This window comes from Nocardioides sp. Z13_37 (assembly GCF_058355585.1).
The window spans coordinates 1-56,205 of record NZ_JBZGDV010000006.1; the positions used below are offsets into that span (position 1 = coordinate 1).

At 73.7% G+C, this 56,205-nt stretch carries 51 protein-coding genes and 1 pseudogene (1 of these 52 only partly in view); 15 read left to right on the top strand and 37 right to left on the bottom strand.

All coding sequences use genetic code 11. The features are described 5' to 3' along the window. Positions 1-119 precede the first annotated feature (119 nt). The 3 genes from AC4H2S_RS14480 to AC4H2S_RS14490 all read right to left on the bottom strand — a co-directional run bounded on the left by AC4H2S_RS14480 (position 120) and on the right by AC4H2S_RS14490 (position 3,005). Complete coding sequence (locus AC4H2S_RS14480) at positions 120-500, bottom strand: WhiB family transcriptional regulator (protein WP_491497672.1); 381 nt, start codon at positions 498-500, stop codon at positions 120-122. A gap of 112 nt (positions 501-612) precedes the next feature. Then, positions 613-798 (bottom strand): hypothetical protein, encoded by a 186-nt coding sequence (locus AC4H2S_RS14485; RefSeq protein ID WP_491497673.1) that lies wholly within the window; start codon positions 796-798, stop codon positions 613-615. A gap of 119 nt (positions 799-917) precedes the next feature. Beyond that, positions 918-3,005, bottom strand: coding sequence for an ATP-dependent DNA helicase UvrD2 (locus AC4H2S_RS14490; protein WP_491497674.1), 2,088 nt, complete (start codon positions 3,003-3,005; stop codon positions 918-920). 93 nt (positions 3,006-3,098) lie between these two features. Here AC4H2S_RS14490 and AC4H2S_RS14495 point away from each other — a divergent pair, with 93 nt between their 5' ends. Further along, entirely contained in the window at positions 3,099-3,341 is a 243-nt protein-coding gene (locus AC4H2S_RS14495) for a mycoredoxin (RefSeq protein WP_491497675.1), read from the top strand. Between the two features lie 44 nt (positions 3,342-3,385). Further along, entirely contained in the window at positions 3,386-3,853 is a 468-nt protein-coding gene (locus AC4H2S_RS14500; RefSeq protein WP_491497676.1) for a ScoMcrA-related endonuclease, read from the top strand. Between the two features lie 3 nt (positions 3,854-3,856). On the opposite strand, the gene nudC is transcribed toward AC4H2S_RS14500, so the two are convergent. The 9 genes from nudC to AC4H2S_RS14545 all read right to left on the bottom strand — a co-directional run bounded on the left by nudC (position 3,857) and on the right by AC4H2S_RS14545 (position 16,719). Further along, positions 3,857-4,780 carry an NAD(+) diphosphatase gene (gene nudC / locus AC4H2S_RS14505; protein WP_491497677.1) on the bottom strand — a complete coding sequence of 308 codons (924 nt, stop codon included), beginning with the start codon at positions 4,778-4,780 and terminating at the stop codon, positions 3,857-3,859. 72 nt (positions 4,781-4,852) lie between these two features. Next, the gene (locus tag AC4H2S_RS14510; RefSeq protein WP_491497678.1) at positions 4,853-8,086 is read right to left on the bottom strand and encodes an ATP-dependent helicase; all 3,234 of its coding nucleotides are present in this window, start codon (positions 8,084-8,086) and stop codon (positions 4,853-4,855) included. Continuing rightward, positions 8,083-11,316, bottom strand: coding sequence for an ATP-dependent helicase (locus AC4H2S_RS14515; RefSeq protein ID WP_491497679.1), 3,234 nt, complete (start codon positions 11,314-11,316; stop codon positions 8,083-8,085). Before AC4H2S_RS14515 ends, AC4H2S_RS14510 begins: the two co-directional genes overlap by 4 nt. A gap of 142 nt (positions 11,317-11,458) precedes the next feature. Beyond that, positions 11,459-12,565, bottom strand: coding sequence for a barbiturase (gene bar, locus AC4H2S_RS14520; RefSeq protein ID WP_491497680.1), 1,107 nt, complete (start codon positions 12,563-12,565; stop codon positions 11,459-11,461). Between the two features lie 23 nt (positions 12,566-12,588). Continuing rightward, the gene (locus tag AC4H2S_RS14525; RefSeq protein WP_491497681.1) at positions 12,589-13,524 is read right to left on the bottom strand and encodes a carbamate kinase; all 936 of its coding nucleotides are present in this window, start codon (positions 13,522-13,524) and stop codon (positions 12,589-12,591) included. Between the two features lie 95 nt (positions 13,525-13,619). After that, positions 13,620-14,348, bottom strand: a complete 729-nt coding sequence (locus AC4H2S_RS14530; protein WP_491497682.1) for an SDR family NAD(P)-dependent oxidoreductase — start codon at positions 14,346-14,348, stop codon at positions 13,620-13,622. A 48-nt stretch (positions 14,349-14,396) separates the two neighbouring features. Then, positions 14,397-15,689, bottom strand: coding sequence for an ArsB/NhaD family transporter (locus tag AC4H2S_RS14535; protein WP_491497683.1), 1,293 nt, complete (start codon positions 15,687-15,689; stop codon positions 14,397-14,399). Next, complete coding sequence (locus tag AC4H2S_RS14540; protein WP_491497684.1) at positions 15,686-16,174, bottom strand: TrkA C-terminal domain-containing protein; 489 nt, start codon at positions 16,172-16,174, stop codon at positions 15,686-15,688. The genes AC4H2S_RS14535 and AC4H2S_RS14540 overlap by 4 nt, the downstream gene beginning before the upstream one ends. Next, positions 16,171-16,719, bottom strand: a complete 549-nt coding sequence (locus tag AC4H2S_RS14545) for an SPFH domain-containing protein (protein ID WP_491497685.1) — start codon at positions 16,717-16,719, stop codon at positions 16,171-16,173. The genes AC4H2S_RS14540 and AC4H2S_RS14545 overlap by 4 nt, the downstream gene beginning before the upstream one ends. A 76-nt stretch (positions 16,720-16,795) precedes the next feature. Here AC4H2S_RS14545 and AC4H2S_RS14550 point away from each other — a divergent pair, with 76 nt between their 5' ends. Together AC4H2S_RS14550 and AC4H2S_RS14555 are read left to right on the top strand one after the other, a co-directional pair. Further along, positions 16,796-17,773 (top strand): sensor histidine kinase, encoded by a 978-nt coding sequence (locus AC4H2S_RS14550; RefSeq protein ID WP_491497686.1) that lies wholly within the window; start codon positions 16,796-16,798, stop codon positions 17,771-17,773. Further along, positions 17,770-18,414 carry a response regulator gene (locus AC4H2S_RS14555; protein WP_491497687.1) on the top strand — a complete coding sequence of 215 codons (645 nt, stop codon included), beginning with the start codon at positions 17,770-17,772 and terminating at the stop codon, positions 18,412-18,414. Before AC4H2S_RS14550 ends, AC4H2S_RS14555 begins: the two co-directional genes overlap by 4 nt. A gap of 99 nt (positions 18,415-18,513) precedes the next feature. On the opposite strand, the gene AC4H2S_RS14560 is transcribed toward AC4H2S_RS14555, so the two are convergent. Then, entirely contained in the window at positions 18,514-18,927 is a 414-nt protein-coding gene (locus tag AC4H2S_RS14560; RefSeq protein WP_491497688.1) for a VOC family protein, read from the bottom strand. Between the two features lie 102 nt (positions 18,928-19,029). Here AC4H2S_RS14560 and AC4H2S_RS14565 point away from each other — a divergent pair, with 102 nt between their 5' ends. Continuing rightward, complete coding sequence (locus AC4H2S_RS14565; protein WP_491497689.1) at positions 19,030-20,007, top strand: helix-turn-helix transcriptional regulator; 978 nt, start codon at positions 19,030-19,032, stop codon at positions 20,005-20,007. A gap of 15 nt (positions 20,008-20,022) precedes the next feature. Here the strand turns inward: AC4H2S_RS14565 and AC4H2S_RS14570 are convergent, their stop codons facing one another. The 10 genes from AC4H2S_RS14570 to AC4H2S_RS14615 all read right to left on the bottom strand — a co-directional run bounded on the left by AC4H2S_RS14570 (position 20,023) and on the right by AC4H2S_RS14615 (position 33,918). Further along, positions 20,023-20,691 (bottom strand): SDR family oxidoreductase, encoded by a 669-nt coding sequence (locus tag AC4H2S_RS14570; RefSeq protein WP_491497690.1) that lies wholly within the window; start codon positions 20,689-20,691, stop codon positions 20,023-20,025. A gap of 5 nt (positions 20,692-20,696) precedes the next feature. Further along, positions 20,697-22,694, bottom strand: coding sequence for a hydantoinase B/oxoprolinase family protein (locus AC4H2S_RS14575; protein WP_491497691.1), 1,998 nt, complete (start codon positions 22,692-22,694; stop codon positions 20,697-20,699). Beyond that, on the bottom strand, positions 22,691-24,805 hold the full coding sequence (locus AC4H2S_RS14580) for a hydantoinase/oxoprolinase family protein (protein ID WP_491497692.1): 2,115 nt from the start codon (positions 24,803-24,805) through the stop codon (positions 22,691-22,693). Before AC4H2S_RS14580 ends, AC4H2S_RS14575 begins: the two co-directional genes overlap by 4 nt. Before the next feature lie 736 nt (positions 24,806-25,541). Further along, a complete protein-coding gene (locus AC4H2S_RS14585) occupies positions 25,542-26,495 on the bottom strand; it encodes a hypothetical protein (protein ID WP_491497693.1) in 954 nt (317 codons plus the stop codon). A gap of 183 nt (positions 26,496-26,678) precedes the next feature. Next, entirely contained in the window at positions 26,679-28,070 is a 1,392-nt protein-coding gene (locus AC4H2S_RS14590; RefSeq protein WP_491497694.1) for an amidase, read from the bottom strand. Continuing rightward, positions 28,067-28,711: an SRPBCC family protein gene (locus tag AC4H2S_RS14595; protein WP_491497695.1), complete on the bottom strand. Its 645-nt coding sequence runs from the start codon at positions 28,709-28,711 to the stop codon at positions 28,067-28,069. The genes AC4H2S_RS14590 and AC4H2S_RS14595 overlap by 4 nt, the downstream gene beginning before the upstream one ends. After that, entirely contained in the window at positions 28,708-31,146 is a 2,439-nt protein-coding gene (gene cutA / locus AC4H2S_RS14600) for an aerobic carbon-monoxide dehydrogenase large subunit (protein ID WP_491497696.1), read from the bottom strand. Before cutA ends, AC4H2S_RS14595 begins: the two co-directional genes overlap by 4 nt. Next, the gene (locus AC4H2S_RS14605) at positions 31,143-31,634 is read right to left on the bottom strand and encodes a (2Fe-2S)-binding protein (protein WP_491497697.1); all 492 of its coding nucleotides are present in this window, start codon (positions 31,632-31,634) and stop codon (positions 31,143-31,145) included. Before AC4H2S_RS14605 ends, cutA begins: the two co-directional genes overlap by 4 nt. Then, positions 31,631-32,497, bottom strand: a complete 867-nt coding sequence (locus AC4H2S_RS14610; protein ID WP_491497698.1) for an FAD binding domain-containing protein — start codon at positions 32,495-32,497, stop codon at positions 31,631-31,633. The genes AC4H2S_RS14605 and AC4H2S_RS14610 overlap by 4 nt, the downstream gene beginning before the upstream one ends. After that, complete coding sequence (locus AC4H2S_RS14615) at positions 32,494-33,918, bottom strand: uracil-xanthine permease family protein (RefSeq protein WP_491497699.1); 1,425 nt, start codon at positions 33,916-33,918, stop codon at positions 32,494-32,496. The genes AC4H2S_RS14610 and AC4H2S_RS14615 overlap by 4 nt, the downstream gene beginning before the upstream one ends. A gap of 150 nt (positions 33,919-34,068) precedes the next feature. Between AC4H2S_RS14615 and AC4H2S_RS14620 the strand changes: the two are divergent. Next, positions 34,069-34,842, top strand: a pseudogene (locus AC4H2S_RS14620) (GNAT family N-acetyltransferase); the annotation flags it as partial. Positions 34,843-35,083: 241 nt separating this feature from the next. On the opposite strand, the gene AC4H2S_RS14625 reads toward AC4H2S_RS14620, so the two are convergent. Beyond that, on the bottom strand, positions 35,084-36,343 hold the full coding sequence (locus tag AC4H2S_RS14625; RefSeq protein ID WP_491497700.1) for a PucR family transcriptional regulator: 1,260 nt from the start codon (positions 36,341-36,343) through the stop codon (positions 35,084-35,086). Positions 36,344-36,424: 81 nt separating this feature from the next. Here AC4H2S_RS14625 and AC4H2S_RS14630 point away from each other — a divergent pair, with 81 nt between their 5' ends. Genes AC4H2S_RS14630 through AC4H2S_RS14640 form a run of 3 tightly spaced genes read left to right on the top strand, consistent with a single transcriptional unit; the run spans position 36,425 to position 40,109 of the window. Further along, positions 36,425-37,183 carry an oxamate carbamoyltransferase subunit AllH family protein gene (locus AC4H2S_RS14630; RefSeq protein WP_491497943.1) on the top strand — a complete coding sequence of 253 codons (759 nt, stop codon included), beginning with the start codon at positions 36,425-36,427 and terminating at the stop codon, positions 37,181-37,183. Further along, entirely contained in the window at positions 37,180-38,703 is a 1,524-nt protein-coding gene (locus AC4H2S_RS14635) for an AllF/FdrA family protein (protein ID WP_491497701.1), read from the top strand. Before AC4H2S_RS14630 ends, AC4H2S_RS14635 begins: the two co-directional genes overlap by 4 nt. After that, positions 38,700-40,109 (top strand): YlbE family protein, encoded by a 1,410-nt coding sequence (locus AC4H2S_RS14640; protein WP_491497702.1) that lies wholly within the window; start codon positions 38,700-38,702, stop codon positions 40,107-40,109. Before AC4H2S_RS14635 ends, AC4H2S_RS14640 begins: the two co-directional genes overlap by 4 nt. Here AC4H2S_RS14640 and AC4H2S_RS14645 read toward each other — a convergent pair. From AC4H2S_RS14645 to AC4H2S_RS14680, 8 genes are read right to left on the bottom strand one after another with little or no spacing between them, the layout of a single operon-like run. Further along, entirely contained in the window at positions 40,082-40,756 is a 675-nt protein-coding gene (locus tag AC4H2S_RS14645; protein ID WP_491497703.1) for a lysophospholipid acyltransferase family protein, read from the bottom strand. The genes AC4H2S_RS14640 and AC4H2S_RS14645 overlap by 28 nt on opposite strands. A gap of 5 nt (positions 40,757-40,761) precedes the next feature. Further along, positions 40,762-41,094, bottom strand: a complete 333-nt coding sequence (locus tag AC4H2S_RS14650) for an MGMT family protein (protein WP_491497704.1) — start codon at positions 41,092-41,094, stop codon at positions 40,762-40,764. Next, complete coding sequence (locus tag AC4H2S_RS14655; protein WP_491497705.1) at positions 41,091-41,597, bottom strand: hypothetical protein; 507 nt, start codon at positions 41,595-41,597, stop codon at positions 41,091-41,093. Before AC4H2S_RS14655 ends, AC4H2S_RS14650 begins: the two co-directional genes overlap by 4 nt. Beyond that, complete coding sequence (locus AC4H2S_RS14660) at positions 41,597-42,874, bottom strand: DUF58 domain-containing protein (RefSeq protein ID WP_491497706.1); 1,278 nt, start codon at positions 42,872-42,874, stop codon at positions 41,597-41,599. The genes AC4H2S_RS14655 and AC4H2S_RS14660 overlap by 1 nt, the downstream gene beginning before the upstream one ends. Beyond that, on the bottom strand, positions 42,871-43,845 hold the full coding sequence (locus AC4H2S_RS14665) for an AAA family ATPase (RefSeq protein WP_491497707.1): 975 nt from the start codon (positions 43,843-43,845) through the stop codon (positions 42,871-42,873). The genes AC4H2S_RS14660 and AC4H2S_RS14665 overlap by 4 nt, the downstream gene beginning before the upstream one ends. Further along, positions 43,832-44,266, bottom strand: a complete 435-nt coding sequence (locus AC4H2S_RS14670) for a hypothetical protein (protein ID WP_491497708.1) — start codon at positions 44,264-44,266, stop codon at positions 43,832-43,834. The genes AC4H2S_RS14665 and AC4H2S_RS14670 overlap by 14 nt, the downstream gene beginning before the upstream one ends. Continuing rightward, positions 44,263-45,057, bottom strand: a complete 795-nt coding sequence (locus tag AC4H2S_RS14675; protein WP_491497709.1) for a DUF4129 domain-containing protein — start codon at positions 45,055-45,057, stop codon at positions 44,263-44,265. The genes AC4H2S_RS14670 and AC4H2S_RS14675 overlap by 4 nt, the downstream gene beginning before the upstream one ends. A 56-nt stretch (positions 45,058-45,113) precedes the next feature. After that, on the bottom strand, positions 45,114-45,830 hold the full coding sequence (locus tag AC4H2S_RS14680) for a GAP family protein (RefSeq protein ID WP_491497710.1): 717 nt from the start codon (positions 45,828-45,830) through the stop codon (positions 45,114-45,116). A 65-nt stretch (positions 45,831-45,895) separates the two neighbouring features. On the opposite strand from AC4H2S_RS14680, the gene AC4H2S_RS14685 reads away from it, so the two are divergent. Next, positions 45,896-46,543: a TetR/AcrR family transcriptional regulator gene (locus AC4H2S_RS14685; protein WP_491497711.1), complete on the top strand. Its 648-nt coding sequence runs from the start codon at positions 45,896-45,898 to the stop codon at positions 46,541-46,543. Between the two features lie 24 nt (positions 46,544-46,567). Here the strand turns inward: AC4H2S_RS14685 and moeZ are convergent, their stop codons facing one another. After that, a complete protein-coding gene (gene moeZ, locus AC4H2S_RS14690; protein ID WP_491497712.1) occupies positions 46,568-47,767 on the bottom strand; it encodes an adenylyltransferase/sulfurtransferase MoeZ in 1,200 nt (399 codons plus the stop codon). 236 nt (positions 47,768-48,003) lie between these two features. Between moeZ and AC4H2S_RS14695 the strand changes: the two genes are divergently transcribed. From AC4H2S_RS14695 to AC4H2S_RS14705, 3 genes are all read left to right on the top strand, one after another. Beyond that, positions 48,004-48,591: a TetR/AcrR family transcriptional regulator gene (locus AC4H2S_RS14695; protein ID WP_491497713.1), complete on the top strand. Its 588-nt coding sequence runs from the start codon at positions 48,004-48,006 to the stop codon at positions 48,589-48,591. A gap of 80 nt (positions 48,592-48,671) precedes the next feature. Continuing rightward, entirely contained in the window at positions 48,672-48,890 is a 219-nt protein-coding gene (locus AC4H2S_RS14700) for a DUF3107 domain-containing protein (RefSeq protein WP_491497714.1), read from the top strand. Positions 48,891-49,037: 147 nt separating this feature from the next. Further along, positions 49,038-49,322, top strand: a complete 285-nt coding sequence (locus AC4H2S_RS14705; protein WP_491497715.1) for a GlsB/YeaQ/YmgE family stress response membrane protein — start codon at positions 49,038-49,040, stop codon at positions 49,320-49,322. An 87-nt stretch (positions 49,323-49,409) separates the two neighbouring features. On the opposite strand, the gene AC4H2S_RS14710 is transcribed toward AC4H2S_RS14705, so the two are convergent. Further along, a complete protein-coding gene (locus tag AC4H2S_RS14710) occupies positions 49,410-50,084 on the bottom strand; it encodes a ferritin-like fold-containing protein (RefSeq protein WP_491497716.1) in 675 nt (224 codons plus the stop codon). 156 nt (positions 50,085-50,240) lie between these two features. On the opposite strand from AC4H2S_RS14710, the gene AC4H2S_RS14715 reads away from it, so the two are divergent. Then, positions 50,241-51,641 (top strand): DEAD/DEAH box helicase, encoded by a 1,401-nt coding sequence (locus AC4H2S_RS14715; RefSeq protein ID WP_491497717.1) that lies wholly within the window; start codon positions 50,241-50,243, stop codon positions 51,639-51,641. Between the two features lie 105 nt (positions 51,642-51,746). Here AC4H2S_RS14715 and AC4H2S_RS14720 read toward each other — a convergent pair whose 3' ends face one another. Continuing rightward, positions 51,747-54,035 carry a M28 family peptidase gene (locus AC4H2S_RS14720; protein ID WP_491497718.1) on the bottom strand — a complete coding sequence of 763 codons (2,289 nt, stop codon included), beginning with the start codon at positions 54,033-54,035 and terminating at the stop codon, positions 51,747-51,749. Positions 54,036-54,177: 142 nt separating this feature from the next. Further along, complete coding sequence (locus tag AC4H2S_RS14725; RefSeq protein WP_491497719.1) at positions 54,178-54,990, bottom strand: ParA family protein; 813 nt, start codon at positions 54,988-54,990, stop codon at positions 54,178-54,180. 59 nt (positions 54,991-55,049) lie between these two features. Between AC4H2S_RS14725 and AC4H2S_RS14730 the strand changes: the two genes are divergently transcribed. Then, positions 55,050-55,802, top strand: coding sequence for an SDR family NAD(P)-dependent oxidoreductase (locus AC4H2S_RS14730; RefSeq protein ID WP_491497720.1), 753 nt, complete (start codon positions 55,050-55,052; stop codon positions 55,800-55,802). 162 nt (positions 55,803-55,964) lie between these two features. Here AC4H2S_RS14730 and AC4H2S_RS14735 read toward each other — a convergent pair whose 3' ends face one another. Beyond that, positions 55,965-56,205 carry the final stretch of a P-loop NTPase family protein gene (locus AC4H2S_RS14735; RefSeq protein ID WP_491497721.1) on the bottom strand. It continues 332 nt past the right edge of the window, so 241 of the gene's 573 nt are visible here — the last part of the coding sequence; its start codon lies off the right edge, out of view — the gene reads right to left on this strand; the stop codon is at positions 55,965-55,967.

The window sequence follows — 56,205 nt, forward strand, 5'->3', positions numbered from 1 at the left end:
GGTCATTTGCGCGCGGGCGAGTTCTTCATGCATGAGATTCATGTCGTTTCGTCCATTTCGGTAGGTCTTCATGAGAGGTGTGTCCTGTGATTCCTCGGAGGTGGGTGAGCGGGTGACGCCTACGCGGCGGCCCCGTCCTTCTGGTTCTGGCCGGCCTGGGTGGCGACCTGCTCGGACTTGCGGGGCCGGCCTCGCGGCCGCTTGCGCGGGATCACCACGCCCTGGAGGAAGAGCTCGCCTCCCCAGACGCCCCACGGCTCACGCCGTTCGAGGGCACCGTCGAGGCACAGCGCCTGCACGGGGCAGTCGATGCAGAGGGCCTTGGCCTGCTCCACGTCCGCAGGGGACTCGGCAAACCACAGCTCTGCGTCGTTGACGCGGCAGGGCAGCAACTCCTCATCCACTCCGGCAGCTGCGTCGTGCAGGGCTCCGAGCGGGGCCTGGGGCTCCATCCCGGTTGCGTCGGCAGCTCGGTTGCGGTCGAGAACGCTGATGGTCATGTGTTCACCTCCTTGTCGTTGACCTGATCGCGGGTGGTTCGGACAAACAGAAAGGCCGCGGATCCCGGGTGTCGGGTTCCGCGGCCTGGAGGCTGCCGATGTAGGTGGTGACCTATGTCGACGGACTCCAGGCAGGAGGACCCGGGAAATCGCCCTTGATGCGCACGATGGCGGCGGCGTCGCCCTGGACAGCCACCACGCCAGCGCCGAGGGCGCGCGTGTGCGCGCAGGGGCGGCCGAGGGCGGACATGCCGAGGGACGGCGTCCACGCCGTCATCGTCATCGTGTAGTTCTCCATGAGGGCCACCTCCTTCGGGGCGTCAGGCGCAGATCGTCGTCAGCGATCCCATGCGCGGGTTGTCGTGGAAGGAAACGTTAGACCCCTCACATCGTGAGGGGCAAACCATTTAATGGGTATTACCGAGATTTCTTTCGCGGAGGCGTCTCCGACCCCTCGGCAGGGTCCTGCGCGGCGCCTCCGGCGACGAGCGCAAGCACCTCGTCGCCGTACTTGGCGATCTTGCCGGGCCCGACGCCGCTGATGGCGCGCAGTCCCTTCTCGTCGGTCGGGACGTGCTCGGCGATCAGCTGCAAGGTGGCGTCGGTGAACACGACGAACGCCGGGACGCTGTCGTCGGCAGAGCGTGCCAGGCGCCACTCGCGCAGCCGCTCGAAGAGCGCCTCGTCGTAGGACGCCGGGCAGTCGGCGCACCGCCCGGTCTTCTTCTCCACCGACGTCGACAGCGCGCGCCCGCACTCGCGGCAGTGCATCGCCGCCCGGTTGCGCCGGGTGCGCTCACGCCGCTGCCCGGTCAGGCCGGGGACGCCGTCGAGAAGGGGCGCGAGGAACGGCGAGCTGCCCCGGTTGGCGCGCCCGCCCGGCTCGCGCGCGGTCGCCCACGAGACCGTGAGCTCGTCGCGGGCGCGGGTCATCGCGACGTAGAGCAGGCGGCGCTCCTCCTCGATCTCCGCCGGCGTCCTCGCCTGGGCGATCGGCATCATCTTGTCGTGCATGCCGGCCACGAAGACGGCGTCCCACTCCAGGCCCTTGGCCGAGTGGATGGTGGCGAGGGTGACCGCGTCGGCGACGGGTGCGTGCTGCTCGCTGGCGCGCCGGTCGAGGTCGTCGACGAGGTCGCCGACCCCGGCGTCGGGGCGTTCGCGGCTGAAGTCGGCGGCCAGGTCGACGAGGGCCTGCAGCGACTCCCACCGGTTGCGCACCTCGCCCCTGCCCTCGGGCGGCTCGGTGGAGTGGCCCATCTGCGACAGCACCGCCAGGACCGCCTCGGAGACCGGCCCGGAGGCCTCGCCGGAGCGCGCCGCGCCGCGGACGAGGGTGATCGCCTGCCGCACCTCGGGACGGTCGAAGAAGCGGGCCGCGCCGCGCACGACGTAGGGGATGCCGCGGGCGGCCAGCGCCTCCTCGAAGCGCTCGGACTGGGCGTTGATCCGCAGCAGCACGGCCATCCGGCTCGCGGGCGTGCCGGAGGCGCGGAGCGCGGCCACCCGGTCGGCGACCCCGTCCGCCTCGGCGACCTCGTCGGTCGCCTCGCGCCAGGTGATGCGGGGCCCCGAGGGTCGCTGGGCGCGGAGGTCGACGCCCTTGCTGGGCGTGCCGTCGAGCAGCCGGTTGGCCGCGGAGACGATCTCGGGGGTCGAGCGGTAGTTGCGGACCAGCTCGACGCTCGTGGCCGAGGGGAAGCGCTGGGTGAACTCGCGCAGGTAGCGCGCGTCGGCGCCGGCGAAGGAGTAGATGGTCTGGGCGGGGTCGCCGACCACGCACAGCTCGTCGCGGCCACCGAGCCACAGGTCGAGGAGGGCGTACTGGAGGGGCGAGACGTCCTGGAACTCGTCGACGACGAACCACTTGTACTGGCGGCGCACCTGCGCGGCAACGGCCTCGTTGTCGGCGAGGAGCCCGGCGCCGAACAGGAGCACGTCCTCCATGTCCATCCGGCCCTGGCCGCGCTTGACCTCCTCGTAGGCGTCGAACGCGCGCGCCACCACCTCGGGATCGAGGCCGGACACCGCGCGGCCGCGGCTGCGCGCGACCGCGGCGTAGGTGTCGGGCCCGACGTTGGACACCTTGGCCCACTCGATCTCGCTGGCGAGGTCGCGCAGCGTGGCCTGGTCGACGCCGAGGCGCTGGCGCCGGGCCGCCAGCGCGATCATGCCGAGCTTGGACTCGACCAGGTCGGGCAGCTCGCGCTGGTGCACCCGGGGCCAGAAGAACCGCAGCTGGCGCAGGGCGGCGGAGTGGAAGGTGCGCGCCTGCACGCCCGGCGCGCCCAGGGCCCGCAGCCGCTCGCGCATCTCCCCCGCGGCGCGCGTGGTGAACGACAGGGCCAGCACCTCGGTGGGGGCGTAGACACCCTGGGCGACGCCGTGGGCGATGCGGTGGGTGATGGCCCGGGTCTTGCCCGTGCCGGCGCCGGCCAGCACGCGCACGGGGCCCCGCAGGGCCTCGGCGACCTGTCGCTGCTCGGGGTCGAGCGCTTCGAGCAACGGAACAACTCCTGCGAGGTGGTGGTTGGAACTGGTGGCGGGTGGAGCGCACCCGCCTTCCTCACCCTAGACGCCGGAGGGGACACTCCATCCATGACCTTCACCATGTTCACCACGCCGTGGTGCGGCTACTGCCACCGCCTCAAGAGCCAGCTCGACCGCGAGGGCATCGAGTTCTCGATCGTCGACATCGAGCAGCAGCCGGACGCCGCGCTCACCGTCGAGCAGGCCAACGGCGGCAACCAGACCGTGCCGACCCTGCTGTTCTCCGACGGCAGCACGCTCACCAACCCGTCGGTGGCGCAGGTCAAGGCGAAGCTGGCCGCGCTCTCATGAGCCCGACCGTCGTGACCGCAGTGGCTCCGGGTTAGCCTGAGCCGGTGTCACTGCTGAACTCGATCGACCGCCCCCACGTGCTCACCGCGATGGAGACGTGGGACGCAGCGGGTGGGCACAACTACATGCTGGTGCGTGGCGGCGTCTCGACCCACGTGCTGGTCCACCACGGCAAGGAGTACGACGCCGCGGCGATCGTCGGCATCGCCCACGGCCTCGCGACCGGGCGCACCCTCACCCCGGCGGACATCCCGGGCGGCTCGGCCGGCGCGACCAAGGCGCTACGGCGCCTCGGCTTCGAGGTCCGCGACGACTCGCCCCCCAGCGAGCGGGTGCCCGGCACCCGCGCGCGCACCCCGCGTACGTCCTCGGCTCGGACGTCCTCCACGGCGAGCCGCGGCACCGGGACGCCCCGGCCCGGGCGGGTCGCGGCGAGCGACAAGCCGGTCAAGCTCTGCCCGCGGTGCTTCCTCGCGCTGCCGGCGACCGGCGTCTGCGACAACTGCGACTGACGCTCAGCCCCAGCCGGGACCGTCGAGCGGGCGGCCGAACCAGCTCTCGATGAGCGACGACGAGATCGAGATGCCGCGCGGCACGACCAGCTCGCCCGCGCGGCCGGCTGCCTCGAAGTCGGCGCGCGTCCACCAGCGCGCCTCCTCGATCTCCGCCCCGTCGACGTCGATGTCGGTGGTGAGCGCGCGGCCGGTGAACCCGAGCATCAGGCTCGCCGGGAGCGGCCAGGGCTGGCTGCCGAAGTAGGCCACCTCGCCGACCGTGACGCCGACCTCCTCGTGCACCTCGCGGCGCACGGCGTCCTCGAGGGTCTCCCCCGGCTCGCAGAACCCCGCCAGCGTCGACCAGCGGCCGGCGGGCCAGGCGGTGTTGCGTCCGAGCAGGATCGCCTCGTCGTCGCCCTCGCCGTGGGTGATCGCCATGATCACCGCCGGGTCGGTGCGGGGGAACTGCGCGCGGTCGCACTGGGTGCAGCGCAGCTCGTGGCCCGCGGCGCGGCTGGTCAGGGTGCCCCCGCATCGCGGGCAGAAGTGGGTGGCGTGGTGCCACTCGGCCAGCCCGACGGCGTGCATGATCAACGGCGCCTCCTCCGGGCTGCCGTCGGCGAGGAGCGTCAGCACCGAGCGCAGCGGGACCCACTCCTCCGGCGTGCCCGGCGCCCGGTCGGGGGGCACGATCACGGCGAGGTGCACGACGTCGTCGGTGGCACCGAGGAGCACGAGGGTGCCCTCGGGTGCCTCGTCGGGACCGACCCACTGGACGGCACCGTCCACCGGCCGCAGCCGGTTGCCCGCCACGACCAGGACGCGCGTGGCCGGATCGGCCATCTGCTCGGCCAGCCACGCCTCGTCGGTCCGACGCAGGCCCATCCGGTTGTGGGCGTGGGCGGAGAGGGCGACGTGCGGGGGCAGGCGTTCGGGAGACACGTCGTTCAGGCTAGCGACCGGGGTCGCGGCCCACGCGGTGCGGCGCGACCACGCACATCGGCGCGGGCCGGCTCAGAGGGCGAGCAGCTCCTCGAGGCCGTCGCGGTCGGGCAGGTCGTCGAGGTGGACGGTGCGCCCGGTGCGGACGTAGTGGAACGCGGCCCGCACCTGCGCCAGCGGGGTGCCGGTGAGCTCGGACCAGGCCAGGCGGTAGAACGCCAGCTGGAGGGGGTCGGCGGTCTCGTGGCGGCCGGTCTTCCAGTCGACGACGAGGTAGCCGCCGTCGGGCTCGCGGTAGACCGCGTCGATGCGGCCGCGGACCACTTGTCCGGCGAGCACGAGGGCGAACGGCGCCTCCACGGCGTGGGGCGCGCGGTCGCCGAACGGGCCGTCCTCGAAGCGCTTGACCACCTCGCCGAGGTCGGACTCGTCGTCGATGCCGGCGTCGGCGCGGCCGGGGAGCTCGTCGGGCTCGATCAGCGCCTGCTGGCCGAAGCGGTGCTCGATCCAGGCGTGGAACGCGGTGCCGAAGCGCGCCGCCGGGGCGGGCGGGCGCGGCATCGGGCGGGCGAGCTCGCGGGCGAACGCCTCGGGGTCCTCGCGCAGCCGGGTCAGCGCCGTCACCGACAGGCTGCCGGGCAGCGGCAGGTCGACGGTGGTCGCGCGCTCGGCGCGCGCCTCGGTGAGCAGCTGGGCGAGGTCGTCGTCCCACTCGGCCACCCGGGCCGCCTCGACCATGTCGAGGCCCTCGTCGGGCGCCGTGCGGTCGACGGCGCGGACGAGCTCGGCCGCGGCGAGGCGCCGGCGCGCCTCCTCCCCCGTGCCGGGCACCGGCCAGGGCCGGGAGGTGTCGACGTCGTCGTTGGGGTTGGGTGACTTCGGCGGCGGCTTCTCGAGCCACCGCTCGACGGGCTGGCCCCACTCCTCGAGCTGCTCGCGCACCACCCGCTGGTAGGCCGAGGGCCCGAACGGCGTGGAGCGCTGGCCCCAGACGTAGGACGTGACGCTGAGGTGGTGGGCGGCACGGGTGTAGGCGACGTAGCCCAGGCGCAGCTCCTCCTCGGCGTCATGCGCCTTGGCGGCGGCCCGGTAGGCGTCGAGCGCGGCCTTGTCGTGACCCGCCAGCTGGGGCTGGTCGGCGCGGTCGCCGCGCAGCGGCGCGGGCAGCACCGCGGGCGAGGACGTCCAGAGCGTGCGGGACCGGTTGCTGGGGAAGCGGGTCTCCCCCACCCCGACGCAGAACACCGACGACCACTCCAGGCCCTTGGCCCGGTGGACGGTGAGCAGCTTGACCGAGTCGGCGGCCGTGGGGGTGGCGACGTCGAGGCCGTTGCCCTGGTCGTCCTCGGCGGTGAGGTAGGCCAGCAGCGCCGGCAGCGTGACGTCGCCGTCGACGGACTGGAACTCCGCGACCGCCTTGACGAAGAGGTCGAGGTTGTCGCGGCGGGCCGCGGCGGCCGGGGAGGTGGCCGAGGCGAGCTCGACGTCGACGCCGGTGGTGTCGATGATGCGGCGCACCACGTCGAGCAGCGGGTCGCCGACGTGGCTGCGCAGCCGGCGCAGCTCCGAGGACAGCAGCCCGAGGCGGTCGCGCGCCTCGGCGGAGTAGGCCGCGTCGCCGGGAGACTCGACGGCGTCGCTGAGGGCGGGGAGCTCGGAGACGTCGATGCCGTCGGCGATCTGGAGGAGCTGGTCGGCGATCGAGGCGGTCTCGGAGCGCCCACGCACGCCGGCGATCTCGGCGGCCCGCTCGGCGAGCAGCCGCAGGTCGCGCGGACCGATCGCCCACCGCGGGCCGGTGAGCAGCGTCAGCATGGAGGGGTTGGCCGTGACGTCGTGCATGAGCGTGAGGGTCGCCACCACCTCGGCGACCTCGGGCAGCCGGATCAGCCCCGACAGCCCGACGATCTCGACCGGGATCCCGGCTGCCGTCAGGGCGTCGTAGACGTCCTCGGCCTGTGCGTTGTCGCGGCTGAGCACGCCGATCTCCGCCCACGGGGTGCCGGCGGCGTGCACCCGCTGGACCTCCGTGGTGAGCCACGCCAGCTCGTCGACCGCGCGCTCGAACACGTGGGTCTCGACGTGGCCGTCGGCGGCGCGCTCGGCCGCCCGCAGGCGCGCGACCTTGTCGCCGTAGGCGGACAGCAGGGGCTCGGCGAGCCGGTTGGCGACGTCGAGGATGCGCCGGTCGGAGCGCCGGTTGACGGTGAGCGGCAGCCGGCCCGGCTCGCCGTCGGCCGCCGGGAAGGTGTCGGCGAAGTTGAGGATGTTGGACACCGAGGCGCCGCGCCAGCCGTAGATGGCCTGGTTGGGGTCGCCCACCGCCATCACGGGGTGGCCGAGGCCGTGCTCGGGGTCGGGGCCGGAGAAGAGCCGCGCGAGCATCGTGGCCTGCGCCACGGAGGTGTCCTGGTACTCGTCGAGGAGGACGACCTTGAAGCGGGCGCGCTCGAGCTCGCCCACCTCGGGCTGCTCGTCGACCAGCCTGGCCGCCAGCGCGATCTGGTCGCCGAAGTCCATCAGCCCGAGGTCGGCCTTGAGCCGGCGGTAGCCCGTGACGAGCTGGAGCAGCTCGGCGCGGCGGTCGATGGCGTTGATCGCCTTGGCCGGGGGGTCGAGGTAGGTCTTGCGAGCCTTGCCGGCCAGCTCCTGCTCGACGGCCCGCTCGAACCCCCGGCGCGCCTCCTCGTCGACGCGGCGAACGTCGTCGGCGTCGACGAGGTGCTCGCTCATCGCGCCGTCGAGGGCGAGGAGGTTCTGGATGGCGGTCGCGGGGTGGTCGGTGAGCAGCTCGATGTGGCCCGTGAACCGCTCGATGACCCGGGCGCCGAGCTGGTAGCGCGAGGCGTCGGAGACGACGCGGGTGTCGGGCTCGTGGCCGATGCGCAGGCCGTGGTCGGTCAGCAGGGTGGCGGCGTAGGCGTGGTAGGTCGCCACCGTCGGCTCCAGCACGTCCTCCCCCTCGACGACCACGGACCGGTCGAGCAGGCCCGCCGCACCGAGCGCCGCGGTGACGCGCTGGCGCAGCTCGGCGGCGGCCTTGGTGGTGAAGGTGAGGCCCAGCACCTCCTCGGGACGCACCTTGCCGGTGGCGACGAGCCACACCACGCGCTGCGCCATCAGGGTGGTCTTGCCGCTGCCCGCGCCGGCCACGACGACCGTGGGCCGCAGCGGCGCGGTGATGGCGGCCCACTGCTCGTCGCTGGCGGCGTGCTCGGCGCCCATGAGGGCCCGGAGGTCCTCGGGCGAGTCGAGCCGGACCGGGGGACGATCCTCGGTCGGGCGGGCGGTGGCGAGGTCGGTCACTGGACGGTCACGCTCCCGGCGCCCCGGGCGGGGCAGATGGCCGTGAACGGGCAGTCCCGGCAGTGGGGCCCCGCGGTGGCGGGGAAGGTCTCGGCACGGACCAGGTCGGCGGCGCGGGCCAGGCCGGCGCGCAGCAGCACGCGCTCGGGTCCCCCGTCGGCGTGGGCCGGCTGGGCCTGCACCTTGGCCGTGGCGGAGTCGTCGTCGATGCCCAGCTGCACCAGCTCGGCGCCGCCGGAGGCCATCGGGCGCCCGGCGGCCTCGTCGAGGGCGCCGGAGTCGACGGCGTACTGGTAGAGGGCGAGCTGGAGGTTGCCGGCGACGGCCGGGCCGCTCGGGGCGGCACGCGCGCTCTTGAAGTCGACGACGACGACCCGGCCGGCGTCGTCGATCTCGAGTCGGTCGGCGAACCCCGTCAGCCGGACGGGCCTGCCGTCGACGTCGACGATGCTGTGGAAGCGCTGCTCGGCGCCGAGGAACTCGCGCGGGTTGTCGAGGTGCCACCGCACGAACCGGGCGACGGCCTTGCGGATCCGGGCGAGCTCGCGCCGGCGCGACCACGGGGTGCGGAACGCGAGCCGGTCCCACACCGCCTCGACCTCGGCCATCAGCGGGTCGACCTCGGCGGGCAGGTCGCCCACGGCGACCCGCTCGGCCAGCGCGTGGAGGACCTGGCCGAGGTTGGCCGACTGGTGGACGGCGGAGACGCCGCCGGCCTCGCGCTCGAAGAACCACTGGGCGGGGCAGACGAGGATCGACTCGAGCATGCTGGCCGAGACCGGCACCGGTCGGTCGGGGTCGCGGATCGGCTGGATCGAGCGCGTCGCGCTGCGGGTGCCCCACCAGGTGGACGGGTCGGCGCTCGGCACCAGCTGGCGGCCGTCGACCTCCTCCGCGGCCAGTGCGGCGAGCCGTCGGGCCGCCGCCTCGCGCAGCGGCCGGCTGACCTCGGGATCGGCGGCGGTGCGGCGCAGCTCGGCGACGAGCCCGCCCAGCGACAGCGGCCGCGGCGGCCGGCCGTCCTGGTGGTGGACGGTGACGCCGAGCTCCTCGAGGAACCGCGACGGCTGCTCACCGTCGTCGTCGGGAGATCGCACCGCACTCACCACGAGCCGTCGCCGGGCGCGGGTGCAGGCGACGTAGAAGAGCCGCCGCTCCTCCATCAGCAGCGCGCGGCTGGTCACGGGCGGGACGAGGTCGGGGTGGCCCGAGGCGTCGACGCCGATGCGGTCGGCGCCCAGGAGGGTGGTGCGGCGCCGCAGGTCGGGCCAGCCCTCCTGCTGCACGTGGGCCACGACGACGAGGTCCCACTCCAGGCCCTTGGAGCGGTGGGCGGTGAGGAGGCGGACCGCCGAGCCGCGCACCCCCTGCTCGGCGAGGGTGTCGGCCGGCAGCTGCTGGGCGACGACGCTGGCGAAGAAGGCCGCGACACCGACGTGGTCGCGCTGGTCGACCGCGCGGGCGGCGAGGTCGAAGAGGGCGACGACGGCGTCGAGGTCGCGGTGGGCCCGGCGCGCGCTCGCGCCTCCGGCGTCCACCTGGCGCCGCAGCCGCTGGGGCCAGGCCGTGCCCGACCACAGGTGCCACAGCACGTCCTCGACGCCGGCGCGGTCGGCCAGCATGAGCGCCGCCTCGCGCAGCAGCCGGGCGAGCGCGGCCGCGCGCTCCACGTCGGGGCCCTCGAGGCCGTCGAGGAAGCCGGGCTCGACGACCGAGAGGCGGAGCAGCTCGCGCGACGTGCGGCGCACGGCGGGGTCGGCGTCGGCCTTCTCACGGGCCCGCAGGCGGCGGACGAGGGCACGCAGGTCGGAGGCGTCGAGGCCGCCGAGCGGCGAGAGCAGCAGCGACTCGATGCGGCCGGGGTCGAGGTGGTCGGGCGAGTCGGGGTCGTCGTTGTCGAGGTTGACCACGGCGCGCAGGCCGTCGAGGAGCGGGACGACCGCCGGGTCGCGGACCAGCGGCAGGTCGTCGGAGGCCACCTCGACGGGGACGCCGGCGGCGGCCAGGGCACGGCGCAGCGGCGGGATGCTGGTGCGGCCGGACCGCACGAGGACCGCCATCCGGTCCCACGCGATGCCGTCCTCGAGGTGGGCGCGGCGCAGCAGGTCGGCCAGCCGCTCGGCCTCCGCGCGCTCGGTGTCGTAGGTGACGACCTCGACGCGGCCGTCGCCGTGCGGACCGGGCACCGCCTCCGGGGACAGGAAGTCACGACGGGCGTCGGCCGCGATGCTGCCGGTGAGGGTGAGCCGGTCGGCCACCCGCCCGGCGGCGAGCAGGATGCGCGGACCGAACCTGCGGGTGCGCCGCAGCACCACGACCGGCGCGGGCTCGCCGGCCGCGGTGGGGAAGCTCGCCGGGAAGTCGAGGATGCCGCGCACGTCGGCGCCGCGGAAGCCGTAGATCGACTGGTGGGGGTCGCCCACGACCGTGAGGTTGCGGCCGTCGCCGGCCAGCGCCCGGAGCAGGGCGACCTGGCCGGGGTCGGTGTCCTGGTACTCGTCGACGAACACGTGCTGCCAGCGCGCGCGCAGCTCGTCGCGGTGGGTCTCGGCCTCGATCACGGCCCGGCGGATGAGGTCGGAGTAGTCGGTGGCGCCGAGGCTGTCGAGGACGGTGAGGTACTGCTCGAGGAAGAGGCCGGCCGCCACCAGCTCGGGCAGGTCGTGCTCGATGCCGAGCGCGCGCAGGCCGGCGGGGTCGAGCCCCTTCTCGCGGGCCCGCGCCAGCACGGCCTGCACCTCGCGCACGAAGCCGCGGGTGCCGGCGGCGCGTCGCAGCGGCTCGGGCCACACGACCGACTCGGGGTTGTCGCGGAGCAGCTCGCGCAGCACGACGTCGGCCTCCGGCGCCGACAGCAGGCGGATGGCACCCTCGTAGAGCTCGGCGGGCGCGTAGGCCCGGACCAGGGCGTAGGCGAAGGAGTGGAACGTCGAGCAGGACGCCGCCCCGGTCGTGCGCGCCACCCGCGCCGTCACCCGGTCGCGCAGCTGCTCGGCGGCCTTGCGGGAGAACGTGAGCGCGAGCACGGCGTCGGGCGAGGCGCCGCGGTGCTCGACGCGGTCGACGATCGCCTCGACCAGGGTCGTGGTCTTTCCCGTGCCGGGACCGGCGAGCACGAGGAGCGGGCCGCCCTCGTGGTCGACCACGCGCTGCTGGTGCTCGTCGAGCTGCGGGACCACGACCTCGCGCTCGGGCCGCACGAGCCGGTAGCGGGTGGACGCGTCGTTCATGACGGGGTCCCCGCGGCGTTGTTCGGGGGAGCGCAGCGGAGGAGGAGAACGCCGTGGGGTGTTCATGGGGACACCTCATCACGCGGGACCGACAGCGCGCTGCCGGCCCCGCGGACGGATGTGGACGAACGCCGGGCCGGCCTCAGCCCAGGTCGACGATGGCGGCGACCGGGCCGCCGCCCTCGGGGCCCTGGTGGGCCGCGGACACCGAGACGAAGACGGCCGGGTCGCCCGTCACGGCCGCGGTGACGCCGCCGACGCACGCCTTGATCTGGCGGTGCCAGTGCACGTCGGAGTCGTCGAGCATGGCGTTGCGGCGCCCGCGGACCATGCCGTCCTGGCTGGCCTCGCACTTGAGGAACACGTTGACGAGCCGCCCGTCGAGGTCGTCGGTGCGGGGGCGCTCGGGCAGATCGAGGCCGGCGGAGCGGATGGCCTCCCAGATGCCGTCGGCGTCGAGGGCGTCCTCCATCACCGAGTGGCCGATGCGGTAGCGCCCGCCCACGCCCGTGGCGTTGCCGACGACGACGATCTGGGCCTGGTCGAGCTCGACGCCCGACGAGCACGAGGCCACCGAGGAGTAGAGCTCGCGGTTGTGCATGACGTCGGCGTCGGTGGGCATGTCGATCTCGCCGAGCGCGACGGCGATGCCGAGGCCGGTGGTGCCGTTGGAGAGGTCCATCGACTCGTGGGTGTGCTCGGTCCACACCGTCTTGCCGCGCGACTTGGCGTCGCGGATGGTGTGGATCGTCAGCAGCGGCGTCTTGGTCTGCACGTAGTGCACGTCGGCCGGGTCGGTGATGCCGGCGCGCTCCATGGCGACCTTCACGCCCGCGGCGACCTTCTCGATCATCGCGGTGTAGCCGATCTCCTCGGGCAGGAGCGGCTCGCTCATCGCGAAGCCGGCGGTCAGCCGCAGCTCCTGGCGCGACGGGTCGTCCTCGGGCACGTCGGTGGTGGCGAAGATGGTGGCGTGGGGGCTGATCACGCCGTCGGTGCCGCCGGACCACACGATCGGGATGCCCTTGACCTCCTCGGCGTCGGCGCCCGCGGCCACCAGCGCCTCGCGGAAGGCGCGGTCGGCGATGATGCGGGTGTAGTCGTTGACGCCGCCGTTGCCCTCGGTCTTGCCGATGATCGCGAACACGCGGTCGGCGGCGATGACGCCCTCGTCGATGAGCCTGGTCAGCTCGGAGGCGTCGGCGACGGAGTGGATGGGGACCTTGCGGACCTCGATGGCGGAGGGCATGGATGTGCGTCCTTTCGTTGCGGTCAGGTGGGTACGACGACGGTGCCGGCCTCGCCGGCGACGGCCGCGGTGATCTGGTCGAGGCTGGTGATGGCCCCGGTGCCGCCGGTGGCCTCGACGAAGCGGCACACGGCGTCGACCTTGGGGCCCATCGAGCCGGACGCGAAGTGCCCGTCGGCGGCGTGGGCGCGCAGCTCAGCGACGGTGACCCGGCCGAGGGGCTCGGCGTCGGGGCGTCCCCAGCGGATCACGGCGTGGGGCACGTCGGTGGCCACCACGAGCACGTCGGCGCCGGTGGTGCGGGCCAGCAGCGCGGCGCCGAGGTCCTTGTCGATGACCGCCTCGACCCCGGCCAGCGAGCCGTCGCGGCGGCGTACGTGCGGGATGCCGCCGCCCCCGTTGGCGACGACGACGAAGCCGGCCTCGATCAGGGCCAGCACGGCCGGGGCGTCGACGATCTCGCGCGGCTCGGGCGAGGCGACGACGCGGCGCCAGCCCTTCTCACCGCGGTCCTCCCACGTCTCGCCGTGGCCGATCAGCACCCGGGCCTCGGCCTCGGGCAGGTGGCGCCCGATCGGCTTGGTGGGGCGGGTGAAGCCGTCGTCGTCGGCGTCCACGACCGTGCGGGTCACGAGCGCGGCGCTGCGCCGCTCGATGCCGCGGGACGCGAGCTCGCGGTCGAGCGCGTCCATCAGCACGAAGCCGATGGTCGCCTGCGTCTGCGCCCCGCACCAGTCGAGCGGGACGGGCGGCACGACGCTGGCGGCGAGCTCGTTCTTGACCAGCAGGTTGCCGACCTGGGGTCCGTTGCCATGGGTGACGACGACCTCGTGGTCGTGCACGAGGAGCTCGGCGACCGCGGCCATCGCGACCCGCGCCGCCTCGATCTGGTCCTCGGGTCGGGCCCGGCCGTCGCCGCTGGTCATGGCGTTGCCACCGAGTGCGAGCAGGACCCTCATGCGGCAACCGTAGTGATCCGCACCACCCGCACCCATCGTCAGGAACGGCCAACCGATCGGGCCTCCGTTGGCAAGGTGTGCCAACGGGTCGGGCGTCAGCGGCCCCCTGCGACGCGCAGCGTCGTCCCGGTGACGTAGGACGCCTCGTCGGACATCAGCCAGCCGACCGCGTCGGCCACCTCCTCGACCCGTCCGGCCCGACCCAGCGGCACCCGCGGGCCGACGCGCTCCACCCGCCCGGGCTCCCCGGCGTCGGCGTGGATCGTGGTGTCGATGATGCCCGGCGCGACGCCGACGACGCGGATGCCGTCGCCGGCCACCTCCTGGGCCAGGCCGAGGGTGAGCGCGTCGACGCCCGCCTTGGCGGCGGCGTACTGGACGTACTCCCCCGGCGAGCCCAGCGTGGCGGCGCCCGAGCTGACGTTGACCAGCACGCCCCCGGAGCCGCCGCGCGAGCGTCCCATCGCCAGGACGGCGGACCGGGCGACCAGCAGCGCCGAGGTGAGGTTGAGGTCGACCGTCGCGCGGACGACCTCGGGCGGGGTGTCGGCGAGCGGTCCGATGTGCAGGGTCGCGCCGGCGTTGTTGACGACGCCGGTCAGCGCCCCGGCTGCCGCGAACACCTCGTCGACGCCGGCCGCGGTGGTGAGGTCGGCGCGCACGGTGACGCACTCCGCCCCGAGTGCCCGGCACTCCCCTGCCGTGCGCTCGGCGGCCGCGTCGTCGCGGGCGTAGCCGAGCACGAGGTCGTGGCCGTCGGCGGCCAGGCGGCGCGCGACTGCCGCGCCGATGCCGCGGGTGCCGCCGGTGACGAGGGTGCGCATGCGCACTGTCTACCGGATGTGCCTACTCGGATGTGCCGACCCGGATGCTCACGCCCAGGCGAAGTAGCGCAGGTAGACGTAGACCCAGGCGACCAGCAGCGTCATCACGGTCACCACGACGCCGTACTTGGTGAAGCCCCAGAAGCTGATCGGCTCGCCCGCCTTCGCCGCGATGCCGAGGACGACGACGTTGGCGCCGGCCGCCACCGCGGTCGCGTTGCCGCCGAGGTCGGCGCCGAACACGAAGGCCCACCACAGCGGGCTCTCCGCGCCGGACGTCGCGGTGCCGGACACCATCTCCTCCACGACGGGCACCGTCGCGGTGGTGTAGGGGATGTTGTCGACGAACGCGCCCACCACGCCGGAGCCGAAGAGCAGGGCGGTCGCGCCGAGCAGCTCCCGCTCGCCCATCGCCTCCGCCGCCCACTCGCTGATCGCGCCGATGACGCCGACCTGGACGAGCGCGCCGACGAGCACGAAGAGCGCCATGAAGAACGCGAGGGTGGCCCACTCGACCTCCTCGAGGAACTCCTCGGGCTCGGTGCGCGAGACCAGCACCATCGCCCCCGCGCCCATCATCGCGACCACCGACGGGTCGAGGTGCATGACCGAGTGCAGGCTGAAGGCGACCATCACGAGCAGGAGCACGACGAGCGAGCGGCGCAGCATCCGCACGTTGGTGATCGCGTCGACGGGACGGAGGTCGTCGAGGCCGTGCACGTTGCCCATCCGCGTCATGTCCTTGCGGAAGAGCCAGCGCGCCATCACCACGAACAGGACCAGCAGGATGATCGTCAGCGGCAGCGAGTGGACCAGGAAGTCGGTGAACGTCAGGCCGGCCCGGCTCGCGATGATGATGTTGGGCGGGTCGCCGATCAGGGTCGACATGCCGCCGATGTTGGAGGCGAGGATCAACGAGATCAGGTAGGGCGCCGACGGCAGGCCGAGGCGCCGGCAGACCGACAGGGTGACCGGGGCGACGAGGAGCACGCAGGTGACGTTGTCGAGGATCGGCGCGACGGCCGCGCCGACGAGGACCAGCAGCACCAGCAGCTTGTACGGGTGGCCGCCGGACTTCTTCGCCGCCCAGAGGGCCAGGAACTCGAAGAGGCCGGTCTGCTTGAGCACGCCGACGATGATCATCATCCCGAAGAGCAGGAAGATGACGTTCCAGTCGACGCCGGTGTGGTGGTCGAAGAACGCCGTCTCGGCGTCGACGAGGCCGATGACGACCATGCCGGCGACACCGCCGAGGGCGGCGGCGACGCGGTGGACGCGCTCGGTCGCGATGAGGGCGTAGGCGATGATGAAGACCGCCAGCGCCGCGGAGGTCAGGATCACGCGATCCGCCTGCGCACGCCGAACGCGCGGGCCGAGCCGGAGCCGTCGTCCATGTCCTCGGCCCAGCTCGCGAGGCGGCCGTAGCGGCTGACCGAGCGGAGCCGGTCCTCCACCCGCGCGACCTGGCCGAGCGCCGCGACCACGAGGACCTGGTCGCCGGTGCGCAGCACGGTGCGCGCGTCGGGGACGATGACCTCCTTGCCGCGGGCGAGGATGGCGACACCCGACCCGACGGGCAGCCGCAGCTCGCCCACCTCCACGCCGGACAGCCGGGAGGACGGCTCGACCTCGAAGCGCAGCAGGACCGCGTCTAGCCGGTCGAGGGTCGCGAAGCCGATCGACACCTTGTGGACGAAGCTGCCCTTCTCCTGCCAGCGGGGCTGGCGACCGCGGCCGACGGCGAGCCCGATCGCGAACCCGATCGCCGAGGCGATCAGCGCCACCGACACCGCGACCTCCAGGAGGTACTCGGTGTCGGTGCTCACACCGCACCCCCGGTCAGCCTGGCCTCGACCTCGGTGACCGAGAGCGCCGTGGCCTCGGTGCCCCACGGCAGCAGGCGGGTGAGCTCGGCGGGCCAGCGTGCCTGCAGCTCGTCGAGGTCGTCGACCAGCGTGCCCACCTCGAGCTGCTCGACCGCGCGCGCGACGACCTCCTCGGCCGTCCGGGCGGCCTGGGTCGAGGGGGCGTACGCCGTGCCCGGCTCGACGTCGTGCACCCGCAGCGTCAGGTCGGCGAGCGCGACGACGTCGACGCCGTCGCAGGTGCGGGAGCGGACCACGAGCGGCAGGACCCGCGGATCGGTCGGCACGGCCTCGAAGCGCTCGAGGCCAGGCCACCGCGCGACGAGCCCGTTGCGCCGCACGCGGACCACTGTGCCGCCGCGGACCACGAGGACCAGCTCGCCGGGCGCCACCCGGCGCAGGCAGACGAGGGTCACGAACAGCAGCCCCGGTCCGACGATGACCAGCCACACCACCCAGGCGGCCCCCGTCGGGTCGACAGTGGCGTTCTCGTCCGGCGGGGGCATGCGACGAGTGTCGAGGTGGCGCGCGGTCGGCGACCATGGGTGCCGGACCCCATCTGCGGGATGGGAGGGTTGCCGCATGCGCCTGCCCAGCCACCTCCCGTTGTTCTGGACGATCTGTCTGATCAACGGTGTGGTGCTCGTGGCCGCGGCCCTGCTGCTGGTCCTCTCCCCCGCCCGCGTCTCCGCCGACGCGGTGCCCTCGGAGATCCTCGTCATCGGCCTGGGACTGGTGGCGATCATCCTGACCAACGCAGTCCTCATCCGCTGGGCGCTCGCGCCGCTGCACCGGCTCATCGCCCGCCTCGAGGACATCGAGCACCTCGAGCCGACGGAGCTCCCCGAGGAGGGGTCGGGCCCGGTGCTCGGCATCGCCCGCAGCGTCAACGGCCTGCTCCAGCGCCTGGGCGAGGAGCGCCGCACCGGTGACGCCCGTGCCCTCGCCGCCCAGGAGGCGGAGCGGCACCGCATCGCCCAGGAGCTGCACGACGAGGTGGGCCAGAGCCTCACGGTCGTGCTGCTCGGCCTCAAGCAGCTGGAGTCGCAGGCCCCGCCCCAGCTGGTGCCCGAGCTCGCGGCGGTGCGCGAGAGCGCCCGCGCCGGCCTCGACGACGTACGACGCGTCGCACGGCGGCTGCGTCCCGGCGTGCTGGAGGACCTCGGGCTCGCGAGCGCACTGGCCGCCCTGGCCACCGAGTTCTCCGACCACAGCTCCGCGTCGGTGCGCCGCTCCTTCGCCCCCGGCCTCCCGCCGCTGAGCCCCGAGGCGGAGGTCGTCGTCTACCGGGTCGCCCAGGAGGCGCTCACCAACGCCGCCCGGCACGCCGACGCCCGCGAGGTCGAGCTGTCGCTGCACCGGCTCGGGTCGCACGTCGTGCTCGAGGTCCGCGACGACGGCCGCGGCTTCACCGGGCTCTCCGAGGGGTCCGGGCTGATGGGGATGCGCGAGCGCGCAGCGCTCGTGCGCGCCGAGCTGTCCGTCATCAGCCAGCCGCGGCACGGCACGACCGTGCGGCTCAAGGTCCCCGTCGACGCGATCGAGGAGGTGCCCGCGTGATCCGGATCCTGCTGGCCGACGACCACACCCTCGTGCGCCGCGGCGTACGCCTCATCCTCGAGCAGGAGCCCGACCTGACCGTGGTCGCGGAGGCCGCCGACGGGGCGGAGGCCGTCGAGCGGGTGCGCGACACCGAGGTCGACCTGGTCGTGCTCGACATCGCGATGCCCCGGATGACCGGGCTGCAGGCGGCCGCCGAGATTGCGCAGCGCCGCGACCCGCCGAAGATCCTGATGCTGTCGATGCACGACAACGAGCAGTACTTCTTCGGCGCCCTCAAGGCCGGCGCGAGCGGCTACGTCCTCAAGTCGGTCGCCGACGAGGACCTCGTGGGCGCCTGCCGCGCGGCGATGCGGGGCGAGACGTTCCTCTACCCGGGCGCCGAGAGCACCCTCGTGCGCGACTACCTCGACCGGCTGCGCCGCGGCGAGCGGGTGCCCGCCTCGGTGCTGACCGCCCGCGAGGACCAGGTGATCAAGCTGATCGCCGAGGGACGCTCCTCGCGCGAGATCGCCAAGGAGCTGCACATCGCGCTGAAGACGGTGGAGGGCCACCGCGCCAACATCCTCGCCAAGCTCGGGATGCGCGACCGGGTCGAGCTGACCCGCTACGCGATCCGCGCGGGCCTCATCGAGCCCTGAGGCCGGCGCGTCGGAGCGGTACGAAGTCGCGCGGACTGTCGGGCGTACGCCTGGGCGTCGACTCGGCCTCGGGTTCGTCCTGTTCGGCGCGCCGGCGGGTCAGGGCGCGACGACGTCCACGACCCACGTGACGCCGAAGCGGTCGCGCAGCATCCCGTAGAGCGGCGACCACCCGGACGCGGTGAGGTCCTGCACGACGCTGGCACCGTCGGCCAGGCCCGACCACAGGGCCGTGACCTCGTCGGCGTCGTCGCCCCCGAGCGAGACGAAGAACGGGATGGTGCCGGCGTCGTACGCCTGCGCGCCGGGGACGTCGTAGGCCATCACCCGCACGCCGTTGGCGGCCTCGACCAGGCCCCAAATCACCTGGTCGGCCTCGGCCGGGTCCTGGACGGCGTGGGCGTCGCGGTAGGTGACGACGACGAGCTCGCCGCCGAGGGCGTCGCGGTAGAACTCGAGGGCCTCGCGGGCACGGCCGCGGAAGTTGAGGTGGGGGGTGACGTGCACGGTCATGGTGATCTCCTTCGTCCCGGGCCGGCGGTTCCGGCGCGGGTGCGACCACTGTGTCGACAGAACAGGACCGTTCCTGTCCGCCACCTGCGGCAGACTGACGGCATGCCGGGACCCACCGGGCGGCTGCTCGCCCTCCTCTCGCTGCTTCAGGCGCGCCGCGACTGGCCGGGCCCGGTGCTCGCGGCGCGACTCGAGGTCACCGAGCGCACGGTGCGCCGCGACGTCGACCGGCTGCGCGATCTGGGCTACCGGGTGACGGCGGTCAAGGGTCCCGACGGCGGCTACCGGCTGGAGCCGGGCAGTGAGCTGCCGCCGCTGCTCTTCGACGAGGAGCAGGGGGTGGCGCTCGCCGTCGCGCTGCGCCTCGCGGCGGACCTGGACGACGGCGTGGCGGCCGGCGCGGCGCGAGCGCTCGCGACGGTGCGCCAGGTCCTCCCGAGTCACGTCCGGCACCGGGTGGACGTGCTCGAGGTGACCGGGCTCGACCACGGCCCGGCGGTCGACCCGGCCGACCTCGTGACGGTGAGCGAGGCGATCCGGCGGTGCGAGGTGCTGCGCTTCGACCATGCCGACGCCCACGACGACGTCACGGACGGCCCGGCCCGCCGGACCGAGGCCGTGCACCTCGTCCGGCGGCGGTCCCGGTGGTACGTGGTCGGCTGGGACCTCGACCGGCGCGACTGGCGCACCTACCGGCTCGATCGGATGCGGCTGCGCACCCCGCACGGCCCCCGCTTCACCCCGCGGGAGCTGCCGGCACCCGACGTCGCCACCTTCGTCGCCGCGCGCTTCAAGGGCTCGGCGGGCGAGGATGTCTGGCCGTGCCGTGGGTCGGCGGTCCTGCGCGCTCCCGTGGACGCGGTCGCGCCCTTCGTCGGGGACGGTGCGGTCGAGGAGCTGGCCGACGGGAGCTGCCGGGTCACCCTCGGCGCCTGGTCGTGGCCGGCGCTGGCGGCCGCGCTGGCGCGCTTCGACGCCGACCTCGCGCAGGTCGAGCCGCCTGAGCTCGCCGAGGCGTTCGGCACGCTCGCGCGGCGGTGTGCCGGCGCGGCCGAGTCGCTCCACCCCGTCGACGGCTGAGGTCGCCGCGGCGCGCTACCTCCCCAGCAGCGCGTCGAGCACCCGCGTCCCCACCGGCAGCCCGTGGTCGTCGTAGTAGGCGAACATCGCCGAGAGCCACGGGTGGGTGCCGGGGTCGTCGACCCGGCGCACCTGGACACCCGCCTCGTCGGCCAGCTCACGGACCGTCGCGACGCGGGTCGCGAGCTCGTACGTCGCCCCGAGGTGGCCGTCCTCGGTCAGCACGACCGCGGCCGCCGCGCCGAGGTCGGCGAGGTCGAGGAAGCCGAACCGCACGTCCGGTGAGTAGGGCAGCTCGAGCGGTCCGGTGAGGTCGAGGTTCTGCAGGTAGGCGCCCGGCTGGAGGATCGTCCACCCGAGGCCGCTGCGCCGGACCAGGTCCTCGCTGACCGCCTTGCCGACGTGGTGCGGCATCGCGGGCGCGTAGGGCGAGGCGACGGAGTGGTAGACCACCCGCTCGACGCCGGCGGACGACAGCACGGCCAGGGCGTGCGCGACGTAGGCAGGCTCGTCGGGGTGGAGGTTGGGCGCGATGACGTACGCCGCCTCGCAGCCGCGCACGGCCGAGGCGAGGTCGGGCCAGTCCGCACGCCCGAGCGCGACGACGCCGACCCCGCGGCCGGCCAGCGCCGAGGCGACCGCACGCCCGGTCTTGCCGTGCCCTCCGAGGACCGCGACGCGCACGCCGGTCAGATCCGGTCGACCTCGGCGAAGGCGGCGCCCTCGGCCAGCGAGGCGTAGCCCGGACCCCGGTCGAAGAACGCGTCGTCGTCGCGGCTCCACGCCGGCCGCGACGACCGCTCGGCGGCGGTGGCGGACTCGTCGAAGCCCAGCGTCCCGTCGTCGGCCGATCCGGTCAGCACCACGCCGTAGTCGCGCAGCGCCGCCTCGGCGGAGACCTTGCGCCAGACCACGTCGCGCACCACCAGGGCGGGGTCGCGGGCGAGCGGATCGCCCCAGCCGCCCCCTCCCGTCGTCCGGATGCGCACGACCTGGCCGGCCTTGACGACCTCCGCGTCGGCGAGGGCGTCGACCTCGCGCTCGTCGGGGCCGCCGGGGTCGATGACGACCTGGAACGGCGAGCCCGCCTTGCCGCCGCGCACGCCCCAGCAGGCCAGGATCGAGCGGTCGGCGATGGACATGAAGTGGGCGTCCCTGAGCATCCGGACGTGCTTCTCGTAGCCCAGGCCGCCCCGGTGCTCCCCCGCGCCGCCGGAGTCCATCGCCAGGCCCAGGCGCTCGACGATGAACGGGAAGCGCGACTCGGTGAACTCGGTGGGCAGGTTGCGGGAGTCGGGGACGACGTGGATGGTGTCCTCGCCGTCGGCGTAGTAGCGACCGCCCGAGCCGCCACCGAGCACCTCGCGCATGAGGTAGTCGTGGCCGTCGAGGTCCTTGCCGTAGACGCCGGTGTAGCGGATCGTCTCCTGGTCGGCGGGCATCCTGCCGTCGACCGCCTTGGCCACGACGCCGGCCAGCACGCCGAGCAGCCGCAGGATCACGAAGGTGCGGGCGTTGGTCGGGGCGGGGTGGATCGGCGTGAGCAGGGTGCCCTTGTCGGGGAAGCGCATCTCGATCAGCGGCACGATGCCCTCGTTGACGTCGAGCTCGGCCATGCGCTCGGGGGTGTCGGCGAGGTTGCGCAGGATCGGCGCGAGCCACTTCTTGAGGAAGTTGCCGCCGACGTAGTCGCCGCAGTGGTTGATCGGCCCCTTGGCCTGGGCGCTGGTGCCGGTGAAGTCGATGATCAGGCGCGGCCCGGCGGGACGGCCGTTGTCCGGGTCGGCGGGGGCGTCGCTGACCTTGGTGAGGGTGATCCGCTGGGTGTGCAGCTGCGGCTCGTCGATGCCGTCGTGCTCGGCATAGTCCTCCCAGACGTAGGTGCCGTCGGGGATCGTGGACAGGATCTCGCGGCGGTAGGTCTCGGTCGTCGCGTCGAGGATCGCGTCGAACGACGCCTCGATCGCGTCGCGGCCGTAGCGCTCGAACAGCTCGCCGAGGCGACGCGCGCCCATCAGGCAGGCCGAGCACTCGGCGTCGAGGTCGGCGGCGAGGCTGTCGGGCATGCGCGAGTTGCGGGTCATGATCCGCAGCGCCGCCTTGTTGGGGACGCCGGCGTCCCACAGCTTGATCGGCGGGACGGCGAGCCCCTCCTCGAAGACGCTGGTCGCGTTGCTCGGCATCGAGCCGGGCACGGCTCCCCCGATGTCGTCGTGGTGGCCGAAGGCCTGCACGAAGGCGACGACCTCGCCGTCGTGGAAGACCGGGACGGTGACGCACAGGTCGGGCAGGTGGCCGATGCCGCCCTCGGACTCGTAGACGTCGTTGTGGAAGAAGACGTCGCCCTCGCGCATCTCCTCGATCGGGTGGTCGCGCACGACCGGGTGCACGAGCGCGCTGTAGGAGCGCCCGGTCAGCTTGCGCAGCTGGCGGTCGTGGATGCCGGCGCGGAAGTCGTGGGCGTCGCGGATCATCGGCGAGCGGCTGGTGCGCCCGATGGCGGTCTCGACCTCCATCTCGACACTGGCCAGCGTGCCCTGCACGATCTCGACGAGGATCGGGTCGACGGTGGTGCCCTCGGCGGTCAGCCGGTTGCCGTGCTCGTAGGCCGTGGGCAGACCGGCGGGGTTGACCGGCCTCGCGGTGACGTACGCCGGGTCGACAGGGCGGGTGCTGACGTCGGTCATCGGGCCGACTCCTTCCGGATCACGAGGTTGGCCCAGTCGTCGACCACGACCTCGAAGCCGGGGTGGACGGGAACCGTGGAGCCGAACTCCTCCACGATGGCCGGGCCGCTGAACGTGTCTCCCGCCCCGAGGTCGGCGCGCCAGAGGACCGGCGTGTCGACGTAGCCCTGCTCGGCGTCGAAGCAGACGGGGCGGCGGCTGCGGACCGCGCGCTCCTCCACGGTGCCCTCGGCCTTGTCGAGGGTCGGGATCTCCGGGCGGGTGATCGGGCCGATCCCGCTCACGCGCAGGTTGACCCACTCGACCTGCTGGTCCGGGTCGCCGCGGAAGTCGTAGCCGTAGAGCTGGCGGTGCTCGGTGTGGAACGCGTCGGCCACCTGCTCGACGTACGCCGCGTCGACGCCCCGCCCGTCGCCGGCCTCGGGCGCGGCGACGCGGACCTCGAAGGCCTGCCCGACGTAGCGCACGTCGATGGTGTGCTGGAAGCGGTGCTCGTCCGGGGCGAAGCCCTCCTTGGCCAGCGCCGCGCGGGCCTGGTCGGTGAGGTCGTCGAGGATCGCCTGCACGGCCGCGTGGTCGAGTGCCGACTCCTTCGCGACGTGGGTCTGCACGTAGTCGTTCTTCACGTCGACGGTCAGCAGCCCGAAGGCGCTCACGTTGCCCGGGTTGGGCGGGACGACGACGCCGGCGAGGTCGAGGATGTCGACGAGCCGGCAGGCCAGCAGCGATCCGGAGCCGCCGAAGGTGGTGAGCATGAAGTCGCGCACGTCGAGGCCGCGCTTGACGCTCACCTGGCGCAGGGCGTTGGCCTGGTTCCACGCGGAGATCTCGAGGATGCCGGTCGCGCACCGCTCGAAGTCGAGGCCGAGCCGCTCGGCGAGGTCGGCGACGCCCGTGCGGGCGGCCTCCACGTCGAGGGGGATCTCGCCGCCGAGGAGGTGCGGAGGGATCCGGCCGAGGGTGACGTGGGCGTCGGTGATGGTCGGCTGGGTGCCGCCGTTGCCGTAGCAGAGGGGGCCGGGATCGGCGCCGGCCGAGTGCGGGCCGACCTTGAGGGTCCCCTCGGGCGAGAGCCAGGCGATCGAGCCGCCGCCGGCGCCGACGGTGACCACGTCGATCATCGGGATCTTGCTCGGGTAGGCGCCGACCGTGCCCTCGGTGGTCAGCGTCGGCTCGCCGTCGAGGACGACCGACACGTCGGTCGACGTGCCGCCCCCGTCGCAGGTGAGGATCCGGGGGAAGCCCGCGACCTCGGCGATCAGCGCGGCGCCGAGGGCGCCCGCCGCGGGACCGGACAGCACGGTGGTGATCGGCTGGTGCACGACCTCGTCGGCCGACAGCACGCCCCCGTTGGACTTCATCACGTAGAACGGGATCGGCTCGGCGTCCTGGCCGACGCCGGTGAAGTCGCGCAGGCGCTCGGAGATGTTGGTGACGTAGCGGCTCACGTTGGGCTTGACGGCCGCGTCGACGAGCGTGGTCATCGAGCGCTCGTACTCGCGGTACTCGCGCAGCACCTCGCTCGAGATCGACACGACGGCGTCGGGGTGCTCGCGGTGCAGGACGTCGCGCATCCGCAGCTCGTGCGCGTCGTTGGCGTAGGCGTGGAGCAGGCAGACGCCGATCGTGGTGATGCCCTGGGCCCGGAACCACCGGGCCGCCGCCACGGCCTGGTCCTCGTCGAAGGGCCGGATCTCGGCTCCGGTGAAGTCGAGGCGGCCGCCGACCGTGCGCACCCGGTCGGCGGGGACGATCCGGTCGGGCTTGACCCAGAAGTAGGAGTTGCCGTAGCCGTCGGGCACCGACTGGCGGGCGATCTCGAGCATGAACTCGTAGCCCTCGGTGGTTATGAAGCCGAGCGCCTCGACCTTGCCCTCGAGGAGCTTGTTGGTGGCCACCGTGGTGCCGTGCGAGACCGCGGTGATGTCGCCGCCCTCGCCACCCACGAGGGCGAGGATCCTCTCGATGCCGGCGATGAAGCCGTCGGCCGGGTTGCCCGGGGTGCTCGGGGTCTTGGTGGTGACCAGCTCGCCCGAGTCCTCGTCGAGGGCCACCACGTCGGTGAAGGTGCCGCCGGTGTCGATGCCGATCCTGATCCGCCGCGAGCTCATGGGCTCGATTCAACCGAGGCGGCCGTCACGGGGGCCACGGCAGACCTTGCCGACGGAGCGCCGATTCATCGGCAACACCTGCCCCGGAGACGGGCGAAGGGCCCTCGACGGTATGAGCGTCAAGGGCCCTTCTGGTGAGGTGCGGGTCGCCGAAGCGACCAGCTCCTCGGGTGACCGGCCGGGTGATGCGTCCGGTCGACGGCCCGCTCCGGCTCGAGTCCAGCCACCCCATCACCTGGTGCCTGCGGCGGTCCCCGGCGTACCGGTTCACGTCGTGCGGACTCGTCGTCCTGGGCCATCCCGCCTCCCCTTGCGGGGCTGCGTAGTGAGAGTTCTATGCCCTGCGTCACGGGGTCCGCAAGGGCCTCGACCGCCTGATCTCGACATACTTCGGGTTCCGGCGCGTCGTGCACAGGATCGCCCGTTCCGTCCCCAGCCTGCGGGCCGATCTCCACAGCTCTCTCCACAGGTGGGGGTCTCGGGGCTCGGCTGGCTTGGGCGGTGAGTCAGCAACCGAATCGGGCGGCAGAACGGTTGCCTGCTCACCGCCCGACGGGACTGACGGACGGCTGGCGGCTCGGGCGGTGAGTCAGCAACCGAATCGGGCGCCAGAACGGTTGCCTGCTCACCGCCCGACGGGACTGACGGACGGCTGGCGGCTCGGGCGGTGAGTCAGCAACCGAATTGGGCGGCAGAACGGTTGCCTGCTCACCGCCTAAGCGGGACACGTACGCCGTCAGGCCGCCCGGCGCCGACGCCTGGCGAGGCCCGGGACGGTCGAGAGGCGCCCGAAGAGCAGGCGCCAGGACGCGCCGAGGTCGGGCGCCGGCCCGTCGTAGCCCGACTCGACCAGCCCGGCGTACACCCGCGCGACGAGCGACCGGGGACGCCCGAGCAACTCCTTGGTGACCTGGACGTACCGCACGTGCGCCCGCCGCAGCTCGGCGTAGCGGTCGATGTCGTTGACGTAGACACTCCGCTCCAGCTGGTGCTGGGAGCCCTCGTACTCCACCCCGAACCGCCACCTCCGGTAGTAGAGGTCGAGCAGGAACGGCAGTGCACCCGTCTCGTCGAACGGCTGGTTGACCTCGGCCTCGGGCATCCCGGCGAAAGCGAGCACGGCCCGCACCTCCGACTCCGGCAGCGACCGAGCCCCGGCGTCGAGGTGCGGCAGGACCCACCGCGCCTCGGCGGCTCCGTCGCGCCACGGATCGCGGTCGACGAGGTCCAGGAGGTCGTCGGCATCGAGGTGTCCCCCGTGCAGCAACCAGTCGCCCACCTTGATCGCCTCGAGCACCCGGGCCGTCACGCAGTACGCGACGAACGCGGCCGCGACCGAGGCGTGCTCCGCGTCGCTCGGCGGCATCAGGACGGTCCGGTGCAGGAAGACTCCCGCCGGTGCCAGGTGGAGGTCGCCCTCCACGACGAAGTGCAGCGGCCACGCCGGCCCGTGGTCGAGGCCGAGCGCCTGCAGGCGGGTGATCCCGGTCGTGCGCGCCGATGCGGGGAGCACCAACCGGGCCGCCGCCACCGCATGCTCGAAGGTCATGGCGAGGTCGCGACAACGGTGCACGCCGGCGTGGACGCGTACGAACCGCTGGCCCTGCAGCATCCTCGAGGTGATGCCGGCCTCCAACGCCTCGGCTCGCGTGAAGGGGCGCGACCGGAGGTGTTCGGGGATCTCGCGCACTCCCCGATCCGACCGCGGTGGCGGCCCCGGGCGCGAGGGGCAGCTGCGGATCTGTGGACGACAGTTCGCGACCCGTCTTTGGGGCGGTGAGTCAGCAACCGAACCTGGCGGCGAAAAGGTTGCCTCCTCACCGCCCAACAGGGCGGCAGCCGCGAAAAGGTTGCCTCCTCACCGCCCCAGAGGTCAGGCGAGCAGCTCCTCGACCGCGGCCGCGACCTCGAGCAGCCGGCGGTCGGCGCCGTGGCGGGCGACGAGCTGGACGCCGACGGGCAGGCCGTCGGCCGTGCGGCCGGCGGGCACCGAGATCGCGGGGCAGCCGGTGACGGTGATGAAGTAGGCCGAGCGCATCCAGGCGAGGTAGTCGGGCATCTGCTCGCCGTTGATCGTCTCGGGATACTCCTGCTCCACCGGGAACGGCGGCACCTGCGAGGTCGGGAGCAGCAGCACGTCGTGCTCGCCGAAGAACAGCCGCATCGTCTCCGACAGCGAGGTGCGCTGCGCGTACGCGCGGGCCACGTCGGCGCCGGTGAGCGACTCGCCGGCGCGGATGTTGGCCTCCAGCGTGGGCTTGAACGACGTCGGGTGCTGCGCGAGCAGGTCGGCGAACCGCGCCTGGAAGTGCCAGGCCCGCAGCGTGCGGAAGGTGTCGTCGGCCAGCGCCAGGTCGGGGTGCGCCTCGGCCCCGGAGGCACCGGCGTCGGAGAGCCGGGCCGCGGTGCGGCGTACGACGTCGGCGACCTCGTGGTCGACCACCAGCGCTCCGCCGAGGTCGACCGAGCACGCCACACGGAGCCCGGCGAGCGGTGCGGGCGTGAGCGGCGGGGCGAACGACGACCCGGGCTCGCCGAGCGCGAGCGGGGCCCGCGGGTCGGGTCCGGCGATGACCGACAGCAGGAGCGCGAGGTCGTCGACGGTGCGGGCCATCGGGCCCCCCACCGATGTGCTCTCCCACTGGTTGTAGAGCGGCCACTCCGGCACGCGTCCCAGCGAGGGGCGCATCCCGACGACGCCGCAGAACGACGCCGGGTTGCGCAGCGAGCCGCCCATGTCGGAGCCGTCGGCCAGCGGCACCATGCCGGACGCGAGCGCGCACGCCGCTCCCCCGCTCGACCCCCCGGCCGAGCGCGAGGGGTCGACCGGGTTGCGGGTCACGCCGAAGACGGTGTTGAACGTGTGCGACCCGGCCGCGAACTCCGGCACGTTGGTCTTGCCGATGAAGACCGCCCCGGCCGCGCGCACGCGCTCGACGAGTAGGTCGTCGTGGTCGGCCACGGCGTCGGCGAAGATCGGCGAGCCGTAGGTCGTGCGCCAGCCCTTGAGGGCGTGGGTGTCCTTCACGGCGAAGGGCAGCCCGTGGAGCGGGCCGGTCTCCTCGCCGGAGGCCTGCGCCTGGTCGGCGACCGCGGCCCATGCCCGCGCCCGCTCCGCGTCGAGGGACACGATCGCGTTGAGCTCGGGGTTGCGCTCCTCGATCCGGTCGAGGTGCAGCTCGAGGAGCTCGGTCGCCGAGATCTCGCCCGCGCGGAGGGCTGCGGCCTGGGCGCGAGCGGTGGAGTCGACCGTCAGGTCGCTCATCGGCGGCGCCCCAGCAGCACGCCGAGGGCGACGAGTCCGGCGCCGACGACGACGCCGAGGAGGAAGTCCTGCTGCGACGCGGGAGCGGCGAGGGAGGACGTCCTCGCGGGGGCGGTGAACACCGTCCCCGCGCCGGCCGGCGGGGGCGCGCTCGCGCCGGCGTCGGGAGCGGCTGCGCCGGCCGGGGTCGGGGCCACCGGCCCGGCGGCGATCGCCTGCTCGACCGAGCCGAAGAACTCCGCGGCCATCCGGCGCGAGACCGAGGTGAGCATGCGCTGGCCGACGCCGCCGACCATCCCGCCGACGACCGCGTCGGCGTCGTAGAACAGCGTGGTGGTGCCGTCGGCGTTGGCCTCGAACCGCACCGCCACGTCGGCACCGATGGTGCCCGGGGCGCCGGCTCCCTGCAGGTTCATCATGAGCGACTCGTGCGGCTGCAGGTCGCTGAGCCGGCAGGTGCCGGAGTAGGTGCCACGGATGCTCGCCACTCCTGCGGTGACCGTCATGTCGTACGTGTGGTCGCCGGTCTCCTCCAGCCGCTCGCAGCCGGGGATGGTGCGCACCAGCACGGCGGGGTCGAGCAGCGCGTCCCACACCTGCTCCACGGGGGCGATCAGCGTGGCCTCGCCGGCGATCTTCATGCGGTCTCCTCGGTCGGGGGGTGGGACTGGTCGGCGTGCGCGAGGCGCAGGTCGAAGAGCTCGGACGGCGAGATCGGCATCGCCGTGATCCGCAGCTGCGGGCTGTAGGGCCGCTCGGCGTCCTCGATGGCGGCCGCGAAGACGGCGGCCGACGGGATGACGCCGGCCTCCCCGGCGCCCTTGATGCCGAGCGGGTTGAGCGGCGACGGCGTCTCGAGGTGGTCGATGTCGATCGACGTCGGGACCTCGGTGGCGTAGGGCATCAGGAAGTCCATGAACGACGCGTTGAGCAGCTGGCCCGACTCGTCGTAGGCCATCCGCTCGTAGAGCGCGCCTCCCACGCCCTGCGCGACGCCGCCGTGGATCTGGCCCTCCACGATCATCGGGTTGATCAGGTTGCCGCAGTCGTGCACGACGGCGTACTTGAGGATCGTGATCTCGGCGGTGTCGGGATCGGTCTCCACGATCACCGCGTGCATGCCGCTGGCGAAGGTCGAGCGCGGCGGGGAGAAGAAGTCCTTGCCCTCCAGGCCCGGCTCGTCGCCCTCGGCCACCGGCGGCTTGCCGGGATCGCCGACGGAGAACTGGGTGGCGGCCTTCGAGGCCTCGTCGAAGGCGTAGCGCAGCGGGTTGGACAGCACGGCAACGGTGCCGAGGTCGATGCGCGTCTGCGGGGAGGCGTCGGTGCCGCGCACCGAGACCACGCCGTCGGTGATCTCGAGGTCGTCCTCGGCCGCCTCGAGCGCCTCGGCGGCGATGCGCAGCGCCTTCTCGCGCGCGCGGAGGGCGGCGAGGTGGATCGCCGAGCCGCTCATCACCGCCGCCCGGGAGGCGAAGGTGCCCACGGCGTAGGGCATCTTGCGGGTGTCGCCGGTCGTGATCTCGACGTCCTCGAAGCGCACGCCGAGGGTGTCGGCCACGATCTGGGCGAACGCCGTCTGGTGGCCCTGCCCCTGGGTGGTCAGGCCCGTCGCGACCTTGACCTTGCCGGAGGTCTCCACGTGCACGTGGGCGCCCTCGTAGGGCCCGACGCCGGTGCCCTCGACGTAGCAGGCCAGGCCGATGCCGACGCGGCGGCCCTGGGCGGCCATCTCGGCGCGGAGGTCCTCGAACTCGTCCCACCCGACGAGCTCCTTGAGCTTGGCCAGGGAGGCCGGGTAGTCGCCCGAGTCGTAGGTCAGCTCGCGGCCGTCCTGGAAGACCAGGCCGTGCTCGTAGGGGAACTCGTCGGGCTGGATGAAGTTGGTCGCCCGCACCTCGGTGCGGTCCTTGCCGAGGTAGTCCGCGATCGCGTCCATGGTGCGCTCCATGACGAAGCAGCCCTGCGGACGTCCCGCGCCGCGGTAGGGCGTGACGATGACGGTGTTGGTGTAGAGCGACTCGAAGACCACGCGGTAGCTGTCCGGCTTGTAGGGCCCGAGCAACTGCGTGGAGGTGATGATCGGGACGATCAGCCCGTAGGGGGTGTAGGCGCCGTGGTCGTGCCAGAACTCGACGTCGAGCCCCAGCAGCCGGCCCTCGTCGTCGAAGCCGACCTCGACGTGGTGGTGCTGGGCTCGCTCGTGGGCCGACGAGATGAAGTGCTCGCGCCGGTCCTCGGTGAACTTCACCGGCCGCCCCAGCGTCATCGCCGCGAGCGGCACCAGCAGCTCCTCGGGCCAGGGGTGGTTGATCTTCACGCCGAAGCCGCCGCCCACGTCGGGCGTGACCACGTCGACCTTGGCCAGGTCGAGGCCGAGCTTGGCGGCCACACAGCCGCGCACGCCGGTCGAGGTCTGCGTCGAGGACCACACCGTCAGCCGGGACGTGTCGGGGTCCCAGCGCGCCACGGTGCCGCGGCCCTCCATGGGCGTGCACGCCGAGCGCTCGACGTCGAGCTCGAGGGTCAGGGTGTGGGGCGCCCCGGCGATCGCCGCGCGGGCGTCGCCGTTCTCCTGCTCCATGCGGGCACCGACGTTGTCGGGCACGTCCTCGTGCACGGCGGTGCGCGCCGCCCGCGCGGCCGGGATGCCGACCACCGGCGAGAGCACCTCGTAGTCGACGCGGATCCGGCCCACGGCGTCCTCGGCGACGTAGCGGTCGACCGCGACGACGAACGCGACGGCCTCGCCGGCGTAGTTGACCTCGTCCTTGGCCAGGGCGTACTGGGTGCGGCCGTGGGTCAGGCTCGGGTGCGGGATGAGCAGCGGCAGCGGCTCGGCCATCGGCCCCTCGAGGTCGTCGTGGGTCCACACGGCGAGCACGCCCTCCACGTCGAGCACGTCGGCGACGTCGATGTCGACGATGCGGGCGTGGGCGTGCGGCGAGCGCAGCACCGCGGCGTGCAGCAGCCGCGGGTCGTCGGTGAGCAGGTCGTCGACGTAGCGGCCCTGGCCGCGCAGGAAGCGCTGGTCCTCCACCCGCGGCACCTTGGCGCCGAACATCTTGGTGGTCATGGCTCACCCCGCGTGATCTCGGCGGCGCGGAGCACCGACCTCACGATGTTCTGGTAGCCCGTGCAGCGGCACAGGTTGCCGGCGATCATCTCCCGCGCCTCGTCCTCGGAGGGGTCGGGCGTCTCGCGCAGCCCGGCGGTGATGGTGGTGAGGAAGCCCGGGGTGCAGAAGCCGCACTGCAGGCCGTGGCAGTCGGAGAACGCCTGCTGCACCGGCGACAGCGAGCCGTCGTCCTCCGTGAGCCCCTCGACGGTGGTGATCTCGGCGTCGACCGCCGACACGGCCAGCATCAGGCACGAGCGCATCGGCGCGCCGTCGACCAGCACCGTGCACGCCCCGCACACGCCGTGCTCGCACCCGACGTGCGTGCCGGTCAGACCGCAGTCGTGGCGCAGCGCGTCGGAGAGCAGCCGGCGCGCGGGCACGCGCACCTCGTGGACGGAGCCGTTGACGTGCAGTCGCACGTCGTGGAGCTGTTCGGTGGTCACGGGTGGGACGCCTCTCCTGCCCGCGAGCGGGCGTGGTCGGTGGCAGCCGCCAGGACCCGCGGTGCCAGCACCTTCACGAGGTGGGCGCGGTAGGCGGCGGTGGCGTGGATGTCGCCGGCCGGGTCGAGCTCGGCGAGCGCGGCGCCGGCGGGATCGCCGGCCGGGTCGCGCACGGCGTCGGTGACGTCGACGACGACGGGGACGTCGCTCACCGACACGAAGCCCACCCGGGCCCGGGTGACGGCGTCGCCGTCGGTCTCGACGTGGGCGGCCACGCCGACGAGGGCGTAGTCGCCGTGGCGGCGCGCGATCTCCTGGAAGGCGACGCCGGCGCCGGGCGCGAGGGCGGGGAAGAACGCCTCCACGGCGATCTCGTCGTGGGCGAGGGTGCTCTCGAGCAGCCCGGCGAACAGCTCGGCCGCCGGGACCGTACGACGACCGCGCACCGACGCGACGTCCACCGACCCGCCCAGCAGCCGCAGCACCATGGGCATCTCGGCCGCGGCGTCGGCGTGCACGATCGAGCCGACGGTGGTGCCGCGGTTGCGGATCGTCGGGTGGGCGACGTGGCTCAGCGCCATCGCGAGCAGCGGTTGCGCCTCGGCGGCCTCGACCGACGCGAGCACCTCGGCGTGGCGGGCCAGGGCCCCCACCCGGACCCCGTCCCCGTCGACGCGGACGTGGGCGAGGTCGGGGAGGGCGTTGATGTCGACGAGCATCGACGGAGCGGCCAGCCGCATCGACAGCAGCGGGACGAGCGACTGGCCGCCGGCCAGCACCTTCGCCCCCTGCTCCCCCGCGAGCGCCGCGAGGGCTTCCTCGAGGGAGGAGGGTCGCAGGTAGGCGAAGGGTGCGGGCTTCATCGCTGGTGCGTGCCTCCGGAGGCTGCGTCGTCGACGCCCTCGTCGTAGTCGGGGTGGCTCAGGTTGCGCGCCACGTTGCCCGGTCCGTCCCCACCACGGCCCTTGACCATGTGGAAGAACACGATGACCAGGATCGTGCCGAGGGCGATGCCGCCGAGCTCGAAGTCGTCGCCGAAGGTGAGGGTGACGCCGCCGATGCCGGCGATGATGCCCGCGGAGAGGCCGACCAGGTTGACGGGGTTGCCGAAGTCGATGTGGTTCTCGACCCAGATCTTCGCCCCCACCAGTCCGATCATCCCGTAGAGGACGACGGTGATGCCGCCCAGCACGCCGCCGGGCGTCGCGTTGACGATCGCGCCGAACTTGGGGCACAGCCCGAGCAGGATCGCCACGAACGCGGCGACGTAGTAGGCCGCGGAGGAGTAGACGCGGGTGGCGCCCATGACGCCGATGTTCTCGGCGTACGTCGTGGTCGGGGAGCCGCCGAACGCGCTCGCGAACGCGGTCGCCAGGCCGTCGGCGCCGATCGCTCGGCCCATGTAGGGGTCGAGGTCCTCGCCGGTCATCTCGGCGACCGCCTTGACGTGGCCGGTGTTCTCCGCGACGAGCGCGATCACGCCGGGCAGCACGAGCAGGATGGCGGTGAGCGAGAACGACGGGCCGTGGACGACCGAGACGCCGTCGGCGAGGGTGCCGCTCGGCAGGCCGATCCAGTCGGCCGCCTGCACGCCCGCCCACGAGACGCGGTCGTGCTCGGTGGCCTCGGCGGCACCGCCGAGCACGGAGGTGATGGGGCCGAAGACGCCGTCGAAGATCCAGGACAGCACGTAGCCGAAGACGAGCGCGAGGAAGACCGCGATGCGCGACCAGAAGCCCGGCAGGGCGACCGCCGCGAAGACCATGAAGGCCGCCGTCAGCAGCGCGACCCACTGGTCCTGGGGCCAGTAGACCCCGGCGACGACGGGCGCGAGGTTGAAGCCGATGAGCATGACCACCGCGCCGGTCACGGCGGGCGGGAGGATGCGGTGGATGAGCCCGGCGCCCGCGAAGTGCACGAGCACGCCGATCGCGGCCAGCACGAGGCCGCCGACCAGGATCGCGCCGGTGACGTACGACGAGTCGTTGCCCTCGTCGAGCGCGCGGATCGCGGCGACCGACGCCACGAACGAGGCGCTGGTGCCGAGGTAGCTGGGCACCCGGTTCTGCACGATCAGCAGGAACAGGATGGTGCAGAGGCCCGAGAACATGATGGCGAGGTTGGCGTCGAGCCCCATCACCAACGGGAAGACGAACGTGGCGCCGAACATCGCGACCACGTGCTGGGCCCCGAGCCCGATCGTCTTGCCCCACGGCAGGCGTTGGAGCGGGAGCACCGGCTGGCCGGGTTCGGGATCGACCACGTCCCACTTGAACATCGACATTGCTGGCCTCCAGATTCGCAGGGGTGTGGTGCCCGAGGAGCCACAAACTAGTGCGGCTCATCTCACACCCTCACTGGCGACATCTGCCGAAGGAACGCCGGGCCCGCTGACAAGTTCTCGGGCGGGTCGAGCGCTGTCTACCCTTCGGGCATGGGCCTGCCTCTCACCGACGACGCCTGGCCGGGCGGGTCGTTGCGCACCGAGCGGCTGCTCCTGCGCGCGCCCGAGGCGCGCGACCGCGAGGCCTTCCTCGACCTCGGCTCCGACCCGGTCGTCAACCAGCACCTCGGCGGCGGCCAGGACCGGGCGGCCCTCGACTCGACCCTCCCCGAGGTGCCGGCCGACCGTCCGGCGCAGTACGTGATGGAGCGCGAGGGCCGCTTCCTCGGCTGGATCGGTCTGAGCCGGCGCGAGGCGCGCCGCCCGGGCGTCCTGCCCGCCAGCTCCAGCGACCACGCCGGCGTCCTCGAGCTCAGCTACGTGCTTCCGGTCGACGCGTGGGGCCACGGCTACGCCGCCGAGGCGTGCGCGGCGCTGCTCGACCGTGCCGACGAGCGCCTCGGCGAGGACGTCGTGCTGTGCACCCAGGTCGCCAACACCCGCTCCCGCGCACTGGCCGAGCGCCTCGGCTTCGAGGAGGCCGACCGGTTCGAGGAGCACGGTGCCGAGCAGTGGTTCGGCGTACGCCACCCGGCGCTGCGCCGGGCGGTCGCGGCGGACGCCGGGGCGGTCCATCGCGTCGCCGAGGCGGCGTACTCCCCCTACCTCGCCCGCATGGACGGCCTGCGCCCGGGCCCCCTCGACACCGACTACGCCGCCGCGATCGACGACACCGAGGCCTGGGTCGCCCTCGACGGCTCCGCGGTCGTCGGCTTCCTCCTCCTCGTGCCCGAGGCCGACGGCGTGCTGCTGGAGAACGTCGCCGTCCTGCCCACCCACCACGGACGCGGCCTCGGCCGACGCCTGCTCCGGCTCGCCGAGTCGCGCCCGCGCCCTCGGGCTCCCCCGGATCCGCCTGTACACCCACGTCACGATGGTGGAGAACCAGGCGCTCTACGCACGCGCCGGCTACGTCGAGACGCATCGCGCCGGCGAGGCCGGCCTCGTCCGGGTGTTCTACGAGAAGGCGCTCTGAGCCAGGGCAATCGGCCGACGGGCCGTCACCTCAGCCCACGATCTCCAGCGCCCGCAGCGCCACCGCCACGTCGAGGCGCAGGTGCGGGTCGCTGGCGACCGGCCCGAGGATCCGCTGCAGCTTGCCGACGCGGTAGCGCATCGTGTTGTAGTGGAAGAACTGCGCGCGGGCGGCCTCCGCGACGTTGAAGTTGGTGTCGAGCAGCACCTGCAGCGTCTCGCGCAGATCGGCGGCCTCGGGCGTGCGCTCGGCGAGGGGGCCCAGGACGTCGGCGGCGAACGCGGTCAGCTCGGCACCGTCCGGCACGAGGGCGAGCAGCCGGTGCAGGCCGAGCTGGTCGAAGCGGATCACCGAGCCGCCGCCGTGCACCCGGCGCCCGATCTCGACCGCGCGCTGGGCCTGCCGGAACGCCTCGGGCAGGTCGCCGAGGCCCCGGGCGACACGGCTTACGCCGGCCGAGAACGCGATGCGGCCGCCGCCGCGGTCGCCGCGCACCGCGGCGATGATGCGGTCCACGGTGAGGTGGGCGTCCTCCGGCCCGGTCGAGGGGTCGACCGGCACGAGCGTGACCACCTCGCGGCTGAACGCGACCGAGGCGATCGTCTCGTCGACCGTCGCGGAGACCTGGCGCCACGCGTGGGCGAAGCGGTCCTGCCACGCGCGCCGGTCGTCGGGCTCGGGGGCCAGGACGGCGATGGCGTCGGGGTCGAGCACGGCCACCACCACCATCACCGGACGGTCGAGGTGCCAGCCGAACGCCTGGGCGTGCTCGGCGACGTACTCCTCCTCACCGGCCCGGCCGAGGAACACGTCGCGCAGGAAGTCGCCGCGGTACTTGTTCTCCACCGCGGTGATGGCCTCGACGCGGGTGACGAGCAGCGCGGCCACGATCGCGGCGCGCTCGAGCGCGTGCACGTCGGAGGCGTGGATCGTGCCGTCGGGCTGCAGCGCCACGAGCCGGGCCAGGTCGACGCCGGCCGCGACGACGCGGCGTACGAGCGCCTCCCCCTGGCCCACGGCGGTGCCCGCGGGGTCGATGCGCTCGACGCGCACCCGGCCGGTGGGGTCGACCAGGTCGGCCCGGGCCAGCGCCTCGCGCTGCGCCTGGTCGAGGTGGGCGGCGCGCTCGCGGCCGTCGGTGGAGGTGAACACGACGCCGTAGCCGAGCGCGTCGCCGACCGCCTCCGCGATGGCGTCGAGGTCGCCGCCCTCGAGCACGATGTGGGTCAGGGCGGTGTGGAGCGCGTCGGCGCGCTCGAGGGCTGCGACGGCCTCCGGGTCGCTTATCAAGTCTTGGCGCACATCCACCTCGCGGTCCGACAAGTTCTCACATTCGCGAGTGTCCCACGAGCCGTTAGCGTCTGGGGCGTGATGACCGGACCGACCCCCGTGGCGGCACCACACCGGGTCCACGAGCGGCTGCGGGCGGCGCCCGACGGTCCGCGCGAGGTCGTCCACGCGAGCGGCACGGCGATCTACGTCGACCTCGACGGCTGGTGCCTCGGCCTGGTGTCGGGCGCCGCGACCCGCGTGCCGTGCGCGCTGTGGTCGACCCTGCCCACCCTCGACGTGCTCACCGGCGGTGACCCGCGTCCGGGGGTGCGGGTGCGCCGCGGCGAGCTGGTGGTGGGCGAGCGGGCGGTGCGGGTCGCCCGGCTCCTCGACGTCACCGCCCCCACCCCCGGACGTCATGGGAATCCCCGGTCCGCACCGGAGGTCCTCATGACGTCCGGGCTGGACCTGCCCGCCGACGGCCCGCTGACGCCCGACCACCTCGACCGGCTCCTCGGCCGCGGCCCGGGTCTCACGCCGCTCGGAGACGACGTGCTCGCCGGCTGGCTGACCACCCGCGCCGCCCTGGGCCGTCCCGACGACCTGCTCGCCGACGCCGTGCGCGGCCGGCTGGGCGCCACCACGCTCCTGTCGGCCACGCTCCTCGACTGCGCGGTGCGCGGCGAGGCGCTCCCGGAGCTGGCCGCGTGGCTCGCCGACCCGACCGACGCCGCCGCACGCGCCCTGCTCGCGGTCGGCGCCACCTCGGGCGCCGGCCTCCTCGCCGGGGCCGGGCTGGCCCTGGCGTCCACCACTCCCCACGCCACGCCCCACACCACTCCCCGGAGGGCAGCATGAAGGACCACGTCGAGCTCCGCAGCGGCGCGTACGCCGACTCGGTGACCCTGCTCCAGGTCAGCCGGGCGGTGCAGGCCACGCCCGGCGTGGTGGCCGCGCAGGTCGCGATGGCCACCGGGCTCAACCTCGAGGTGCTCGAGGCGATGGGCTTCGACGTCCCCGCGTCGTCACCCAACGACATGGTCGTGGCCGTGCGCCTCGACGACGACGGCGACCTGTCCGCCGCCCTGGCCGCGGTCGACACGGCTCTCGCGCCGACCCGGCCCGGCGACGGCGGCACCACGCTCGCGCCGCCCCGCACCACGGCCAGCGCGCTGCGGCGTGCAGGCGCCGGCGCGGTCGCGCTGGTCTCGGTGCCCGGCGCCAGCGCCACCGTCGAGGCGATGGACGCGCTGGAGGCCGGCCACGACGTGATGGTCTTCAGCGACAACGTGCCCGTGGCCGAGGAAGTCGCGCTCAAGGCGTACGCCGCCGAGCGCGGCGCGCTCGTGATGGGGCCGGACTGCGGGACGGCCGTCATCGACGGCGTCGGGCTGGGCTTCGCCAACACCGTGCGCCCCGGGCGGATCGGGCTGGTCGCCGCGTCCGGCACCGGCTGCCAGCAGCTGCTCGCCCTGCTCCACCACGCCGGCGAGCGGCTCGCCGAGGACGGCCACGACGGCGTGGGGGTGCGGCACGCGCTGGGCGTGGGCGGGCGCGACCTGTCCGCCGCGGTCGGCGGCGCGGCCACCCGCGAGGCGCTGCGCCGCCTCGACGCGGACTCCGACGTCGACCTCGTGGTGGTCGTGTCCAAGCCGCCCGCCCCCGAGGTCGCCGAGGCCATCACCCGCGACACCGGGGCCCTCGCCACGCCCGTCGAGCTCGGGCTGCTCGGCCGCGGGCAGCGTGACCTCACCGCCGTCGCGGAGGACGTGCTGGCGCGGCTCGGCCACGCCGCGCCCGAGTGGCCGGTGCACGGGGCCGACAACACCGGCCCCGCGACGGGCCGGCTGCTGCGCGGGCTCTTCGTCGGCGGCACGCTGTGCGACGAGTCGATGCTCCTGGTCACCGAGGCGCTCGGCCCGGTGCGCAGCAACATCCCCCTCTCCGACGACCTCGCGCTGGGCCGGGGCGAGACTGGCGACCTGCTCGCCGACGACCACACGATGGTCGACTTCGGCGACGACGCGCTGACCCAGGGCCGGGCGCACCCGATGATCGACCCGACGCTGCGCATCGAGCAGCTCGCCCGCGCGGCCGCCGACCCGGCGACCGGCGTCCTCCTGCTCGACCTGGTGCTCGGCCACGGCGCCGAGCCCGACCCGGCGGCGCGCCTCGCGCCGGCCATCGAGGCGGCGCGCCGCGACCGCGCGATCCCGGTGGTGGTCAGCCTGGTGGGCACCGACCTCGACCCGCAGGGCCTCGCCGCCCAGCGCGACGCCCTCGTCGCCGCCGGCGCCGAGGTGCACCTGTCCAACGCCGGCGCGACGCGCCGCGCCATCGCCCTGCTGGGCGGACCCGAGGGGAAGGACGCCCGATGAGCCAGCCCACCGTCGTCACGGTCGGAGCCGACATGCTCGCCGACGCCGTCGCCGACCAGGCCGTCGAGGTCGAGCGCGTCGACTGGCGCCCGCCGAGGCCGGGCACCGAGGCCGACCTCGCGACCGTCGCCACCGACCCCCGCCGCCCCGGGGCCAACCGCCGGGCGGTCGAGGCGATGCTCGGCGTCACCGCCCACCTCGTCGACGTCGCGCCGGCCTCGGAGGTGCTGGGCCTCGAGCCGGGCCAGTTCCTCCACGCCGGTCCCCCGATCGGCTGGGACCGGGCGTCCGGACCGCTGCGGGGCGCGCTGATGGGCGGCGCCGCGCTCGAGGGGCTCGTCGACGACCCCGAGGACGCGGTCGCCCTCTTCGAGTCCGGCACCGGCGTCAGCCTCGAGCCGTGCCACCACCGCAGCGCGGTCGGCCCGATGGCCGGCGTCGTCACTCCGTCGATGTGGATGTGGGTGCTCGAGGACCGCGAGACCGGGCGGCGCACCTACTGCTCGCTCAACGAGGGCCTCGGCAAGGTGCTGCGCTACGGCGCCTACTCCCCCGAGGTGCGCACCCGGCTCCGCTGGATGGGCGACGTGCTCGGCCCGCTCCTGCAGGCCGCGGTGCGCGGCACCGAGGAGGCCACCGACGTCACCGGCATCCTCACCCAGATGCTGCAGATGGGCGACGAGGCCCACAACCGCAACCGCGCCGGCACGCTGATGCTGCTGCGCGACCTCTCGCCGGCGATGGTCACCGCCGGATCCGACGCCGGCTTCTCCGGCAAGGACGTCGCCGATGCGCTGCGCTTCATCGGCGGCAACGACCACTTCTTCCTCAACCTCGCCATGCCTGCCTGCAAGCTCGCGCTCGACGCGGGCCGCGACGTCCCGGGCTCGACGATGGTCGTCGCGATGGCCCGCAACGGCACCGACTTCGGCATCCAGGTCTCCGGCACGGGCGACGAGTGGTTCACCGGGCCGGCGCAGGTGGCCGAGGGCCTCTTCCTCGGCGACTACGGCCCCGACGACGCCAACGCCGACATCGGCGACTCCGCGATCACCGAGACGGCCGGCATCGGCGGCTTCGCGATGGCCACCGCACCGGCGATCGTCCGGCTGGTCGGCGGCTCGGTGCCCGACGCCCTCGCCACCACCCGCCGCATGCACGAGATCACGCTGGCGGAGAACCCGCGCTGGACCGTCCCGGTGCTGGAGTTCCAGGGGACCCCCACCGGCATCGATGTCACCCGGGTCTGCCGCACCGGCATCCTGCCCCAGATCAACACCGGCATGGCCGGACGGGTCGCGGGCGTCGGCCAGGTCGGCGCGGGGCTGGTCACCCCGCCCGCCGAGATCTTCCCGCGCGCACTGGCCGCGCTGGCGGCTCAGGCCGAGTCGGGCCGCTCGTTGTAGACCCCGGCCTGCTCCTGGCCGGTCAGGCCGGCGATCGCGTCCATGATGCGGTCGGTGAGGTCGCGGCGCGCGCGGCCGGTCGGAACGCCGTCGTACTCCCCCGCGACGGTGATCGGCTCGCCGAAGCGCACCGTCACGTCGACCTTCCCCAGCCGCGGCCGGCTCGCGCCCACCGGCTGGATGTCCTCGGTGCCGACGAGGCCGACCGGCAGGACCGGGCAGCCGGCGGTCAGCGCGAGGTGGGCCACGCCGGTGCGACCGCGGTAGAGCCGGCCGTCGCGCGAGCGGGTGCCCTCGGGGTAGATGCCGAACGCCTCGCCGCGGCGCAGCACGTCGAGCGCGGTGTCGAGGCTCGCGATCGCGGCCCGGGTGTCGTCGCGGTCGACGGGGAGCATCCCGAGGCCCTCGAACCACGCCCGCGTCAGCGTGCCGCGCACCCCGGTGCCGGTGAAGTAGTCGGACTTGGCGAGGAAGACGACCTTGCGCGGCACCACGACCGGGATGACGACGCTGTCGAAGAACGAGAGGTGGTTGCTCGCCACGATCACGGGCCCCACCGCCGGCACCCGCTCGAGGCCCTCGACGCGCGGGCGCCACACGGCGCGGGCGAACGGGGGGATGACGCCGTGCGCGACCGTGTAGAGCATGGCGGTCATTGTGCCCCGAGTCGCGGCGGGCAGAACGCCCGCGCCAGATCCACGGACCCGCCCGGGAGCAGCGGAGTGCCCTCCTCGAGGTAGGCCTGCCGCGCCTCCTCGTCGTGCGAGGGCGGCAGCGAGCCGTCGGCGCGCACCACCCGCCACCACGGCACCCCGCCGCCGTGGGCGGCGAGCACCGAGCCGACCAGCCGCGGACCGCCGCGGCCCAGGCGCTCCCCCACGACGTCGGCGATCGCCCCGTAGGTCGTGGCCCGCCCGCGCGGGACCGACTCGGCGCACTGCAGCACCAGCTCGGCGTAGAGCTCGCGCTCCTCCTGGGTCGTCACGGCGCCTCCGGACGGGTCAGCCGGCCCGTGACGAGCAGCAGCCCGACGGTCACCAGCCCGGTCGCCAGCCACACCCACGAGGGCGCCAGCGCGGGGTCGAGGCCACGGACGGCCAGCCAGGTCGGCAGCACCGGCACCAGCGCCAGGAGCCCCCGGCCCAGCCAGAGCCTGGCCAGTCGGCGGTCGAGCGCGAGGGTCGGCGGGCCGTACGACGCCAGGGTGGCCGCGACGTGCGCCGCGACCAGCAGCACGGCGACGACCAGGATCCGACCGTCCACCACCCCGTGCGCGGCCCACCACCCCCCGACCAGCACGAGCGGGACCACCCCGATCGCGTGGTCCGGCAGCAGCGCCCACCCGGCGGCGCTCAGCACGACCCCACCGACCACCGCCCAGTGGGGCACGTCGGGCAGGGCCACTGCGAGGGCGGCGCACGGCAGCACGAGGACGAGCAGGCGCAGCGCGACGGCGGACGCGGTGGCACCGCGGACGAACGGCCGCATCAGGCACGCACCTTCGGCACCCGCGCGCGCCGCGCGAGCTGCTGGAGCACGGTGTCGAGCGTGCCGGGCCCGCGCCACGGCACCACGGGCGTGCCCAGCGCCGCCAGCCGGCGGAGCCGGTCGTCGCGCTCGATCCGCTGCATCCGGGCGGCCAGCGCGGGCAGCGACAGCCGGTCGGCCTCCCGGCCCGCGAACGCCTCGCCGAGGGTGTCGATGACGACCACCGAGGTGCCGCCGCGCTGCAGGCCGGCGGTCGCGGTGACGAGCGGCGTGAAGAGCATCGGCGACAGCACGTGGACCACGCTGCCGGCACCCGCGCCGAGGTCGAGCCGCTCGGGCGGCACGCTCCGAGCCTCGGGCCGCACCCGGGCGAGCGTGCCGAGGAGGCGCTGCAGGTGCCGCGGCCCGGCGCCGAGCGGCACCCGGGCGCCGTCGGCGGCCACGATGAGCATCCCGACCCGGTCGCCCGTGCGGACGTGGTGCTCGGCAAGCGCGGCCGCCGCGCGGACGGTGAGGTCGAGGGTGCTCGCGGCGCCGTCGATGCCGCCGGACGTCCCGATGTCGCGCAGGCCGTCCACGACGAGCCACACCCCCGCATCCTGCTCGGCGCGGGTGGTGACGACGTGCAGCTCGCCGGTGCGCAGGGAGACCGGCCAGGTGATGCGCCGGAGCCGGTCGCCGGCGGCGAAGAGCCGGATGCCCTCGAACTCGGTGCCGCTGCCGAGCCGGCGCGAGCGGTGCCGTCCGACCAGACCGTCGGGCTGCGGCACCTCTGCGCGGCTGTCGTACGGCGCCGTCTGGGGCAGCACGGTCAGCCCGTTCTCCGGCAGGTCCACCGGCCCCCAGCGCCAGCCCGCCCACGCGCTGGTGAGGGCGACCCGCTCGGCGCCGACCGCGCGTCGTCCCCACCGGCGCGGGCTGAACCACAGGACCGGGAGGCCGTCGGCGACGAGGGACCCGGCCGCGCCCTGGGTCGGCGAGGTGGCCACGTGGGCGGTGGCGGCGGCGACCCGCGTGCAGTGCTCCACTCCGGCCAGGTCGTCGACGTCGAGCCGCGACGTCGTCCCCTGGCCCTCGTGGAGCCGGTGGTGGTCGAGGCGGGCGCCGACGCGCACCGGGCCGCGGGGCCGCGACGCGAGCCCCATCGCGGCCAGCACGACGAACGGGGCGGCCAGCACCACCAGCACCTCCTGGCCGAGCGCCACGCCCCCGCAGATGCCGCCGAGCGCGAGCAGGCACGCCCGGACCAGGGCGGACGTCGGCCGCCAGCCGGTCACCGCGACTCCAGCGTCCGGGGGGTCTCGACCGACGACAGCACGGCGTCGACGACGCGGGCGCCCGATGCCTGGGTCATCCACAGGTCGGGCTTGACGGTGATCCGGTGCGACAGGACCGCACGCGCGACGACCTTGACGTCCTCCGGCACGACGTAGTCGCGACCGCGGATCGCGGCCCAGGCGCGCGCGGTGAGCACGAGGCCGAGGCTGCCGCGCGGCGAGGCGCCGGTCAGCACGTCGGCGTGGGTGCGGGTGGCGGCGACCAGCGCCACGCAGTAGCGGGCCACCGACTCGTCGACGACCACCCGCTCGACGGCGGCCTGCGCGGCCGAGAGCCCGGCGGCGTCGGTGACCTGGGCGATGTCGACCTCCTCGCGCCGGCGGTCGAGGCGGCGGCGCAGGACGTCGTACTCCTCGCCCGCGCTCGGGTAGCCGAAGCCCACGCGCAGCAGGAACCGGTCGAGCTGCGCCTCGGGCAGCGGGTAGGTGCCCTCGTACTCGACGGGGTTGGCGGTGGCCAGCACGTGGAAGGGGCTCGGCAGGCGGTGCGTCTGGCCCTCGACGGTGACCTGTCCTTCCTGCATGGCCTCGAGCAGCGCGGCCTGCGTCTTGGGTGGGGTGCGGTTGATCTCGTCGGCGAGCAGCAGCCCGGTGAAGACGGGGCCGGCGCGGAAGTCGAACTCCGCGCGGCGCTGGTCGTAGACGTAGGAGCCGGTGAGGTCGGCGGGCAGCAGGTCGGGGGTGAACTGGGCGCGGGCGAACTCCAGGCCGAGCGCCGACGCGAAGGACCTCGCGGCGAGCGTCTTGCCCAGCCCCGGGTAGTCCTCGAGCAGCACGTGGCCCTTGGCCAGGATGCCGGCGAGGACCAGCGACAGCGCCTCCCGCTTGCCGACGACGGCTCGGCCCACCTCGTCCAGCACCTGCTCGGCGAGCCGGGAGACGTCGGCGGTGGGGGTCTCAGCGTCGGTCACGGAGGTCCTCGATTCGGGTCAGGATGCGGTCGATGTCGGCGGGCGAGAGGCGCCCGCCGTCGGTGGTCTCGTGCTGGATCTCCTCGGCCAGCCCCGGGTCGCGGGCGCGCGCGAGCTCCACCAGCCGGCGGGCGAGCGCGTCGGAGGGGTGGTCGGCGCTGCGGTGGCTGGTGAGGATGCGCAGGTCGGAGGTGACCTCGTCGACCCGGTCCGTGGGCGGCGGGCCCGTGCGCCACTGAGCGGCCGGGACGTCGACGGTGTCGATGACGAGGTAGGTCATCGCCAGCACCACCACCGCCCACACGACGTACGGCAGCGGCCGGGGGTCGAAGTCGAGGGCGACGGCGAGCCCGTAGCCGATCGCGGCCAGGACGACGCCGCCGGCCGCGCGTCCGCGCCACTGCGCGAGGAGGCGGCTCACGTCCGCACCCCCAGGCTGCGCCGGATGCCGGCGAGGGCGGCCACCGCCTCGGCGCGGTGGTCCTCGGTGATCGGGTGACGGGAGAACCTGGCCTCGCGGTAGAGCTCGGCGAGCCGGTTGACCGGCGCGGTGTCGGCGTCGACGAGGTCGAGGATGCGCAGGGCGTACTCCGAGGACGTCTCGGAGGCGCCGCGCGCCACACCGGCCCGCTCCCCCAGCACCTCGAAGCGGTGCCAGGCCGCGACGATGGCGTTGCGCGGATCGCCGCCGCGCAGCAGCGCGTCCTGCTCGTCGGCCCCGGCGGCCAGCTCCTGCGCCACCCGGTCCGGCTCGTCGAGCGCGGTGAACGCGACGTCGATGCGCTCGGCGCCACCGCGGCGCGCCAGCACCGCCCGGGTCGCGACGACCAGCAGCCGGAGCACGCCGGCGGCCACACCCGCGAGCAGGGCGCCGAGGAGGATCCAGACCAGCACCTTGACCCACAGGGGCGGCGGGCTGTCCTCGACGATCTCGCGGTAGTCGTCGAGCCCGGCCGGGGGCGGGTCGCAGTAGTTGCGCTCGGCGAGGTCGTCGGGGACCTCCACCGTCGTCGACCCGTCGGGGGCGGTGCGCACGGGCAGCGGGATGCACGACTCGGTCGTCGTCGACAGCGGCGCGGGGCGCGGGCCCGGCCCGGTGAAGACCCGGTCGGGACCGACCAGCGTCGCCCAGGCCACCAGCACCATCAGGAGGCTGGTGACGGCCACCGCGAGAGTCGCACGCACCGCTGGGGTGAGTCCGGGCGCCCGCATGGCGTGACCCTAGGCGACGAGGTCGTGCGGTGCGAGAGGCGGCCGCGGCACGGGCCTCACCCCAGATGGAGCGCCGACACCGCGTCCTGCACCAGCAGCAGGCCGATGATCGCGGCGGCCCAGGAGACCGCGTTGCCGGAGTGGCGGTCGATCCACCCCGAGAGCCGCGCGAGTGGCGCCTCCAGCCGCCGCCCGGCCAGCAGCCGGCCGCCGAGGAGCAGCAGCGCCGGGAGCACCATGACCAGCACGTAGGCACCGACGCTCGCCACCTCGCCCGCGAGCGGCAGGTCCGCGCTCGAGATGATCCCGACGGCCGCCAGGAACGGCAGCATCGAGCCGACCTCGACCAGCGCGGCCACCAGTCCCACGCTCACCACGACGCCGTACGACGCCTCGGGCCCCGTCAGGCGCTCACGCCGCCGCCGCGCCCGCTGGTCGGCCTGGCCGGGGGCGGGACCGGTGGAGCCGAACCAGCGGCGGGGGTCCCCGAAGATCCCCCCGGCCAGGAGCGCCGCACCCACCACGAGCTCGGCCCACCGGAGGGCGCGGACCTCGCCGAGGTCCGCGCCGACGTCCAGCAGCCAGCCGGCGCCGGCGACCAGGCCGACGCCCACGAGGGCGTAGAACCCGGCGACCGTGCCGAGGAAGGCCAGGAACCGCCCGACGTGCACGCGGGGCGCGAGCAGCAGCACGACCGGCAGCACGAGTGTCCCCATGCTGGTGCTGTCGATGAGCGCCAGGCCGGTGAGGCCGAGCACGGCGACGATCGTCATGGCCACCTCCTTTTTCACACAACTGTGTCGCGAACATGAAAACACAATCGTGCTAGAAAGGCGAGGTGCCCAAGGTCGTCGACCACGAAGCCCGCCGTGCCGAGATCTCGGCCGCGGTCCGGCGCCTCGTGCTGCGCGAGGGGGTCGCCGCGGCGACGGTGCGCGGCGTCGCGCAGGAGGCGGGGTGGTCCCCCGGCGCCGTGCGCCACTACTTCCCGGACCAGGCCGCCCTGCTGCGCTGGGTGATCGCGCAGACCTTCGCGGAGGTGCCGGGACGTCTCGACGTCCGGCTGCGCCGCTGGTACGCCGACTCCGAGACCCGGGACCCGGTGGCCGACGCGCAAGGGCTGGTGGAGGAGCTGCTCCCGCTCGACGACGTACGACGCCTGGAGGCCGACGTGTGGCTGGCGGCGATGGACGCCGCACGGCGCGACCCCGAGCTCGGGGAGACGCGGGCGCTGGCCTGGAAGGGCACGCGCCAGATCAGCAGGATCGCCGTCGCGTGGCTGCGCGGCCGCGCGCTGGACTCCCACCTCGGGCGACTGCTCGAGGAGCCGCTGCCCGACCCGGCCGACGAGGTGGAGGCGACGACGCTGCACGCCCTGCTCGACGGGATGGCCATGCAGTGCTTCGCCTACGCCGAGCTGGTCGACCTCGACGACCTGCGGGCCATCCTCCGCGCACACCTCGAGCAGGTGGCGCGGGGAGCCTGACCCACCCGCCTCCCAGGCGGTGGGTCAGTAGGCGGGCTGGCTCGGGTCGATCTGGCTGACCCACGCCACGACGCCACCACCGACGTGCACGGCGTCGGCGTAGCCCGCGCCCTTGACGATCGCCAGCACCTCCGCCGAGCGGACGCCCGACTTGCAGTGCAGCACGATCGGCTTGTCGGAGGGCAGGTCGCCGAGGGCGTTGCCGTTGAGGAACTCGCCCTTGGGCACCAGGCGGGAGCCGGGGATCCGGTTGATCTCGTACTCGTTGGGCTCGCGCACGTCGATCAGGTCGAAGTCGCGGGTGCCCTCCTCGCGCTCCTTGAGCATCGCCTCGAGCTGGGTCACCGAGATCGTCGACCCGGCAGCGGCGTCGGCCGCCTCGTCGGACACGGCGCCGCAGAAGGCGTCGTAGTCGATCAGGCCGGTGACGGTCGGGTTGTCCCCGCACAGCGCACAGCTCGGGTCCTTGCGGACCTTCAGCTTGCGCCACTCGAGCTCGAGGGCGTCGTAGATGACCAGCTTGCCGATGGCCGGGTCGCCGATGCCGGTCAGCAGCTTGATCGCCTCGTTGACCTGGATCGAGCCGATGCTCGCGCACAGCACGCCCAGCACGCCGCCCTCGGCGCAGCTCGGGACCATCCCCGGCGGCGGGGGCTCGGGGTAGAGGCAGCGGTAGCACGGCGCGTCGTCGGCGAGGGTCGGCGCGAAGACCGACGCCTGGCCGTCGAAGCGGTAGATCGAGCCCCACACGTAGGGGATCTTCAGGAAGTAGGCCGCGTCGTTGACCATGTAGCGGGTCGCGAAGTTGTCGGTGCCGTCGACGATGAGGTCGTAGCCCTCGAAGACCTGCAGGACGTTGTCGTTGTCGAGGCGCTCGGGGTGCACCACCACCTCGACGTAGGGGTTGACCTCGGCGATCGACTCGCGCGCCGACTCCGCCTTGGGCCGGCCGATGTCGGACATGCCGTGGATGATCTGGCGCTGGAGGTTGGACTCGTCGACCTCGTCGAACTCCGCGATGCCCAGCGTGCCGACACCGGCCGCAGCCAGGTAGAGCAGGGCCGGGGAGCCCAGGCCGCCGGCGCCGATCACCAGCACCTTGGCGTTCTTCAGGCGCTTCTGCCCGGTCATCCCGACGTCGGGGATGATCAGGTGGCGGCTGTAGCGGCGCACCTCGTCGGTGCTGAGCTCGGCGGCGGGCTCGACAAGTGCAGGGAACGACACGAACTTCTCCTCGACTCGGGTGTCGGTGCAACAGCACCGGCACGCTCCATGTTCCCCGCGTGCCCCAACCGCCCCCGGCCGGTCCCGCGATGCGGACGTGCCGGCGACGAGCGGCACGCCCGGACCGTGCCACGCCTACCTCCGAGTACGCTGCGGGCTCACCCCGATGCAGCAGAGGAGCACCTGTGGGCGTTGAACGGTTGGAATCGAGCGGGCCACGACCGCGCGGCGGGCGCATGCCCCGGCGCGAGCGTCGCGCCCAGCTGCTCGAGTCCGCGCTCGAGGTGTTCGTCGCGCAGGGCTACCACGCCGCCGCGATGGACGACATCGCCGAGCGCGCCGGGGTGTCCAAGCCCGTGCTCTACCAGCACTTCCCCGGCAAGCTCGACCTCTACCTCGCGCTGCTCGACACCTCGTGCGACCTGATCATCGACAACTGCCGCGAGGCCCTGGCCTCGACCAACGACAACCGCGACCGTGTGATCGCGACGATGAAGGTCTTCTACAGCTACGTGGCCTCGGAGGAGGGCGCGTTCCGCCTGGTCTTCGAGTCCGACCTCACCAGCGAGCCCGACGTGCGCGAGCGCGTGGACCGGGTGACCACCGAGTGCGCCTCGATGATCGCCGACGTGATCCGCACCGACACCGGGCTGCCCGACGAGGCCTCCGAGCTGCTGGCGGTGTCGTTGGTGGGAATGGCGCAGGTGTCCGCGCGGTTCTGGCTCGCGGGCGGCGGACAGATCCCGCAGGACGACGCGGCCTCCCTGATCGCCGGTCTCGCGTGGCGCGGCATCCGGGGCTACCCGATGACCGACGGCGACTGACACCGCTCCACCGGACCGGGCGCCACCACCCACCCGGCATCATCGACTCGTCACCCAACACCTGAGCTAGGAGCAACATCGTGGAGGTCAAGATCGGCGTGCAGCACGCGCAGCGCGAGCTGGTGCTCGACACCGACAGCACGCCCGAGGACATCGAGGCACGGCTCTCGCAGGCGCTGTCGGACGGCGGCGTCCTGCGCCTGGCCGACACCAAGGGCCGCGCGGTCGTCGTTCCCGCGGACAAGATCGCCTACGTCGAGCTCGGCTCGCCGACCTCCAGCACCGTCGGCTTCCGCTGACCGCACCGCCGTGGGGGTGGTGACACCTCATCCCTAGGGGCGCACGGTGATTGCTACCGGGACCGGTCGCCGACATCATGGGCGAGCCGGTATACACCATGCCGGTCCTCCCGTCACGAGTTCGTGGCAAAGAAAGGGTGATCCATCATGGTCGTAGATCTCATCGTCCTCATCATCGTCGGAGCGATCATCGGACTCCTCGGCAAGCTCGTCGCTCCCGGCGACAAGGACAACATCCCCATCTGGCTCACGATCCTCTGCGGCATCGGCGGCGTGCTGCTCGGCTACTGGATCTACTCGCTGTTCGGCGGCGACGGCTCCGACGGCGTCGACTGGGTGCGCTGGATCGTCGCGATCATCACCGCGGCCGTCCTCGTGGTGATCGCCTCCACGGTCACCGGACGCAACTCCGGAAACCGCACGCGGGTCTGACCGCTCGCACGACCACACGAGGCCCCGCATCCCACGGATGCGGGGTCTCGTCGCGTCCGGGCCTCAGGCCTCCCCTCAGGTCCCCGCTCAGGCCTCGAGGCCGAGCTCGGCCATCCGCTCGGTGTGCCGCTCGGTCAGCCGGGCGAACATCCGGCCCATCGCCGCCAGGTCGAGCCCCGGCCGGTCCACTCCCCCGGCGAGCAGCGCCGTGAGGGAGTCGCGGTCGCTCGCGACGCGCTGGGCCTGGGTGAGCGCCTCGCCCATCAGCCGCCGGCCCCACAGCGCCAGCCGGCCACCCAGCCGGTGGTCGGCGGCGATGCCGGCGCGTACGCGCTCGACGATGAACGCCGTCTGGCCGGAGTCCTCCAGCGAGCTGACGATCACCTCGCGGGTCTCGGCGTCGAGGTAGGCGGCGATCTCGCGGTAGAAGTCGGCGGCGAGCCCGTCGCCGACGAAGGCCTTGATCAGCCCCTCGTAGTAGTCGGAGGGCGCCGTGTGGGCGTGGAAGCGGTCGAAGCTCGGCCGGAAGGCGTCCATCGCCTCGACCGGGTCGGCGCCGAGCTGCTCGAGCCGCTCGACCAGCTTCTGCAGGTGTCCGAACTCGGCGGTGGCCATCGCGCCGATGGCGATCTTGTCGTCGATCCCGGGCGCCATCTTGGCGTCCTCGACGAGTCGCTCGAAGGCCGAGAGCTCGCCGTAGGCGATCGCTCCCAGGAGATCGACGGCGGCACGGCGGTAGTCCTCGTCGGGCGATTCCGTCATGTTCGCAGCCTAGCGATAGCATCGGGGTGACCGAGCCGCCGACTCTTCGCCGGTGGCCGCCTGTATGTGCGCGGTCGGCACTTGCCCCGCCGGGGCTCTCGAGTGGGCTGACCGCATACGCGTGGGACAACCCGACTCATCAGAGAGCGACACTTCGTGACCACCTTCCGTGAACTGGGCGTGCTGCCCGAGATCTGCGACGCGCTCGACCGCGCCGGCATCACCACCCCCTTCGCCATCCAGGAGATGACCCTCTCGGTCGCACTCCTCGGCACCGATCTCATCGGCCAGGCCCGCACGGGCACCGGCAAGACCCTCGCCTTCGGCATCCCGGTGCTCCAGCGCTCCATCGCGCCGAGCAACCCGGCGTACGCCGACCTGCCGCAGGGCAAGCCGCAGGCCCTCATCGTCGCCCCGACCCGCGAGCTCGCGCTCCAGGTCTCCAGCGACCTCGCGCTGGCCAGCAAGGACATGGGCCTGCGGGTCCTCACCGTCTACGGCGGCGTGGGCTACGACCACCAGCTCGAGGAGCTCGAGTCGGGCGTCGACATCGTCGTCGGCACGCCGGGTCGCCTCATCGACCTGGCCAACCGCCGCGCGCTCGACCTCTCGCACGTGCACGCGCTCGTGCTCGACGAGGCCGACGAGATGCTCGACCTCGGCTTCCTCCCCGACGTCATCACGCTGCTGTCGAAGACGCCGGAGACCCGCCAGACGATGCTGTTCTCGGCGACCATGCCGTCGGCGATCGTCGCGCTGGCCCGCACGCACATGCGCCACCCGATGAACATCCGCGCCGAGTCGTCCTACGACACGACGATGGTGCCGGCGACCGCGCAGTTCATCTACCAGGCCCACGACCTCGACAAGCCCGAGATCATCGGTCGCATCCTGCAGGCCGAGGACGCCGAGAAGATGATCGTGTTCACCCGCACCAAGCGCCAGGCGCAGCGGATCGCCGAGGACCTGCAGGAGCGCGGCTTCAAGGCCTCGCCCCTCCACGGCGACATGGCGCAGGTGGCGCGCGAGAAGGCCCTGGCCCGCTTCCGCGAGGACAAGATCCAGGTCCTCGTGTGCACCGACGTCGCCGCCCGCGGCATCGACGTCCGCGGCGTCTCCCACGTCATCAACTACACCTGCCCCGAGGACGACAAGACCTACGTCCACCGGATCGGCCGCACCGGCCGCGCCGGCGCCACCGGCACCGCGATCACGTTCGTCGACTGGGCCGACCTGCACCGGTGGAAGATGATCAACAAGGCGCTCGACCTGCCCTTCGACAACCCGCAGGAGACCTACTCCACCTCCGAGCACCTCTTCCACGACCAGGGCATCCCGGCCGGCACCAAGGGCCGCGTCGTCGACCCCGCCCCGGTCGAGAAGAAGGAGCGCGCGCCCCGCGAGCGCCGCTCGGGCTCGGGCCGCGGCGACTCGGGCGCCCCGCGCTCCGACTCCTCGACCTCGTCGTCGGAGACGTCGGGCGACGCCCCCCGCCGCCGCAACCGCAACCGCCGGCGCACCCGCGGCGGTCAGTCGGTCGAGACCCCCAACGCCTGACCCGGCGCCTCCGCCCTTCGCGCGAGCGGGCCTCCTCGCCACCCGGCCACGGGGGCGGGAGGTCCGCTCGACGACGTTGCGGCTCACCCGGTCGGCGCGACGCCCCTAGCCCCTCCCGACCACGACCGTGGTCGAGGCCGAGCTCGGCCCCACCAGCCGGTTGCCGACATGGCGCACCCGCAGGACGTGCTTCCCGGTCCGGTCCAGACGGTCGAGGCGGACCACGGCGCGACCGTCTCGCAGACGGGCTGTGCCGACCTCACGTCCCCCGGACCTGACCACGACCCGGCCGCGTGCCGCGAACGCGATGTCGCGCGGATGCACCGCGAGCCGGACGGCCAGGTGGACCCGCGCGCCCCGGCTGCTCCCCACGGACCGCAGACGCAGCCGCGCTCGCGCCTTCAGCACCTTGACGCGTGTCGGGGAGACGACCCGGTCGGCGCCCGACGCATCGACGTAGACCACGTCGACGTCGTGCAGGCCCGGGCGCAGGCGGGCGGCGGGCAGGATCACGGACCGGACCCCCGGCTGTCCCGAGGCGGTGGCCAACACCCGCCCTCCGTCGCGGATCTCGACCGATCCCGTGGGCTCGAGCGCGGCCGGCGCCAGGTCGATCCGCACCACGGGCGACTGACCGTAGCGACTCGTCTCCGCCGAGGCGGAGATCCGCGGCAGCACCGGAGCGCTGGCGCCGTCGAGGGTCAGCCTGACCGACTCGTCACCGGACATCGCGACCTCGCCGGTCACGGTGTCCGACCCCTTGGTGGCGCTCAGCGCGCAACGGCCCGACGGGACCCGGGTCCTGGTGACCCCCGCCTCGTCGGTGCGTCCGGCGTCGTGGCTGCCGTCGCCGCAGTCCACCAGCACCTGGGCGCCGGAGAGCGGCGCTCCGTCCTTCGTCACCGCGGTGACGGTCAGGGCGTTGAGGGCGTTCTCGATGACCGCTCCCCCGATGACGTCGAGGGTGATCTGCAGACGCGGCTCGCTGACGTTGTTCATCCCGTCGCTGGGCTGGTGGTACTCGGGCTCGGTCCGGTAGCTGCCGCGGGCGATGGACTCGCAGGTGCTGGGCGCGACCCGGTCCTGGTAGTCGAGCCAGATGAAGAGTGCCGCCGGGATGCCGGCGTCGAAGAAGGCCTGGTGGTCCGACTGCCCGAGCTTGCAGTTGTCCAGACCGCTGAACCCGTCGCGCTGGGCCGCGGCGTAGGCCTGCTCGACGACGTAGTTGCTCCTGCCGTCGGGGGTCAGCGCCCACAGGCGGGCCGGCTCGTGGGTGGTGCCGACCATGTCCATCTGCCACTCGCCGACGAACCGCTTCCGCGTGGCCGCGGTGAGCGTGTCGACGTACGCACGGGCGCCCAGCAGGCCACCCTCCTCCCCGCCGAACCCGCCGATGCGGATCTCCTTGTCGTAGGGCAGGGTGGCCAGCACGCGGGCGATCTCCGTGGCGACCCCGTTGCCGGACGCGTCGTCGTGACCACCGGGTGCGCCGAGCACCGAGTCGATGTGGGCCCCGACCATCACGATCGGGGCCGTCGTGCCTTGCGGGTCGCCCACCGCGTGCCGGGTGGCGATGATGTTGGTGCCCATCGGGTTGACGTACTCGTTGGTGACCAGGCGCAGCGAGACCGGGCCGGCCTGCAGTGCCTGGTCGAGCCAGACCGTGTGGTCCGACCCGGCACCGAGCACCGGGATCGCGACGGCGGCCGTGCCCGCGGGAACGGTCGGGTTGCGCGGAGCGGTCTTGCCGCTGGCAGGCACCGGGGGCGCAAGGATCACGGCCGCCGCGCCGTTGGCCGCGGCGAGGGTCATCGCAGTGCCGCGCTCGGCCGCCGTCGAGACGACGGCGTAGGCGATGGCACCGGACGCGTCGGCGTAGTCCGCCACGGTCTGGCCGGTGCCGACCGGCACCACCGGTGCGGTCACGGGAGCGCCGTCGCCGGTGAAGACCCCCGACGGCGAGGCGGCCATCTGCCACTTGGGCCCGCCGGGCAGCGGTGCGCCCGCAGTGACGACGTCCGCGGTGCGCTTGGTGCTCACCGGTCCCCACGACTGCAGCTCGACCTCGTAGCCGTAGGGCTCGAGCACGTCGCGGAGGTAGGCCGCTCCGCGGCGCTCCGCCGGCGTGCCGTTGACCCGCGGGCCGATCTCCTCGACGAGGTGCTTGACGGTCGCGTACGCCCTGCTGCCGTCCAGCTGTCGGGTCAGGTCGCGCTCGTAGGTGGGGGGCGTCGCCGCAACCGCAGCCACGGGTGTCGCGTCCTGCGCCGGGGTGGTGCCCTGGGCGACGGTCTGGGTGCCGGCGACGAGCCCGGCGACGGCGAGCGCGGCCGCCCCCAGCCCGGCGGTGGCGCGCCGCGCGCGGGTGGTGGCGCGGAAGGTCGTGGAACGCATCGTGGGCAGCCCTTCGGGACATCGTGGGGGAGACAGTGATCTCGGTCACTGTCACCCACGCGTCCCTGGAGGTAAAGACCTCATCGGGGTGGGTTGCCCGCACGCCGACCGTCGGTCGAGGCACCCTTGGCCCGGGGCCGCCCTACCTGCTCGCGCGAGCGACGAGGTTGCGGGCCACCTCGCGGTAGGCCGCGGCCCCCTTGCTGGAGCGGCTGGTGGCGAGGATCGACCGGCCCGCGGCCGGCGCCTCGGCGAACTTGATGGTCTTCGGGATCGGCGGCTCGACCACCTCGAGGTCGTAGGTCTCGCTGATCGTCTCCAGCACCGTGCGGGCGTGGGTGGTGCGGCCGTCGTAGAGCGTCGGCAGCACGCCCCACACCTCGAGGCCGCGGTTGGTGAAGCGGCGCACGTCGTGGACGGTGTCGAGCAGCTGGCCCACCCCGCGGTGCGACAGCGTCTCGCACTGCAACGGCACGAGCAGGCCGTCCGCCGCGGTCAGCGCCGCGACCGTCAGGACGCCGAGCGAGGGCGGGCAGTCGAGGAGCACCCAGTCGTAGGGGCCCTCCTCGGTGTCGGCGAGGCCGTCGGCCAGCTGCTCGAGCGCGCCCTTGATGACGTGCTCGCGACCCGTGCGGGTGAGCAGGTCGGCCTCGGCGCGGGCGAGCTCGATGGTGGCGGGCAGGAGGTCGACGCCGTCCTCGGTCGCGAGGATGACCTCCGCCGGGTCGACGCCCTGGGTCAGCACGTGGTGCACCGACGTCTCGACGTCCTCGGGGTCGATGCCCAGGGAGAACGTCAAGCACGCCTGCGGGTCGAGGTCCACCAGCAGCACGCGGTGCCCGAGCTCCGCGAGCGCGGCGCCGATGGAGGCGACGGACGTGGTCTTGGCCACCCCGCCCTTCTGGTTGGCGACGGCCAGCGTGACGGGGGCCGCTCCCCGGCTCTTGGTGCTCATTGCCTGCCATTGTGCCGGACCGGGGTGCGAGCGGAGGCAGGTGCTGAAATGCTGTCCGCATGACCACCGCACTGATCACCGGCGCGACCGCCGGCATCGGCCACGAGTACGCCGTCCAGCTCGCCGCGCGCGGCCACGACCTGGTCCTCGTCGCCCGCGACGCCGCCCGGCTCGAGCAGGTCGCCGAGGAGCTGCGCCGCGCCCACGGGGTGGAGGTCGAGGTGCTCGTCGCCGACCTCGGCGACCGCGAGCAGCTCGCCACGGTCGAGGCCCGCGTCGCCGACCGCGAGCGACCCGTCGACCTGCTGGTCAACAACGCCGGCTTCGGGCTCAAGCAGCGCTTCCTCGACAACTCCGCCGACGACGAGACCGCGATGCTCGAGGTGCTGGTGACCGCCGTGCTGCGGCTCAGCCACGCCGCGCTGGGCGCGATGGCGGAGCGCGGCCACGGCGGCATCATCAACGTCTCCAGCGTCGCGGCGTTCCTCCCCCGCGGCACCTACTCGGCCGCCAAGGCGTGGGTCAACAGCTTCAGCGAGTGGGCGCACCTGGAGTACCGCTCGCGGGGCGTCACGGTCATGGCGCTGTGCCCCGGCTTCACCAAGACCGAGTTCCACCAGCGCATGCAGGTCGCGCGCGGCGACGGCTTCCTGTGGCTCGACGCCGACTTCCTGGTCCGCACGTCGCTGGACGACTTCGACAAGGGCCGCGCCTTCTCCATCCCCGGCGCGCAGTACAAGACCATCGTCGCGCTGACCCGGGCCATCCCCAACCGGGTGCTCCGGTTGACCCAGTCGATCGGTCGCCGGTGACCGCGCGCATCGCTCCCGCCGAGGTCGGTGACGCCGAGGCGCTGGGCGACCTGCACCTCGAGCGGCGGATGGTGCGCCGCTGAGCAGGGATCGTGGAGGATCCGAGTCACCTGGTGGCTCGGATCTTCCACGATCCCTGTCGCCGCGGCGCGGAGCGTGAGGTCAGGCGGCGGGGGCCAGGGTGGCGAGCCACGACTCGAGGTCGCGGGGGCTGCGGAAGAGGAGCACCGGCGGACCGGCGGGCGAGGCGGCCCAGGCCCGCATCCGCGCGCGCTTGCGGGCGAAGGACCGGAAGTGCCACACGAGGATCGAGTCGCGTCGCGCGATGGCGCGCCACGTCTCGACATTGCCGTTGCACCGGGGCTCCCGCGTGATCGCGCCCGACACCGTGCGCCGGACCAGC

Bases quoted from the DNA above. Each gene is read 5' to 3' on its own strand.
- AC4H2S_RS14480 (WP_491497672.1), bottom strand. From the start codon at position 500: ATGACCATCAGCGTTCTCGACCGCAACCGAGCTGCCGACGCAACCGGG.
- AC4H2S_RS14485 (WP_491497673.1), bottom strand. From the start codon at position 798: ATGGAGAACTACACGATGACGATGACGGCGTGGACGCCGTCCCTCGGC.
- AC4H2S_RS14495 (WP_491497675.1), top strand. From the start codon at position 3,099: ATGACCTTCACCATGTTCACCACGCCGTGGTGCGGCTACTGCCACCGC.
- AC4H2S_RS14515 (WP_491497679.1), bottom strand. From the start codon at position 11,316: ATGAACGACGCGTCCACCCGCTACCGGCTCGTGCGGCCCGAGCGCGAG.
- bar (WP_491497680.1), bottom strand. From the start codon at position 12,565: ATGCCCTCCGCCATCGAGGTCCGCAAGGTCCCCATCCACTCCGTCGCC.
- AC4H2S_RS14525 (WP_491497681.1), bottom strand. From the start codon at position 13,524: ATGAGGGTCCTGCTCGCACTCGGTGGCAACGCCATGACCAGCGGCGAC.
- AC4H2S_RS14530 (WP_491497682.1), bottom strand. From the start codon at position 14,348: ATGCGCACCCTCGTCACCGGCGGCACCCGCGGCATCGGCGCGGCAGTC.
- AC4H2S_RS14545 (WP_491497685.1), bottom strand. From the start codon at position 16,719: ATGCCCCCGCCGGACGAGAACGCCACTGTCGACCCGACGGGGGCCGCC.
- AC4H2S_RS14550 (WP_491497686.1), top strand. From the start codon at position 16,796: ATGCGCCTGCCCAGCCACCTCCCGTTGTTCTGGACGATCTGTCTGATC.
- AC4H2S_RS14560 (WP_491497688.1), bottom strand. From the start codon at position 18,927: ATGACCGTGCACGTCACCCCCCACCTCAACTTCCGCGGCCGTGCCCGC.
- AC4H2S_RS14565 (WP_491497689.1), top strand. From the start codon at position 19,030: ATGCCGGGACCCACCGGGCGGCTGCTCGCCCTCCTCTCGCTGCTTCAG.
- AC4H2S_RS14575 (WP_491497691.1), bottom strand. From the start codon at position 22,694: ATGACCGACGTCAGCACCCGCCCTGTCGACCCGGCGTACGTCACCGCG.
- AC4H2S_RS14580 (WP_491497692.1), bottom strand. From the start codon at position 24,805: ATGAGCTCGCGGCGGATCAGGATCGGCATCGACACCGGCGGCACCTTC.
- AC4H2S_RS14590 (WP_491497694.1), bottom strand. From the start codon at position 28,070: ATGAGCGACCTGACGGTCGACTCCACCGCTCGCGCCCAGGCCGCAGCC.
- AC4H2S_RS14595 (WP_491497695.1), bottom strand. From the start codon at position 28,711: ATGAAGATCGCCGGCGAGGCCACGCTGATCGCCCCCGTGGAGCAGGTG.
- cutA (WP_491497696.1), bottom strand. From the start codon at position 31,146: ATGACCACCAAGATGTTCGGCGCCAAGGTGCCGCGGGTGGAGGACCAG.
- AC4H2S_RS14610 (WP_491497698.1), bottom strand. From the start codon at position 32,497: ATGAAGCCCGCACCCTTCGCCTACCTGCGACCCTCCTCCCTCGAGGAA.
- AC4H2S_RS14615 (WP_491497699.1), bottom strand. From the start codon at position 33,918: ATGTCGATGTTCAAGTGGGACGTGGTCGATCCCGAACCCGGCCAGCCG.
- AC4H2S_RS14630 (WP_491497943.1), top strand. From the start codon at position 36,425: ATGACCGGACCGACCCCCGTGGCGGCACCACACCGGGTCCACGAGCGG.
- AC4H2S_RS14635 (WP_491497701.1), top strand. From the start codon at position 37,180: ATGAAGGACCACGTCGAGCTCCGCAGCGGCGCGTACGCCGACTCGGTG.
- AC4H2S_RS14640 (WP_491497702.1), top strand. From the start codon at position 38,700: ATGAGCCAGCCCACCGTCGTCACGGTCGGAGCCGACATGCTCGCCGAC.
- AC4H2S_RS14645 (WP_491497703.1), bottom strand. From the start codon at position 40,756: ATGCTCTACACGGTCGCGCACGGCGTCATCCCCCCGTTCGCCCGCGCC.
- AC4H2S_RS14655 (WP_491497705.1), bottom strand. From the start codon at position 41,597: ATGCGGCCGTTCGTCCGCGGTGCCACCGCGTCCGCCGTCGCGCTGCGC.
- AC4H2S_RS14675 (WP_491497709.1), bottom strand. From the start codon at position 45,057: ATGCGGGCGCCCGGACTCACCCCAGCGGTGCGTGCGACTCTCGCGGTG.
- AC4H2S_RS14680 (WP_491497710.1), bottom strand. From the start codon at position 45,830: ATGACGATCGTCGCCGTGCTCGGCCTCACCGGCCTGGCGCTCATCGAC.
- AC4H2S_RS14695 (WP_491497713.1), top strand. From the start codon at position 48,004: ATGCCCCGGCGCGAGCGTCGCGCCCAGCTGCTCGAGTCCGCGCTCGAG.
- AC4H2S_RS14705 (WP_491497715.1), top strand. From the start codon at position 49,038: ATGGTCGTAGATCTCATCGTCCTCATCATCGTCGGAGCGATCATCGGA.
- AC4H2S_RS14710 (WP_491497716.1), bottom strand. From the start codon at position 50,084: ATGACGGAATCGCCCGACGAGGACTACCGCCGTGCCGCCGTCGATCTC.
- AC4H2S_RS14720 (WP_491497718.1), bottom strand. From the start codon at position 54,035: ATGCGTTCCACGACCTTCCGCGCCACCACCCGCGCGCGGCGCGCCACC.
- AC4H2S_RS14725 (WP_491497719.1), bottom strand. From the start codon at position 54,990: ATGAGCACCAAGAGCCGGGGAGCGGCCCCCGTCACGCTGGCCGTCGCC.
- AC4H2S_RS14730 (WP_491497720.1), top strand. From the start codon at position 55,050: ATGACCACCGCACTGATCACCGGCGCGACCGCCGGCATCGGCCACGAG.